Raw genomic sequence first — 57,671 nt, 5'->3', positions numbered from 1 at the left:
TGATCACATCCAAAATGGTGAAATTTCACGTCCTGAAAACTTAATCAAAGCCATGCGCTATGGTGTACTGAACGGTGGAAAACGCCTACGACCTTTTCTTGTGATTCAAAGTGCTGCACTTTTTGATATCCCTGTAGAGCGCTCACTTGATGTTGCCTGTGCTTTAGAATGTGTTCACTGTTATTCGCTCATTCACGATGATCTTCCAGCCATGGATAATGATACGCTCCGACGTGGAAAACCTACCGTCCACATAGAATTTGATGAAGCAACAGCAATCCTCGCAGGCAATGCCCTGTTGACCTTTGCCTTTGAAATCATTGCTCATAAAGCGAGTGCACTATCGACAGATATCAAAATAAAATTGATTACAGCTCTTGCACAATCAGCTGGTCTTGGCGGTATGCTAGGGGGACAAATGCTGGATCTTGAAGCTGAAAAAAAACCGCAAGAGAGTACTGACATCATCACACTACAACGCATGAAAACAGCAGCTTTGATGAGCTTTGCTTGCCAAGCAGGCGCCATCATTGGCAGAGCATCCAAAGAATTAACGACAAAGTTGACGACTTTTGGAACCTATCTTGGTTTAGCTTTTCAATTAACCGATGATCTTCTTGATGTCACCGCTAACACGCAAACCCTAGGCAAAACCGCTGGAAAAGATGAAGCAGCACAAAAAGCAACTTTTGTTCGTCTTTATGGCATTGAAGAAACCCAAAAAAAGCGAAATGCACTCATCACAAAAGCAGAAGCCCTCTTACACCCTTTTGGCGCCCAAGCACTCCCCCTCCAACAAGCCGCTCGCTTTAGTGCAATACGCAAAAATTAGCCTCATCCGCCCTATTGTCTTCCACCCTGTTATACCTATCGTACCTCATCATCTTTCTCGTTGCTGACACAAGAGATTTTTCAAAAAACTTACCCTTGATCCACATTATACCATCAATCTCATCATTCAACGAATGTTTCAATTAATCATATAACTATTTGATTTATAATGATAATATAACGTTATCCATACTGCACAAGAGTCATGAATACCATAATATTGGTTCATTCCAAATCTGTTGATGTTGAATAAATCAAAAACTATTTTCTTACACAATACAAACTGGAGTATGGAAAGATATTCAAGAGAGAGCTAAATACTTCTTATGAACCATCTGAAGTACCAAAGGCTGTAACCCTCGCAAGCGTGAATGATGAGGCCGATTTGCTCTTTCGAAAAACAGAAGCTCTTTTACAAAGTCATAGAATAACTTCAGCTTAAACAATAATCACCACTGTCCTTCAGTTTGTCAGAATCTTTATCAAATTTATTTAATTCATTGCATAAAAAATTACACAAAAGAATGATTCTTGCGACAAAGAGGTACGTTCTTCTTATTATTCCATAGAATAACACCATTTGACCTCCTCCTCACATTTCAAAGAACAAAGATACCAGTGCCGATTTATAAACCATTTGAATTCTCTAAAGCGTATGCTCACGGTTGCTGTATGGTTCCCCACATAAGGCGCAACAAACAAGCCTTTAAGAATATTCACCACGCACGTAAGACCGAATAGGTAAATTTTATATCTCTTCACATCTCCACATCTCAAGCGACGGTATTTTACGGCATAATAGGATCATTATAAGCCCTTTTTTCAAACCAAAAATAAATTTCATTCTTTAAGTAAAATTTTCTCATAAAGATGAAACGTATCATAATAACCGAACCTATAACCGTTTCCAAAGCTGGAAAATATGACCATAATGAAAAAATAGGTACCATATCAAAGAAAATACTGAAATGTTCAATCGCACCATAACCATTGAATATCTTTCATTTTCTCACTCAATGTTATTTATAAATTCTTCTTGGTTGCATCATGTCATGTATTATGTGGAGCTCTTTGCAAAAACGCGCTATTTGTTGAACACTTTCACCATGGCCAGCACTCATACTCGACACGAGATCAATCATTTGTGTTTTGGGACTAATACCATTCCCACTTGAAGAATTCAGAAATCTTTTCGCATAATCAATCATAGGATCTTTAGAATTCATAGACATATTATAGGCCCAGATAAAATCGCTTTCTCTCCAGTTATAGTCATAACGCAAACTGCTTATGACATTGGGTAACATTGCCCATGACATCTCTTCATTATAATCACCGCGCAATAAATTGACAAAGCGTCCACATAAAACAATTAGTATATGACGATGCCATATACTATCCAATCTAGACGATATATTCTGATAGCCGCGCCTATATATGAAGTTTCTTGCTTCTTCTTGCTTTTGAAAATGTTCAAAAGCTTCATATTTTTCACTGATATATTCTTCGTAAAGTTTATTGTACTGCTCTTAAACTATCGACGCGCGTACATCCCCATAAGATTAATACAGAAAAAAATGTTATAAATGTTACAAAATGCATTATGGATAACGACTTCATCGCTTAATCTTTTAATAACTATAAATTTGTTTAATTTCACTGATTCCTATCAAGTATATCAATCTGTATTATTTTTATCACTTATGTGTAGCAAATTATACTCAACAATATTGCTACACTTAGCTTTATTTCCTCTTAAAAGAGGGAATATCATTCAAAGTATCCATCAATAGTTTATTATTCAACTTTCTCATTGAACATGCAAAACGATGATACGCCTCCATCAAAGACTTTATCCACTATAACAGCTCATAAAACACACGTATCATAGTACGTTCTTATTCTCACAGAGCTTTTTTGAGAGTTCCTTCTAAAAAAAACACTGCTAACAGATAGATCAATAAATAAAGAGAAAAAATATAAACGAGGGAGAAAAAACCAAACATATTGACCATAGATGCACTCATGTAAAACAATACCAACAGGCTAAATCTTCCCACAGTGGACAAAAAAGACTCGTATGTCGCCCTGAAATGATCGCTAATGCTATCATGGAGGAAAACTTCTACACGAAGATAAGTATACTTAATGAGATAAAAAATCATACAGACTAAAAGAATAGCCATTTCTTTTCTTAGTTCAAAGAAAACCCCTGTAAAAATCATTGAAACCGAAAGAAACAACAATAAAACAAAATTTATCTTCTCACTGAGTTTTGTAAAGAGAAAACTCGCCAAGAGCTGAGAGAGCAATATCAGAGAAAACGTTATACCAAGCTCAAAATAAGTGATATGAATATCATAATCTTTAAAGATCCACTGCCAATATTGCGAAAAAATATTGAAAAAAATCAATGAAAAATAAAAGCATAAAGAGATATAAGGCACTTTAACAAAAATAGAGATCATCTCTTTAGCTTCACCAATGAAAGAATTCGCCTGAAGAGAATGGACATGACGCGTTTTTTTCTCTCCTTTGAGATCATCAAGAAAAAACAAACCAAATCCTGTTGTCATCAACATTAAAAACGCCGCGATATACCATATATATTGGCTCGAATAATCAGCAAAATAAGCACCGATCAAACTAAAGACAAACATGCCGATGTAATTATATTGCGCGCTGGATCCAAGTACTTTTTTAGTCGATGTCACTTTGGCTTTTGCATATTGAACAAGCAAAGCATTATAAGCCCCCGCAATCAATGTCAGCGACACTGCATTAAAAGATTCTGCCACAAGAAAACCATAAAAGCCCGTGGAAATTCCCATAAGAAAGAGCCATATGGCTGCAAAAGCCGCTGCCAAAACGATTGATATTTTATAACTTTTTCGATCAGCAAAATACCCCAAAGGGATATCTGTCACCATCATAATAAAAGCCTGAAATGACTTAATGATCCCGATATCAATAAGCGTTAAACCTTTTTCAAGCATATAAAAGACAATAAAAGCACCTGTTAAAATTCTTATACCGTTAAATAAAAATCCAAAGGCTAATATACTTGCCATTCATCCCCCACTAACGCCCAAAAAGAGCGCCGTATACATCATTTTATATCAATATAAAATCACATTTTATTACAAATAGGACAATAACCGTAACAGAGATCTTCAGCCCTATCAATTTGATATCTAGAAAAACGCCCCAAAATGCCGGAACAATTAATCAATAATGTTTTTTCTATAATTTGATATATGTCAAAATTCGTTAAATATTTTACGGTTGTAAGAGCAGCCAACGACCCGACAAACCCATAACAATAAATTGATTTATAAGGATAATTTAGCGTTACTCAACTTGAGTGAAAAATCAAAATAACAAAAGATTCTCTCATTTAAAATCTACTTATCTTGGATCAAACAAAATCACTTGCTTGCACATCATAAGCGGAGCAGGCATGTGGGTAAAAATTGTTCAAGAAAGAACGAAAAATAGCTTTTTATGAATTGTCTTAAGTACCAAGGATTGGTCTGCAACACTCAAAGGCTAGCAAAATGTGCAATGGTACCGGCTTTTCCTTTACAAGCATAAAGATAGAAGGATTCAATGGTTTTTATCGTTATCCCCTTCATAGTCAGGATCGTGAAACAGGCTTGGGTGCGCTTTGGAAGATGTCTCTTTACCCCTTTGTTAAACCTTGTGCGATTGTTTTTCTCCATCTTGTCCAAAGCGTGTATGAATATAATCACTCAAAAGTGCTTCAAATTCTTCGGCAATATGGTCGCCCCGTAAAATTTTGACCTTTTGTCCTTCAATAAAAACGGGCGCCGCTGGACTTTCTCCTACTCCAGGCAATGAAATTCCAATATCCGCATGTTTTGATTCCCCCGGTCCATTGACGATACATCCCATCACAGCAACCTTCAAACTTTCAACTCCAGGGTATTTTTCACGCCAAACGGGCATATTTTTGTGTAAATCCGCTTCAATTTTTTGTGCCAATTGCTGAAACACTGTCGAGGTTGTACGCCCACATCCAGGACAAGCCGTAACAACAGGCAAAAATTGCCGAAACCCCATCACTTGCAAAAGTTCTTGCCCTACTTTTACTTCTCGTGTCCGATCACCACCTGGTTCTGGCGTTAAAGAAATGCGTATCGTATCGCCAATCCCTTGCTGTAATAAAATGCCTAAAGCGACCGAAGAAGCAACAATTCCCTTTGTTCCCATTCCTGCTTCCGTTAATCCCAAATGAAGGGCATAATCACAACGCTCTGCTAAAGAGATATAAACAGCAATAAGATCTTGAACGTCACTCACTTTAGCAGAAAGAATAATCTTATCACGCCCCAACCCAAGCTCTTCCGCAAAAGAAGCTGAAAGCAAAGCCGACTGAACAATTGTTTCTCGCATCACTTCATCAACCGATAAAGGATTTGTTTTTTTCGCATTTTCATCCATAAGCTTTGTTAATAACGCATTATCAAGAGAGCCCCAATTCACGCCAATGCGAATAGATTTATGATACCGACAAGCAATCTCAATAATTTCTGCGAATTGACGATCTTTTTTAGCACCAAAACCAACATTTCCAGGATTGATTCGATATTTTGCAAGTGCCTCAGCACACGCAGGATGCTCTGATAAAAGCTTATGACCAATATAATGAAAATCCCCAACCAATGGAACAAAAAATCCCAACCGCTCCAATCGCTCCCGTATTTTTGGGACAGCCGCCGCTGCTTCAGTGCGATCAACCGTAATCCGCACCAATTGTGAACCGGCCTGCCATAGAGCAGCTACTTGCGCAACGGTTGCATCAATATCAGCGGTATCAGTATTGGTCATTGACTGTACAACAATCGGGTTTTGTCCCCCAACCATCACATCACCAACAGCCACAGCAACAGAGCGACGACGCTCAAGGGGTTTCGATAAAGAATAGGTCGTGCTCATCAAGTCCTCAAATTTTTAAAATCTGTGCTTTTAATCACCATTGATATCGACTTCCTCCACACATCAAAGGACGAAAATGATACCCCCACCAATCTTAAGAGATCCCTTTAAGTTCCACCTGTCAACCCCTTATGCAATTCAGTCCATAAGCGAGATCCATTTCACCAATGCCCCAGATAAACCCTACCACTCCTATCCCAGTTCATACTTTTACCCTTTATTGCTTAAAAAAGAAACTAAACTCAAACAAAGACAATACGCTATATTTAAGTTGCATATCTATGCCTTACATCAACATCATCGCAGAACAATATTTTACAACACAACCAAGAACGCTTATCAAAGCATAATTTAAAAAAATATACGAAAGATACCGTCCAATTAAGTCAACATATTGATTTATAATAATCTATTTTTTACAAATTTGAACGGAAAACCTAGACATCGTAAGATTCTCTCATTTCAAACCTGTTCATCATCAATCAAAGACATGCCCCTTACATACCTAAAAGCCACCATGCAAAAAAACTAAAAAGGTAAAAACACTTGATAAGCCGTCTCTAAAGACTATCACAATACGAAAAAAACAAAAATAAAGGCATAAGTTCTACACCTTTTATGAAATCAAAGAGAGGATGTAAAACGAGCGTTATACCCTTCACGAAGGATTATTCTTTACAGGATATTTTACCTTAAACCCTTCATAAATCGCCATCATGAAATGAATGCACGCCCATCAACAGACACCTCTCATTAAACCCAAACGCTTAAATTTTCATCTTACCCCCAAAGCCGCATCCCCCCAATCAGATGATCCATGCAACCTTTCAATTTTTAAGCCGTTATAGCAAAACCCCAAACACAAATTCCAACGATCATGCAACAATTTAACACATGAAGGAGTCAACAGATGTGTCTATTTTCAACCAACGCCAAAAATGCTAAAATAAAAAAACGTATCGCACAATTAAAAAAAGAGCTGGTAAAAAAAGAACTGGTCCCCGTCAATCATTGGAGTTCTCAAAATGATGACTTTGAAAACATTTCTGAACTGTTTAACACGTGGAAACAAAAAGGGCGCCACGCGCTTTATCACCTCAACGAACATGCAACAGAATTAAAGAAAAAAGCGAGAGAAAATCCTAAAAAAACCCTTGCACTAGCGGCGGGACTAGTTTTAGCCAGCGTCTTACTGATACGCAAAAATTACTAACACCAACAACCTTCCCCTGTTAATGCCCGCTTTGGAAGCGGGCATTTTTTTTATCATTGATCAAGCACAATACTTGATACTCTGCCCCTCACTTTACGCTCCAAAAAGAATAAATTTTTCATCCCACCAGTCTATCATCCAGCTTTGCAGCAACATATCCTCTGTCACACATATGCGCTTTACAGCACCACGCCTCAAAGAACGATATTGTAAAAAGCAACAAAAAAACTCTGTCCTCGATATTGCTTTAATATTCCTCTGAGCCCTCAGTCTTTAAACACCCAATTTCTTATCGAGTCGTTTCACCTACTGTCCTCACATCACCACAGCTTAAAGGACAGCGTTGTAAAAGACGACAAGAAAACTTTCAGTTTTCCATTCATCCCGCGCCCCCTTTCTGCTGAAGTTATTTCAAAAAAATGGCAGTGATTAGAAAGATATGAGTCTAAAAATTAAAAAAACATTCCTTTACATCATGCCCAATGAGAGTTTTAAAAGCTTTAAGAGATAGACCATAACAAACCAAACGAAATCTTCTAAAGTGAACACCCACTTACTATAAGAAAATGGTATAAACATTAAACTAAAAAAACCCAAAATTTTACCCTCCAGAATCAACCCGCTGCGAAGTATCCACATAGGTCACCACAGACATCCCAGGAATGAGCTTTTCGACCCCTTCTTGACCGGGATCTAAAGCAATCCGTACTGAAATACGTTGCGCAATTTTGATAAAATTACCAATTGTCGTATCCGTTTTTAGCAATGAAAACTCTGAACCTGTCGCTGGAGCAAAACGAACCACGCGCCCTGTTAACTTTTTATTGTTCAATGCATCAACAGAAAAAACAACCGGTTGTCCCACACGCATCTGAGAAAGTTGCGTCTCTTTATAATTAGCAATAATCCAAATATCATCAGAAATGACAGAAAGCAGTTGTGTACCCGGCATAACATATTGCCCTACCCTAGCACCAACCAATCCAATATAGCCTGTTCGAGGCGATAAAATCTTTGTATGATCGAGATTAAGTTTTGCCAACTCAACCCCCACCTTTGCGCCCGCAACTTCTGACTGTAAACTTTGCCGTTCAAGATTTAATTGTTTTTGCAATTGTCTTTTTGTTTCCAGCGCCGCCAAAAGTTGTGAAACAGGACGAGAAACAGAACTTGTCGCCTCATCAAAGCCTAACTTTTTACTGTCAGGAACAACATTGGAGAACGCTCGAGAACGCGCCAATTCGACTTCTGCTGTATTAATTTCACCTTGCAAAAGCTGCGCTTGCAACTCAATACTGGCCAATTTTGCATTTTTTGAATCAAGAACAGCCTGTGCTCGTGCAAGCTGCTGACGAAAAAGAGAATCATCAAGCTCAAAGAGCAGCATTCCCTTTTCGACGCGTTGATAATCTTGCACATAAATCCGTGCGATCACTCCAGAGATCTGTGAACTAACTAAAGTCACATCACCTTTAATGGAAGCATTATCTGTTATTTGAATGTTACTCACAAAAGGAGGAAGTCTCCAAGCCCACAAAATCAGCAAAACACCCGTAATACCTGACAGGAATGCAACAACCGTAGCTTTTGATCGTAATGCTTTTATCATTTTTTGCACCCCTCTTCCATAACATTACTCTACTTTATCTAATGCCCTCAAAGAACATGACTTAACAACCATTGTGACAAGAAAAATAACGAATACAACCATTGAAATATAAAAATAAAGCCGAAAAACGTCATCATAAGCAAAAATATTTGCTGTTAACTTAAATTTCTCTATCAAAAGAGAAGTTCCTTGCTCACTCCCCAAACCATAAGGAACAGAAGCACCATAAGAAGGTGAAAATAAAGTATTCATCTCACCAGAAATAAGCGGATCAGTCACAACAATATTTTGTGTTAAAGACTCAAAATTCTTATGAGCAAAATAAACCTGCAGGCTGCCAAAAAAAGCCGACCCCATCAGCCCTCCTGTCACTTGCGTAAGCAAAAAAACAGCAATAAAACTCAAAACGTAACGCGGTCCTTTTTCTCCAGCTATCACAAATCCCTTGCAAAGAGCAGGAGGCAAAAAAAGTGCATAACTAAAACTCACCAACCCTTGGCTCAGCATCATGTCTTGCGGACGGGTTAAATGATTGACACGACTGTCTAAATAAGCGCCAAGTGCCAAGCACCCCAAAGATAATAAATAAAAATAATCCTCACGCCCTGCGCGTAAAAAAAACACACAAACAGCCCCCCCTAACAGAGTCCCAAACGTTACCGCAAGATACATAGGAGCCATCTCACGATTGAGCAAACCGAAAAGATTAAAAAAACCGACGGGCAAATTGGATCTTTCCAATAAGAAAACATGAAAAATCAATAAAATAAAAACAGATTGAATCATTTCCTTACTGAAAATCCAACGCAAATCAATCAATGGTTTTTCTCTATTAAGCTCAATCATAATAGCAACAGCCAACGAGAAAATAGCCAGTGCGAACCCCCAACCAATCCATGGTGCTTCATACCACCAATACAATATGCCAACAGACATAATCACGGCATTAAGACCAAGACCAAGAGCAATCAAACCGTAGCTTATCCAATCTAACTTTTGAATAACCTTGCTACGAACAACAGGGGTAAGAGGCAAAGTATAGATACAGACCAAACTGATGAGAACCAGCCCCATTTCCAAAGCAGAAAGGCTAGAAAAACCACCATTTTCAAATAAATTAGGTGAAATCAAACGAGATAAAGGAGCCGCTAAAGCTGCATTCATATAATTCAAACTAAGACCAACCGTGAACTTTTTTGCTGGCGCAAAAGCCTCCATCATATAAAGCAATGCAAGCGAAGCCAAAGGCGCAGCAGCAATCCCAGCAAAAAAGCGAATAATCAACGCAGAACGCAAATCGGTCACAAAAAGCTGCAATACACAAACTAAAACAAAGCCAAGGATTGACAGTTCAGCAAAAGCACGCAACCCAAATTGATAGCGGATTTTGATCAACATAATCGCCACACTGACATTTGGTGCCATATAGGCGGCAACCAACCATGTCGTCTCGGCCAAAGTTGCGTGAAAGTCACCGGTCAGATGGACAATATTAGACTGAACAATATTAGCCCCTAAGCCATAAGCCCATTGCAAAATAAGAGAGGCAAAAATATAAACAAAACATTTCGGCAAAGGCCCCGCAAAAATACGACCAGGATGAGGAAAAGGTTTTCCGCCTCTCTTAGCAGACACAACCGTACTCTTTTTTCCGCTCATGTCACCTTTTCCTAATATACTTTCGCTACGCTTCTATCAATACAGAACCATCAGCTGACAATTGCTGGAAAAAAGTCTCGATTTTAGAATTATCCGCATCGCTCACTCCCCCCTCTAATGTCGCTTGAACTTGCAAAATCTGCTGTTCTAAGACATCAAAAGAAAGATGCTCAACAGCCACAACACGCTCTACCAATAAAGAACAACCCGAAAAGGTAATATTGGCAACACCCCCGCAAACAGCAAAGAGCTTTTCACCTGCAGAAGTGTGAACACGAACACTCCCCAACACAATGCTTGCCACCAATGGAGCATGATGTGCCATAACGGTCAAAGAACCTGAGGCTGAAGGAAGAACAACAGACACAACCTGCTCTGAAAACACAATCTTTTCAGGCGATACAAGCTCAAATAAAAAATGCTCTTCTCTATTGTTTTCCACAACAGTCTCCACAGTACGCGATAGAAGGACTCTCCGCCCTTTTTAACACCTTATCTTTTTTAACAATTCGCCCTTATTTAAGGATAAATATTCACGACAAATTTTTCCTCAAGTAAGAACTCAAGTAAGAAGCTTCTCATTTAAGAAGCCTCTGCCATGAGACGTTTTCCTTTTTCAAGAGCTTCATCAATTGAACCAACCATATAAAAAGCTGCCTCTGGCAAATCATCATAATCACCTGCACAAAGACCTTTAAAGCCTTTTATTGTGTCTTCCAAAGGAACAAGTTTTCCTGGCGAACCTGTAAAGGCTTCCGCCACATGGAAAGGTTGCGAAAGGAAACGTTCAATTTTACGCGCCCGTCCTACCAACAATTTATCGTCTTCAGAAAGTTCATCCATTCCAAGAATAGCAATAATATCCTGAAGCGCTCTATAACGTTGCAAAATAGTTTGCACTTGACAGGCAACCGTATAATGCTCTTCCCCCACAATCAATGGATCCAACATACGTGAGAAAGAATCAAGCGGATCCACGGCTGGATAAATTCCCTTTTCGGCAATAGAACGCGAAAGAACAGTCGTTGCATCCAAATGAGCAAAAGATGTTGCCGGCGCCGGATCTGTCAAGTCATCGGCCGGAACATAAATGGCCTGAACAGAAGTAATAGAGCCTGTTTTTGTACTGGTAATACGTTCTTGCAAAGCCCCCATATCCGTTGCCAAAGTAGGCTGATAGCCCACAGCAGAAGGAATACGTCCTAAAAGAGCAGACACCTCAGCCCCTGCTTGTGTGAAACGGAAAATATTATCCACAAAGAAGAGAACATCTTGTCCTTCATCACGGAAACTTTCTGCAATGGTCAAGCCTGAAAGAGCAACACGTGCACGCGCTCCTGGTGGTTCATTCATTTGCCCGTAAACAAGTGCACATTTTGACCCTTCTGTTGAACCATTATTCTCTTTTGGATTCACATTCACGCGGCTTTCGATCATTTCGTAATAAAGATCATTCCCTTCACGCGTCCGTTCTCCCACACCAGCAAAGACAGAATAACCACCATGTGCCTTTGCAATATTGTTTATAAGCTCCATAATGAGAACGGTTTTTCCAACACCAGCACCACCAAACAAGCCAATTTTACCCCCTTTCGAATAAGGAGCTAACAAATCCACGACCTTAATACCCGTAACCAGAATCTCTGAAACGGTCGACTGTTCAACATATTCAGGTGCCTCTTGGTGAATAGAACGTGTTTTGGTCGCAGGGATTGGCCCTACATTATCCACCGGCTCTCCAATCACATTCATAATACGTCCCAACGTTGCTTCTCCTACAGGAACACGAATTTGTGCGCCTGTATCCACAACCTTTTGGCCCCGCATCAGACCATCAGTGGTGTCCATTGCAATCGTACGTACGGTATTTTCACCCAAATGCTGTGCAACTTCTAACACCAAGCGATGACCTAAATTCTCTGTTTCCAAAGCATTGAGAATATTTGGCAATGCCCCTTCAAATTGCACATCAACGACAGCACCAATAACCTGCTTGATCTCACCAACAGCGCCTTTTGTACTCTCTTCTTTTTTCACCGGTTCCTTTTTCGCCAACGTCTCTTTAGCGGCACGATGCGCAGGCGCAGAGGAAGTCGTTACATCCACTTGAGATTTCGAAGCGTCTTTTTTCACGCTAGAACGAGCAGCTGGTTTCTTTTTTTCACCTTTTTCTGCTCCTTTGCTTGAGGTTACTGCTTTTGCCATTAATCCTTACCTTTTCCATTTACAGCGCTTCAGCGCCCGCAATAATTTCGATTAATTCTGTCGTAATCTGTGCCTGACGTTGACGATTATAAGCCACCGTCAATTTATTAATCATTTCACCCGCATTGCGCGATGCATTGTCCATAGCCGTCATCTTTGCCCCCATTTCACCCGCAACATTTTCGAGTAACGCCCGAAAGATTTGCACTGAAAGATTGCGAGGCACAAGCGCTTCTAAAAGAGAAGCAGCATCAGGCTCATACTCATACACAATCGTCTCAAAACCTGTTGATTGAGCACCTCTGCTCGTCTCTGTTTGCTCTCCACTATCGATTGCCTCAACAGCTGCTTTTGGAGCCACCATTGGGATCAAGCCAAAAGCTGTTGGACGCTGATTAATCACGGAAACAAATTCAGAATAAAACAGCGTACAAACATCAAAAGCGCCTTCATTGAACAAATCAACAATACGCTGACTAATCATCACCGCCTCTGCAAAACCAACGCGCTTTACAGCATGTAAATCAATGTGATCAATCATCAAACTTTTGTAATCGCGCGACAAAATATCCGCACCCTTCTTACCTACAGTGATAATTTTCACAATTTTACCAGCGGCCAACAACGCTTTAATCTGCTCACGAGCACGACGAGCGATCTGCACATTAAAAGCACCACACAAACCACGCTCAGCAGTACACACCACCAAGAGGTGAACATCATCGCGCCCCGTACCACGCATAAGAGCAGGGGCATCAACACCATCCACATCCGCAGCAACACTGGTTAAAATATCAGCCATCCTCTTCGCATAAGGGCGCGCTGATTGCGCCGCTTCCTGCGCACGAGACAACCTTGCTGCTGCAACCATTTGCATAGCTTTGGTAATTTTCTGTGTTGCTTTAACCGAAGCGATACGGTCTCTAAGATCCTTTAGTGAGGCCATTCAAGCATTCCATCAATTCATCACGAAAAATTTTTCGCATAAGTATTAAGAACAGTGATCAACTTATCTTTCAGCTCATCTGTTATCTGCTTTTGCTCAGCAATCGCTTGCAAAAGATCTTGATAATCACTTCGCAAAAGCACCAAAAGCCCTTGCTCAAACCGCGCAACATCAGAAACGGCAAGAGAATCAAGATAGCCATTCACACCGGCAAAAATAACCACCACCTGTTCTTCTGTTTTGAGTGGAGAAAATTGCGGCTGTTTCAAAAGCTCTGTCAAACGTGCTCCACGATTCAACAGACGCTGCGTTGATGCATCCAAATCAGAGCCGAATTGCGCAAAAGCTGCCATTTCACGATATTGTGCCAATTCACCTTTAATCGAGCCGGCCACCTGCTTCATCGCCTTAATTTGTGCTGACGAGCCAACACGCGACACAGAAAGACCAACATTCACCGCAGGACGAATTCCTTGATAAAACAAATTGGTTTCTAAGAAAATTTGCCCATCTGTAATCGAAATCACATTTGTAGGAATATAAGCCGAAACATCATTAGCTTGCGTTTCAATGACCGGCAAAGCCGTCAACGATCCCGATCCATTTTCCGCATTTAACTTCGCAGCCCGTTCTAAAAGACGCGAATGCAGATAGAAAACATCTCCTGGATAAGCTTCACGCCCTGGTGGACGACGCAGCAAAAGAGACATTTGACGATAAGCCACCGCTTGTTTTGACAAGTCATCATAACCGATCAAAGCATGTTGCCCATTATCGCGGAAATATTCACCCATAGCACATCCCGCAAGAGGTGCAATAAATTGCAATGGCGCAGGATCAGAAGCGGTCGCCGCAACGATAATGGAATATTCCAATGCTCCACGCTCTTCTAAAACTTTAACAAATTGTGCTACAGTTGAACGTTTTTGACCGATCGCCACATAAATACAATAAACTTTGTCCTGCTCTCGTCCAGCCCCTTTTTCATGAAAAGGTTTTTGGTTTAAAAATGTATCGAGCAAAATTGCTGTTTTTCCTGTTTGGCGGTCACCAATCACCAATTCACGCTGTCCCCGTCCAATAGGAATGAGGGCATCAATGGCTTTTAATCCGGTCGACATGGGTTCATGCACAGACTGACGCGGAATAATCCCTGGCGCCTTAACGTCAACACGACGACGCTCTGTTGCCTTAAGAGGTCCTTTCCCATCTATAGGATTTCCAAGGGCATCAACCACACGGCCGAGCAAAGCTGGTCCTACAGGGACATCGACAATAGAGCCCAATCGCTTTACACAATCCCCTTCACGAATCTCGCGATCTGAGCCAAAAATAACCACACCGACATTATCAACTTCCAAATTGAGTGCCATCCCGCGCACACCATTTGGAAAAGCAACCATTTCCCCAGCTTGAACATTATCCAAACCATAAACGCGAGCAATACCATCCCCTACAGAGAGAACCCAACCAATTTCTGAAACCTCAGCCTTTTGGTCAAAGTTTTTGATTTGCTCTTTTAGAATTTTTGAAATTTCAGATGGTCTAATATCCATCAGCTGACCTCTTTTTTCAATGCAAGCTTAAGCGAAGACAATTTTGTTAGAAGAGACGTATCAATTTGAAACGCCCCAACACGAACGACTAATCCACCAAGAATTGTTGGATCTACAATGATGTGTAGCAAAACTTTTCCCCCAACGACATCTTCCAAAGTTTTACACAACTCTTGTTTTTGTTGAGAATTCAGTGGGCGCGCAGAAATAATTTGTGCCGTAACTTGCTTACGAGCACGTGCAACACAACGCTGAAAAGCATGTAAAATACCAAATACGGCACTCAGTCTACGGTTTGCTGCAATAACACGTAAAAAGTTACCAACAATCTGCCCTGCTTCTTTATCAGCAAATTTGATGTTTTCACAAACAGATTGCATCACCTTAATTTGCTCTTTTACTGAAAAGAATGGACTGAGCACAAAGTATTTTAAATCTTCATTTTGCTCTAAGACAAGCAAAAAATCTTCCACTGCCTTTTCAACTTTTTCAACGTTTCCTGCTTCTTGAACGCAATTAAAAAGCGCTTGCGCATAGCGTTGATCTACCAACGGCAGCGGTATGAGAGAAAATGAATCTGACACGAAATACCGCCTCTTTCCCTTGAGCGACTCTCTGATAGTTATCAGATGATAATGAAACAGACATTCTCAATCTTAAGAATCTTCTTCTTAAAACCTAGAACAAAAACCATTCGGTTTCTAGCATAGACATAGCCGACTCGCAACACCACAAATCACTGCTTTTTAAAAATTTTAAATAAAATATTCAAAATATTTTTGAAAAGGATTTTTTTTAGATCCCCACGCCGGCACCAAGGTTTTTTTTGTACCTCTTTTTGACATTCTGTGAAAAAAATTCACACTCTTTAATTTTGCTTCAAACGCTTTTGTCGCTCCTAAAAACGGTTTGTCTTTAAAGATCACCCTTCTTCCACAAGAGCTTCAGCGAAAAGCGACTGTGGAAGCAACCCAACACCTTCACACACTGTCTCAATATTGAAAAGCTCTTGATACTTGAGAGGGTTCATAGGAGACATGCCTTTCTTGGATAGTTTCACGCCACACGAGCTCCCCGTCTGTAACGTGCAAAAAGTAAAAACTCTTAATAAATCAATATATTGTTCTAATAAGGGAGGGGCCTCTGCGGATCCCATAACCGAGATATTTTTTCCATTGCACAAGCTTGACGCAATGCACACGCATAATACTCTGCGGCTTGGGCGTTACTAACTTAGAAGCCACAATCAAAGAGGCAAGATGCCCGTGAAGCAAATGATAATGCTGACGTGCTCCATACAATCCCACGCGTATAAAAGTCTTCTGGTTAACATGAAAGCAAAGCTTTTACGATCGGATACCCCTGTTGATAGATTTGGGGTTGATAGGTTTGCCATAATCCTAAACTTTCCAATCCCACATTCATTACTCTTTCCGTCACTTGAGAGAGAAGCTTGATTTTTAAAAAAAGCTTTGCGGATCGATATCAATTTGAACTCGGACAGAACTGGGCATTTTTGAGGTATTGCTCAGCATGGCACGAATAAACCCTTGTATATCAAAAGAGCGCGGCCCTTGGAGTAAAAGCCGAAAACGATAACGCCCTCGAACCAAAGCGAGAGGAGCCTCTGCGGGGCCCATAACCGAGATATTTTTTTCCCGTGGTGCTGCTTGACGTAGTGCCCGTGCATAATGTTCTGCAGCTTGACGCTGTTGGGCTGACACAATCAAAGAGGCAAGACGCCCATAGGGGGGCAAATGATAATGCTGACGTGCTGCAATCTCACGCCTATAAAAATCTTCTGGTTGGCATGAAAGCAAAGCTTTTATAACCGGATGATCGGGTTGATAGGTTTGCAAGAATCCTAAACTTTCCAATCCTTCTCGTCCTGCTCTTCCGGTCACTTGAGAAAGCAACTGGAAAGTCCGTTCACTTGCCCGTAAATCGCCATTAGCAAGACCAAGATCAGCATCAATAACCCCCACCAGAGAGAGTTTTGGAAAATGATGTCCTTTAGCGACCAACTGCGTTCCAATAATAATATCGACATCACCATTGGCAATAGCTTGCAATTCGCTTCGCAACTGCCCAACGCCACCTTTAAGATCTGTGGAAAGAATCAATGATCGCGCTTTTGGAAAAAGCATTTGTGTTTCTTCTGCAATTCTTTCCACCCCCGGTCCACAAGCCACGAGATGGTCTAATGTTCCGCATTCAGGACAGGCTTCTGGAATGGGTTGATGATAGCCACAATGATGACATTTTAGTTGCCCTTGCGCACGATGTTCGACCAACCAACTTGAACAATCGCTACAATGAAAACGATGTCCACAAACACGGCACAAGGTTAAAGGGGCATAGCCACGGCGATTAAGAAAAAGCAGCGCCTGCTCACCTTTCTCAAGCGTTTGTTTTAAAGCCTTTTCAAGGGTAAAAGAAATAAAGCGCCCCTTTTGCACCCCTCCTTGACGCATATCAATGACCCGCAACTGTGGAAGAGCGACTTCTTTAAAACGGGAAGGTAAATGCACCTTTTGGTAACGCCCTTTTAAAACATTGGCTTGGCTTTCAATCGACGGTGTTGCTGAAGATAAAATAACAGGAAAATGCTCAAAAAAGCCACGAGCAACAGCCATATCACGCGCATGATAAAAAATGCGCTCTTCTTGTTTATAAGCGCTATCATGTTCTTCATCAACCACAATCAGACCCAGTTCATGAAAGGGAAGAAAAAGCGCTGAACGCGCCCCCGCAACGACACGCACCCGCCCTTCTGCAACTTGTCGCCAGACACGTTCTCTACGACGTGGTGTCAAATCGGAATGCCATTCTGCTGCTGCCGCTCCAAAACGTGCATAAAAACGATCTAAAAATTGCTGTGTTAAAGCAATTTCTGGCAATAAAATTAAAACTTGGCGCCCCCCTTTGAAGGCTTGCGCAACCGCTTCAAAATAAACTTCTGTCTTTCCAGAACCCGTCACACCATCAAGCAGAAAAACTTGAAATTGAGAAGATAAAACACCTTTCCGCAACAATGTTGCTGCTTCATTTTGTACACCCTGCAACTGAGGAGGACAAAAATCAGGATCAGGCATGCCCACAAGATCAGGAGCAGGAATCTTAACATCTTCAAAAATTCCTAGCGCTTTTAAACCTTCAACCACAGAAACAGAAGTTCCAGCCGCATGCGCAAGACCAGAACGTGTCCATATCTTCTCACCACGCACCAATTCCAAAACCCGTGACCGCGCTGGTGTGAGACGTTCCACCTCTCCCCCACAATAGCGCAATCCCAACATCTGCGCTTCCGGCTCTAAAGCAGCCGGTACAGACAAAACCAATCGTGCAACAAGACCAAAAGGCGTCATTGTATAACGACTAACAAACCGCAAAAATGCAATCATTTCTGCCTTTAAGGGGGGACAATCAAAAACATGTAAAAGAGAGCGTAATTTTTCGCGCGCCACCAAAGCGGCCCGTTGTCCATCCGTTGCCCCCTCTCCAACATCCACAACAAAACCGCAAAGCTCACGCCCCATCACCGGAACCCGAACAAAAGAACCAATTTCTACCTCCATAGAAGACGGAACTTTATAGCTATAAGCATGCGCAACAGGAAGAGGAACCAATACTGAGACCACCTTTTCCTCTATCATGTTTGAATTCACCCCTTTAACCAATCCACCCCCCTTATTCTTTCGATTTCAGCGACAAATCTTATCTAAGATCATCTTGTCTACGATCCTCTTGGACACCAACAAGTCTACACCTTAATCTTTAAACACTCTTATAAAATTCATTGCGCAATTTAAATCACTCACCCTTTCACAACAAACTTCCCATAAGAATTCTCGTTTAATACGCATTCCATCACCAAAACACCAACAATTAATACACCATTACCTTTATAACAAAAAAACAGCGCCATTCTTCTGTGCCAATTAAAATCCAGCGCCATTAAGCATTCCACACAACATTATTACTATTATCACTGCGCTCCTTAGCGATCCCATAATGTGACTTCATACCCAACATATACATTTTTATTTTTTCCAGCTCAACGCTCAACTTATTCTCAATAGATTGATTTATAAAGATAAATTATTTTACATATCGTCATAAAAACGGCTCAATACGAGAATTTTTTCGTTATAAATAAATTCTTTGAACATAAAAACTTCATGCGTAAAACACATAACTGTATTGCATGACACAAAAATCCATTCACTGACACGCGATCTTCCCTTACAGAAAGCGGATGCATGATAAACACGAGAGCATTCTTATTCTTTATATTAAATTCTTGCTCTTGCTTTTATATTCAACAATAGCGCATAACAGCAGTGAAATAAAACGTGAAAAGCTTTGAATAAAAAAGCCAAAGAGAAAAGGTGAGAGATGAAATTTTTTGTGGACAGCGCCAATATTGAAGAAATACGAGAATTACAGAATTTAGGCCTTGTTGATGGTGTGACCACCAATCCCTCTCTTATCCTCAAATCAGGACGTAATATTCTTGAAGTGACAAAAGAAATTTGTTCTCTCGTGAGCGGACCTGTTTCTGCTGAAGTTGCCGCAACAGAATTTGCAAACATCATGAAAGAAGCAGCTGTTTTAGCAAAGATTGCTGACAACATTTGTATCAAGCTTCCTTTAACACTTGATGGATTAAAAGCTTGTAAAGCCCTTACAGCAGAAGGATTCAAGACAAATCTCACCCTTTGTTTTTCTGCCAATCAAGCCTTACTGGCTGCCAAAGCAGGTGCAACATTTGTTTCACCTTTTATCGGGAGACTCGATGATTGCGGGATCAATGGCAGTGAGCTCCTCCATGAAATTCGCACAATTTATGATAACTATAACTTTAAAACACAAATCTTAGCCGCTTCAATCCGCACCGTTAATCATGTCAAAGAAGCAGCCTTAAGCGGTGCTGACGTTGCAACAGTTCCACCCACAATCTTAAAAGCATTGGTCAAACATCCTCTTACCGATAAAGGATTGCAAATATTCCTCGATGATTGGAAAAAGACAGGACAAAATATTGCTTAATGGCTAAGCGTTTTATGAGAAAGATCTTTTGCAAGTAATAAAAAAATCTGTTCTGCTAACTCTTCTGCCACACGCTTTTTTGCATCTTCTTCTGCTTGCATCGTTGCATATTCTTGACGAAGCCGTTCAAAAGATGCATTCATGATTGCTGTTCCTTGTGCAACAGACCTATTTTTCATATCCTGCAAGGTATAGGAAGCTTTGCTCATAACAGTTCCAACAGAAGGTCGTCCCTTTCTCTTCTTCTCAAAATCAACCTCTATTTGCATTGATTCTCTTGTAAAGACAGAGATCTGCAATGCCAATCGATAAGCCGGAGTTAAAGGTTTGCCACCCTTTCCATACAAAAGAAACAGGAGATGGTTGCGCACCATTTGTCCAAAACGATCCGAAGGCTCCTCCACAATAATAGAGGCAAGCTTTTCTGAAAGCCCCAAAGAAACTTGCTCAGAAGGATGACCAGAAAGAGAATCTTGATAAGCAGCAGAATTCATGGTCCTTAAACTCTGCGACTCTTGACGGTAGAGTGGTTCAACTTTGCATCCATATAAAAGAGTCAATAAACCAGCACCACTCACCAGCAGAAAACTTTTAAAAAACGACATTCACAATCCTTTGTGGAACAATAATGATTTTTTTCATAGGCTTTTCACCCAGCTGTGTCTGTACGAAATCTAAAGCCAAAACCGCTTCTTTAATCATCATTTCACTCGCTGTTGCTGCAACCCTCACCTCACCACGTTTTTTACCATTAATTTGTACCGGCAAAGTATAGTTTTCTTCAACAATTAATGCGGGATCATACATGGGCCAAGCAAGCGCAGACATTAAAGTTTTTTCTCCTAAAGCAGCATGGCATTCTTCAGCTAAATGCGGCATGATCGGTGCAATCATGGCCAGGAAAAAATCCATAGCTTGACGGAGAGAAGCTTTCATTTCATCCTCAACATCTGCCACCTTATTTAACAAAGGTGCCATAATATTCAAGAATTCATAAAGACGTGCAATAGCGCGATTAAAAGCAAATTTTTCTAAATCATCTTCGACAGCATGGAGCGTACGATGTGCAACCTTTGACAGTTCCAACGCCGCCCCCTGATGTCCTGCACAAGGGACCACATCCTTTAAAACAGAAGCACTCAAAGCCACATGGCGCCAAACACGCTGTACAAAACGATGCGCCCCTTCAACACCCGATTCTGTCCAGATAACATCTCGCTCAGGCGGTGAATCTGACAACACAAACCAACGCACCGTATCAGCGCCATAGGAGGCAATAATATCATCCGGATCAACGACATTCTTTTTTGATTTGGACATTTTTTCAATCAAACCAATCGTCACTTCACTTTGATCAGTTAATTTATACGCCTTGCGCTTTCCATCTTTTTCAACAATTGAAATTTCTGCTGGAGAAACCCACCCTTGATCATCGCGATAGGTTTCATGCACCACCATCCCTTGGGTAAACAGCCCTTTAAAAGGCTCATCCACACTCACATGACCAACCAATTTCATAGCACGCATAAAAAAGCGCGCATAAAGAAGATGCAAAATGGCATGTTCAATGCCACCAATATATTGTTGCACAGGCAACCATTCAGCCGTTGCTTGTTTCTCAACAGGTTCTGAAGCAAAAGGAGCGGTAAAGCGTGCATAATACCAAGAAGAGTCAACAAATGTATCCATGGTATCGGTTTCACGTTTGGCAGGTTTTCCACAGGAAGGACAAGCAACATTCTGCCACCTTTCATGCCGCGCAAGAGGATTACCCGGTTGATCAAAAGTCACATCATCCGGCAACACAACCGGTAAATCAGCCCGTGGTACAGGCACAACGCCACACGTTGTACAATGGATCACCGGAATGGGACATCCCCAATAACGTTGACGCGAAATTCCCCAATCACGCAATCGAAATTGCACCGTTTTTTCTCCCTGTGGTTGCCCATTAAGCATTTGCTCTCCAAGCCTTTTGGCTGCTTCTTCAAAGGCTTGTTGGGGTGTCAAACCATCCAAAAAGTGGGAGTTAATCATCACCCCATCACCAACATAAGGCGTTTCAGTAATGACAAAATCTTCTTTTTCAACCCCGAAAGGCAAAACCACTGGTTTTATCGGAAGATCATATTTACGCGCAAAATCGAAATCTCTCTGATCATGGGCTGGACAACCAAAAACAACCCCCGTTCCATAATCCATCAGCACAAAATTAGCGATATAAACGGGAATATGTACCGCCACATCAAAAGGATGAACCGCCACAAGAGGAGTAAGAAATCCTTGCTTTTCAGCCGTTTCAAGTGCCGCTGTTGTTGTTGCTCCGCTCCGACAACTCTCAATAAAAACCTCTAATGCCTTGTCTTTTTTTGCCAAAGCTTGAGCAATAGAATGATCAACAGACAGTGCTAAAAAAGAAGCACCAAACAGGGTATCAGGACGTGTTGAATAACACACAACCTCGTCAAATGCCTTACAAATATCATCAGCATCCTTGGCATCATCAGAATTCCTAGCGTCATCAGTTGACTTTAAAGCCCAACGAATCAGCAAACCTTGGGATTTCCCGATCCAATTTTTTTGCATCGTGCGAACTTTTTCTGGCCATTGATCCAGTTCTTCAAGCCCTGCTAGTAAATCTTCACTAAAATCACTAATTTTGAAAAACCACTGGGTTAATTCCCGTTGTTCAACCAACGCCCCAGAACGCCACCCCCGTCCATCAACAACCTGTTCATTGGCCAAAACAGTATGATCAACGGGATCCCAATTGACCTTAGCCACTTTACGTGCCACCAACCCCTTTTGATAGAAATCAAGAAACAACATTTGTTGGCGGTGGTAATAGTCCACATCACAGGTTGCAAATTCACGTGTCCAATCCAGAGAAAGCCCTAATTGCTTTAATTGCCCACGCATCACCGCAATATTTTCATAGGTCCAAGTTTTAGGGTGCACTTTACTTTGCAAAGCTGCATTTTCAGCCGGCATACCAAAAGCATCCCAGCCCATAGGATGAAGCACATTAAACCCCTTTGCGCGTTTATAGCGCGCAACCACATCCCCCATGGCATAATTGCGTACATGCCCCATATGAATACGCCCCGAAGGGTAAGGAAACATTTCTAAAACATAATATTTTTCACGACCATCTTCCCCCACAGTCTGAAAAATTTTGTTCTCATCCCAAATTTCTTGCCATTTTTTTTCTCTCGCCCGTGGATTATAGCGCTCACCTAACTTATAATGTTCGACTGTCATTCCCATTATACTCTTTTAATAAAACTGAACCAAAAAACTTGTTTTATTATGCTTGACCATGGATTAACCTCATCGTCAACATTTTCATGAAATATTTCCCTAAGTATTTTATAAAAACAACCAACCCTTGAATAAAAATTAAACAAAAACGGCAAAGCATAAAAATATGAATACACACATAATCCCCCAAGCCCCTAGCATTGAAGCATGGCAAAACCTTAAAAAAGACATTGCAGCAACATGCCAAGAAATACAACGTCCCGTAGAAGAAATTGAACTGATTGCTGTTTCGAAAACTGTTTCTGCTGCTGATATACATCCCCTTTTGCAAGCCGGTCACACTCAATTTGCAGAAAACCGTGTGCAAGAAGCAGCTACAAAATGGCTTGGGTTACGTCAACAGTTTGAAAATATTAAACTTCATCTCATCGGACCTCTACAATCCAATAAAGCCGCTGAAGCTGTTAAAATTTTTGATGTCATTCAAACGGTTGATCGTGAAAAAATAGCCAAAATTTTGGCAGAAGAAATGCAAAAACAACAAAAACATCTGCCCTGCTATGTTCAGGTCAACATTGGCTTAGAGCCGCAAAAAAGTGGTGTTGCCCCACAAGAAGTCATTCCTTTTGTTTCTCAATGCAAAAACACCTATGGGCTTGCTATTATCGGTCTTATGGCTATCCCCCCTGTCGACGAAAACCCCGGTCCTTATTTTGCACTGTTAGCAAAGTTGGCAAAACAAGCCGGTCTTCCAAAGCTTTCCATGGGTATGTCCAGTGACTTCAAAACCGCTCTACAATTTGGCTCGAATGTGCTTCGCATCGGCTCTGCTTTATTTGGAAGCCGCCCTGTATAAAACCATTTCTCTTCATATAAATTCCTCCCCCCTCCGTACAAATTCCCATTGAAAACTCTACAAACAAGCCAAAAGCAACAGAAATGAGAAAAAATATTCAAAGCAACAACCGGTAAAGTATCTTCATCTCCCTTTTTTTAAAGCTATTAAAAAACGCTCATTTTTTATACGCTTAAAAAAACGCTATAAGACAATAGGTTTAGCCGCATTTGCACATCCTAAATGAGCATAAAAGCTTTCTTCAATAGGATCACATTAGATTTTAAAAATTGACTATTCCAATCTTTGTCCTTTAATCTAACCTCACAATGAAAAGCTTTTGAGAAAACGCTGCCAAAAATATAACAATAAAAAAAACACAAAGGCAGATTTTCCCAACAATATAAAGAGGGAAACATGACTGAAAAGATTTATCCAATATCCGATAGTATTAAAAAAAATACTTTGCTCGATGAAGAAACTTATCAAAAATGGTATCAAGAAAGCATCAATGATCCAGAAAGTTTCTGGGCAAAACATGGTCAACGCATTGAATGGTTTAAACCTTTTACAAAAGTAAAAAATACTTCTTTTAATGGAGATGTATCGATTCAATGGTACGAGGATGGGATAACAAATGTTTCCTATAATTGTATTGATCGCCACCTAAAAACCCATGGCGACCACATTGCACTCATTTGGGAAGGGGATAACCCCTATCATGATAAAAAAATAACCTATAACGAACTTTATGAACATGTCTGTCGTTTTGCCAATCTTTTGAAAAGCCATGGCATTAAGAAAGGCGATAAAGTAACCATTTATCTTCCCATGATTCCCGAAGCAGCCTATGCTATGCTCGCTTGTGCTCGCATTGGTGCTGTTCATTCGGTAATTTTTGCTGGCTTTTCTGCTGAAGCCATAGCAGGACGCCTTGTTGACTGTGAATCAACCTTCATTATTACTGCTGATCAAGGCTTGCGTGGTGGCAAACAAATCAACTTAAAGGACACTGTTGATCATGCTATTGAGATAGCAGCGCGCGAAAACCTGCATGTAAACCAAGTCATGGTTATACGGCGAACTTGTGGTCCCATTCAATGGGTAGAAGGACGTGACTTTTGGTATCATGAAGAGATAACGCATGCCAAAACAGACTGTCCAGTAGAACCCATGAATGCTGAAGATCCGCTTTTTATTCTTTATACTTCAGGCTCAACCGGCAAACCGAAGGGTGTTTTGCATACCACCGCAGGTTATCTTGTCTATGCATCAATGACCCATCAATATGTTTTTGATTATCATCCAGATGAAGTTTACTGGTGTACAGCTGATATTGGCTGGATTACAGGTCATTCTTACTTAGTTTATGGACCTTTATGCAACGGTGCGACCACTTTAATATTTGAAGGCACCCCAACCTTTCCTGATAAGGGAAGATTTTGGGACATTGTCGATAAACACCAAGTCAATACGCTTTATACCGCCCCAACAGCTATCCGGTCTTTAATGGGAGCAGGAAATTCATTTGTTGAACGCTCAAAAAGAACATCCTTGCGTCTTTTGGGGACTGTGGGAGAACCGATTAACCCAGAGGCATGGGAATGGTTTTATCATACGGTTGGAAATGACCGTTGTCCAATTCTCGATACATGGTGGCAAACAGAAACAGGGGGACATATGATTACCCCTTTACCCGGTGCAATACCGCTCAAAGCAGGATCAGCCACACGTCCTTTTTTTGGTGTTCAACCCCAAATTGTTGACACACAAGGCAATGTTTTAGAAGGGGAAGCAGAAGGCTATCTTTGCATCAGTGATTCTTGGCCCGGACAAATGCGCACGCTTTATAAGAATCATGAACGCTTTATTCAAACTTATTTTTCACCCTATAAAGGAAAATATTTTTCAGGTGATGGCTGTAGACGTGATAGTGATGGCTATTACTGGATTACAGGACGGGTTGATGACATTCTCAATGTCTCTGGACATAGGTTAGGAACCGCTGAAATTGAATCAGCTCTTGTTTCTCATCCTGCCGTATCAGAAGCCGCTATTGTGGGTTACCCTCATCCCATTAAAGGACAAGGCATTTATAGTTTTATTACGCTCATGGAAGGAATAACCCCAAGTGAAGAATTGGAAAACAACCTTATAAAACATGTCAGAAAGGAAATAGGCTCCATTGCCATATTGGATAAAGTTCAGTTTGCTCCACAGCTTCCTAAAACGCGATCAGGAAAAATCATGAGACGTATTTTACGAAAAATTGCTGAAAACGATTTTGATAATCTTGGAGATATTTCAACCCTTGCAGAACCACAAGTTGTTGAAGAGCTGATTGCTAACCGACAAGATTAAAAAACCAAACTTTACTACAAATCATGGTGGTTTTTGTTTTTTTGCTAAAATATCTCCGCATTGTTATGAAAACCACCAATGAGAATTAAGAAAATAATTTACAAGAGTCTCAATAATTCTAACAATAAACGCATTTATTCATAACAAAGAAAAACCTTTCAAATTAGAATAGGCCAGAATTGGAAAGTAAATACGAACAAGAAAGTGAGATAAAAAGAGCAACAGAACCTTTTTGAATCGTTTAATGCCCACGTAATACAAAACAAAGACTCTAAGCAAGAAGGAAAGATAATTCTGATGTTTATGCTAGAATCACTTTGAAATTCCTGCTAAAATTATAAACAAAGGGAAAAATAGCAAGTATAAGTGATGATATTCTTGAGCAAGAATATTGATCGATAACAAAAGCACAGAAGAAACCATAAAATCTAAAATGAATAAGCTTACAACAAAAGTTTAACGTGATGAAAGAAAGCAGGAACTTTTAGAATAAATTAAAATAAATGATGCAGTATGCAATATAAGATCAGGAGTAATAATAAAAAGTGATTCATTTTGAAAATGTCGGTCTGCGCTATGGAATGGGCCCTGAAGTCCTTCGTGATATTAGCTTTCATATTCCTGCTGGATCATTTCAATTTCTCACTGGTGCCTCTGGAGCAGGGAAAACATCTTTAATGCGTCTGATGTTTTTGGCGCTCAAACCCACCCGCGGTCATATTGATTTATTTGGAACAGATACAGCATTGCTTAAACGACAAGAACTTCCTGCGCTACGACAACGTATCGGTGTGGTTTTTCAAGATTTTCGTTTGCTCGACCACATGACCACTTATGAAAATGTTTCCTTACCTTTACGCATTAAAGGACAAGAAGAAGCAACCTATCGCAGTGAAGTAGAAGATCTCCTCTGTTGGGTCGGTCTTGGAGATCATATTCATGTTTTACCACCGGTTCTTTCCGGTGGAGAAAAACAAAGGGTCGCCATTGCCCGTGCGCTTATCGATCAACCCGAAATTCTACTTGCAGATGAACCAACAGGAAATGTTGATCCGCCCTTGGCAAAGCGCCTTCTGCGTTTGTTTATTGAATTAAATCGTTTTGGAACCGCTGTTATTATTGCCACCCATGATATCGCTTTAATGGAACAAGTTGCAGCACGGCGTATGCTTCTCCATAATGGACGGATGACGATTCATGAATAAAGCTTTTCCCATTTTTACCAACAATAAAAAAAACACAACAGCGATTATTCCCAGTAACAATATTTCTGGAAAAGCATTGGTTGCTGTAATTGCTATTATGACATTTCTCTCAAGCCTCACCTTAATTGGTGTTGATTTAGTTCAGCGTTCTGCCAAAAATTGGAGCAATCAGATTAGCTATGAAGCAACAATACAAATACGCCCCATTGATAATGTTGATATCAATAAAGCGCTTCATGATGCTGTACAATTGGTTAAAACCTTTTCCGGTGTAGAAGATGCAAAAATAGTTGACCAAATAGCCACGGAAAAGTTACTGGAGCCATGGCTTGGAACCGGTTTTAATTTGAATGAATTGCCCCTTCCCCGCCTTATCATTGTTACCCTAAAAGAGAATGAAAAAATCAATTTTGCTGCTATCAATCACGCCATTAAAACTCAAATTCCAGGCGGTCAATTTGACGATCACCGTGTTTGGGTCCATCGTTTTGCAACCATGGCATACACCACAGTTTTCATTGGTTTTTCAATTTTAGCATTGGTTTTAGGCTCTCTTATCCTCACCATCATTTTTGCCACCCGCAATGCATTGGCAGAAAATGCCCATATTATCAATGTGTTATATTTCCTTGGTACTGAAACCCTTTTCATTGCACGCCAATTTGATTGGCATTTTTTTAAAACTGCGCTGCGTGGAGCCTTATATGGTGGTCTTACAAGCATATTTTTGTTTTCAGCCTTTTGCTTCTGGACAAATTATAACTTGGGGAGAGCAGAAGCCAGCCAAATAACGGCTTTGTTTGGACATATTTCCATAAATTCCATTCCTTATGGAAAAATCATTCTCCTTATTATTTCCGTTTCTTTTCTCACCACTCTTACAAACCGCATGACTATTTTAACGCAACTGAAAAAAATCGATCAATGTGAAAATGGTTTATTTTAATTTATGACTCGCAGCTCTAACTCATCAACGCAAAACGATTTAGACCATCCTGTTGCAAAACGGCCTCATTATAATTGGTCTCTCGGCTGCTTATTTCGCTATTTTCCACCCACAACCCTTACTCTTGCTGTCATTGTCTTCATTTTTTGGGGTGGTTTTATTATTTTTTCTGAAAAAACAGAACGGCTTTCCCCACCAACCCCTCTGCCCAAAGCCGATGCCATCATTGTGCTTACAGGCGGAGAAAATCGGATAGAGATAGGACTTCATCTCTTACAAAAGGGGCTCGGTTCACGGCTCCTCATCAGTGGTGTTAACACCTCAACCAATCTAAGGGGTTTTATGCATAACATGCATATTAGCCCACGGCTTGTCTCTTGTTGTATTGACATTGGGCATCAAGCAATTAACACCAGAGGCAATGCTGAAGAAAGCGCCGCTTGGATAAAAAAACACCATTATAAAACCCTTTATATTGTTACCCATGACTACCACATATGGCGCTCGATGCGTGAGCTTAAATATCTCATGCCTGATATCCATTTCATTGCTTATCCTGTGAAAAAGAGCAAAGCTGAAAGTACAATACAACAGATCAATCAAATGCGCATTCTTCTCTTGCAATATATTAAAACGCTCCAAGTCTACATTAGAACAGCCTTCTGATCGTGTCGCCTTGGCCTTTTCCTCTGTACTTTCAATCCCCCTAATCTTTCCCCCTTAATCTTTCCCCCTGAGCTTTCACCCCCCCTAGCCTTTCTCTTTATGACTTTAAATCTTTTTATCCACACTCTACTGCCCGCCCCCCTCAAGAACCTTACTTTAGGCTTAATCCAGTCAACTATTCCCTCAATTTTTATATTTCTTACGTGATCACTTTTCCACAAATATACACTATCCACACTAGCCACATGATGACTGTAACGATATTCTAAACATTAAAACGCTCGCTCTATTTGTTGACTTTCCAATGCTATGACTTCACATTGCTCATCATCCTAAATAACCACAAGAAAAAACACTAAAATCATTAAAAACTGTATTAGACTATACGGCTCTCAACCAACAGATATACAATCAAGTCATAAAACAATAACGTGGACATCTCCCCCGAATCTTATATAAGATATTAATTTATAATAATAATCTAGTGTTTCTAATATTGAATTAGAAATCCGAATAACGTAAGATTTTCTTATTTCAGACTTGTTTATCTTGCATCAATCAAAATCTCTTGCTTACACGTGATAAGCGGGGCTGGTATGTGGATAAAAACTGTTAAAGAAAGGACTAAAAATGCCTCTTATGAATCAAGGGCTTATCGCAACATTCTAGGGCTGGCACGAGTGTGTGATGATGTCGGCTTGTTACTTCACAAACGTAAAAATGGGGGGGTGCTCAATGGATTTTATATTATTCCAGGGGGGCTTTACCATTATACCATTCATGGTCGACGCCGTGAAATAGGTGTGTGACATGCTTTAAGAAATGTCTCTTAAAACAAACCCGTAAATTAGCAACTGGGTGGCGCTCTGTTTTACGTGAGAGGCGTACCCCATTAAGAAAAACATGCCCCCCTTATAGACCATCGCAAACTCCAAGGGCTTATCGCTACACCCACGAGTTGGCAAAAATATATGAGAGTTCCATCTTGTTAGAACTCGACACTATTTTACCGCACAATGGATAACGTAACCTTTTCAGTTTCTCGCACTTCTAACTTTGGAAGACTGCGCACAATTTTCATGGTTTCTAAGCTTACGGTAATAACCCGTTGAAACAATTCTAAAGGATAGGCTGGATTATCCACCGTCTCAACAGCATAACGGTTGGCATCATTCACAATGCCGCTCGCTTTATCCGTTTTGACAATCTGTCGCTCCATTACCCATTCAAGAGCAGACCTGCCATTGACCACATAATCATAAGCTTCAAGAGGAATATTTTGCATGGTGATATTCGCATTGTAAATCACGCTACTTTTATCAACAGCACCGCGCTTACCTGCAAATTTCATCGCTTGAACACGATAGAAACTCTTTTCATCAGAAATTACCCAAGTGCTTGGGGCCCCTTGTTTATAGGTCACGGGATAGGGCTCAACCTCTTCATAATTCATGTGCAAATCACCAAGCTTTCGACCCGCCGTTACAAAAGCCCAAAAGTCCTCTACCTTTTTAACCGTTGGAATCCGTGGCAATTCTTTAGACAGATTATGCGTATAACGCGCACGATAATCCTCAGAGTGCAAAATGCCATAGACATAATAAAACAAATCATCCTTTGTAATCACTTCACTAGGATAGGCTGCCTTAAAATGCGCTAGCCCTTCATCTGTCAGTGCATCACGCCGCTCTACACCAGCTTTTTTGCTTTCCTCTGCAAGGTTTGCAAACAAATGAACCTGATTCCCTTCTTTATCTTCTAAAGCACCATCTTCATAAACATACCGTGGAAAACATTGACTAGCAGTCATCACATTAAGATTAGGTAAGTCTTTAATCATAAGAACAGAAAAATCACTTACACCTACGCCCGTAACTTGTATCACTCTATTTTCAACCGCTTGCCCCACAGGAAAAATACGCGGCATTTGATATACTCTCTCATTAAAAGTGCGATTATAATAAAGCCACTGCCTTGTAAAAGGACGATAAAGACTCTGAACTACGCAATCACTTTCAAATTCGGAAATTTTTCCTCTTATTAATTCTTCTTTAAGACCACTACTCCAGCTAATCTTTCTCGCATCCGTGTTAACAAAATCATTTACAGCATTTGTACGCACCTTACGGTTAGAATGTCCATAAGCGCTATTAAAACGCTCCACTTCACTATTATAAAAAGCAATCATATTGCTCATATTCTTTGTTAAAGCTTCACGACTTGCATTATATGCCCAAGCATCACGACTAGTTGAAATACCAAGTGAAAAATTTCCAAAAAGCTTTTTATCACTACCCTTCTTGTCACCTAAAGCTAGAAATTTTTCAAAACTTTCATCACGTTGATCCAACCAATCACCATGCTCATCTGGTGTAATTGTCTGCCATCCATATTCATGCTTGACGCCATCAACGCTGCCCAATCGCTGAAGCTCACGGAGTTTATCTTTTGTCGTGAGATAATCGCCAATGTCATGAAAATATATTTTCCCATGTTGCTGTGCATCTGGATTTTTTACCAGAATAGAAATAGCAATGGGTGCTCGACTTCCGGCACCAAAAATTTTACCCCCTTCTTTTCGAGAAAGTTCTCCAGAGGTCCGCTGATTTCCCCGCAAATGGAAGATATAAAGACTGCTAAATTCCTCGACCAAACATTTTCGTAAACCATCCGTAGAGTGACTACTGATAAAACTCGCATTTGTCACAAAACCAATAACACCACTACTCTTTATGCGATCACTTGCCCAGCGAATAGCACGAATATAACTGTCGTAAACTCTATTAAGATTACTCGCTTTGGATTGAGTAGCATAGGTTTCACGAATGCGACGGTCCAGTTTAGGATAACCAATATTTTGTGCATTGTCATTTTCACTTTTTTGCCCAAAAGAATAAGGGGGATTACCAACAATAACACGAATATCCAATTCCTTCTGACGTGCCCGTCGGGTGCTATTGGCCACCAGCAAATCACTTATCAGGTCTTTATCTTGCTCATAGAGCTGAAATGTATCGGTCAGACAAATTCCCTCGAACGGAACATAATCACCCCCCATCAGACCATGATAGGTTGTCTCAATATTAATGGCGGCAATATAATAAGCCAAGAGAACCATCTCATTGGCATGAATTTCATGACAATATTTGTATTTCATCTCCTCTGGTGTAATCAAGCCTGATTGCAAAAGCCGTGTTATAAAGGTGCCCGTTCCGGTAAAGGGGTCCATGATATGCACCCCCGATGAGCCAAGCGTTTGGCCAAATTCTTTCTCTAAAACATCATTGACGGAGTGCAGAATAAAATCCACCACCTCAACGGGGGTATAAACAATGCCGAGTTTTTCTACCGTACGAGGAAAAGCATAACGAAAAAATTTATCGTAAAGCTCTACAATTAATCTCTGTTTTGCCTTTGGATCGGTAATGCCACTGGCGCGTAATTTCACACTTGCATAAAATTTCTCAAGATCTTTGGATTCCTTATCAAGATTTTCCTCATCAAGCACATCAAGCATCCGTTGCATAGCACGCGAGACAGGGTTCTCACGCGTAAACTGATAGCCTTCAAACAACACCTGAAAGACAGGACGCGTGATAATATGTTGTGCCAACATCTCAACCGCATCAGCCTCTGTGATGGTATCGTTTAAATCGTCCCGCAGTTCTGCTAAAAACTGATCAAAGGCTTGACGTGCCTTCGTCTCTGGTGCTGCAAGCAGTCCTGTTAAGCGCGTGATATGGTTCTTGGCAATTTCCGCAATATTACTTGCCCAATCTTCCCAATAATCACGCGTGCCGCATTTTTTGACAATCTTTGCCATGATCGCACGCGAAAGCTCATCCATTGCAAAAGAAAGTTGTCCCGCGCCTGGATCCGTCAAAAGGAGATCTAGCTCAGGACTTCCAATTCCCGATCTTGCAGGTTGTGAGCGAACCGGAAGATTGTCTACAACAGCTGTCACAGCCTGTAACTCACTACTTTGCGTCACCCCAATAATTTCAATCACATTGCTGATATCTTGCCCCAGCGATGCCTTATTAATCGTCGCATCAAAACGATCATCATGCGCGCGCAAAGCATTTAAAATTTGCCAAACAACCCGATATTTATCATTGTTATTCAAAGCTTGTTCCACTGGAACACCAGCAGGAACCCCAATGGGCAAAATGACATAGCCCATCCTTTTGCCCTCACAGCGACGCATCACCCGCCCAACCGCTTGCACAACATCAATCTGACTCTTGCGTGGATTTAAAAACATAATGGCATCAAGCGCTGGCACATCCACCCCTTCAGACAAACACCGAGCATTGGTCAAAATACGACAAACATCATCACCGCTCTCAGCTTTCAGCCAATCAAGCAGCGCACTCCGATCCTTAGCATTAAAAGTGCCATCAACATGTTTCACGTCACATTGCAAAAATGGCGCGTTTTCTGCATTCCCTTGCGTATACTCAAGATATTCTTCAACCACAGCTGAAAATTCATCACGGACCAGTTTAGAACTGCGAATATCTTTACAAAATGCCAAGGCACGCTGCATAGGATGTCGGTCACCCCCAATATCAGCCTTCATATCTTGTTTGGTCAGCGCTTTATAACAGCCAATAATTTTTGTAGCATCATCAAGAATAAGCGCAGATTCGCTATCACTAAGGCGCTTTTGAACAGCAGAACTCACCAGTTTTTCATCCATGGCTAAGACAATAACCTTATAGTCCGTTAAAAGGTTATGTTGTACAGCCCATGAAAACCCCCGATAAAAAAGTGTTTTACCAAAAAGCTTTTCATCATCCATCGACGCGAGAACAGCATTGGCTTCATTGGCACGACTTTTTGCGTTATCCCCAAAAATGCGCGGTGTCGCTGTCATATAAAGGCGCTTCTTAGCGCGAATAGCATCATTGGAATGCACCTTCACAAAATTAGATTCATCCTCTCCCTCCAGCGTTGCCCCCGTTGTACGATGCGCCTCATCACAAATAATCAGATCAAAAGTTGGAAATTCATAATTTTTCTGCGCATCCTCAATCACCTGAATAGATTGATAGGTTGCAAACACCACGCTCATCTCATCTGCAACACTTTTGCCCGCTTGTTCTGCCAGTTTTGCTGCATCGGTTGTCGCTGGAAAAGCAAGATCACACACATCAATTTCCGCAACATCATCATTACTTTTACGACGCTTTCCTACTTGTGTATCAGAACATACCGCAAAGGAACGCAAGCCAATTTCTGCATCCGTCGTCCATTCACGCACTGTTTGTGACATCAATGCCAAAGAAGGCACAAGAAATAAGACCAACTTTCCCTTACCCGCTAAATCCTCAGCAATCTTAAGACTGGTAAATGTCTTACCGGTCCCACAAGCCATAATAAGTTTACCCCGATCTGCTTGCATAAGCCCCGCACGCACAAAATGCAATGCCTCCCCCTGATGGGGACGGAGCTTCTTTTTATCCTCCAGCTCAATTGTGCCTTTGGCTGCAAAAATCTCCCAACGGATCGGACTTTTCTGCAAATCAGAAAGACCAATCCGGTTAACAGGAATTTTTTGCCCCTGTATCATTGTTTCCGCATTGTCACTCCAAGCATTCATGGTGCTATCTATGACAATACGCTGCTTGAATGGTTCCTTACCTGATGCTGAAATAAAACTATCAATATCTGCTTTTTTGATCCGATAGGATTCATCATAAAATTTACATTGGATTGCTGCAAAACCATCTTCATGACGGAGCTTTGCCACCAGATCAATACCAGTATCACGACCATCCCAATCATTTTCATGGGCCCAATCTTTAAAGGTCTGAACCTTTTCATAAAATCCTGACTGGATTGGATCATGGGTCAGATAAGCAAGAGCCAAACGCTCAAAATACGTGCCCTTGTCCCGTTCAGTACGCGCTTCATCACGATAGGTCTGTAAAAGCGATTGTAGCGTCATGCTCCCCCCAATTAAAAATACCTTCAATTATCGCGTCTAGACCAATTCGTCAATGGCTCTTGTGTCTCCTATCTCCCCCAAAAGATGTAAAATATCATAACTTTTAGACGTTTTCTCTATCCTCGGCTGCATAATATTTAAGAAAACCTCTTTAGCCTATCCCCAAACCATATTGACGCGTTTACTGATGTTTACTTCCTTATATAAATAAAAGAAAAGCGTGATGATTTTAAAAATATTTTTTTGCATTTTGTAAAAAGACAAAATGAAAGTGCGCAATAATTTTAGGGTTTAGCTTAAAAACTAAGAGGGGGGAAATGAGCACAACACCTGTAAACACACAAAACACTAGGGAAGAAACACCGCACACAAAACAGCACATTTTACAAAAAGTAGTGCGTATAATATTTGCGATAATATGGACTATATTTTCTATAATACGAAAAATATTCATCGTGATATTAAAGGTTTTGATTTTTTTTCATCTTTCTTTTCCTCTTGTTTTTTCGTGGTCCGGTTCTCGCCTTATTAAATTTTCTAGCATTCGGATCCGCTTTATCGTTCTTTTTTTTCAGTATAGGAGTCTACCTAGGAGGCACAATGCCACACCACCTACACATAGCACTGCTCATTGCTTACGCCATTATTTTTTTTGGCAGCTTATCTGCAGTTTGGTTTTACGATGCTCTCTTATTCCGTCTTACTCCTGCTGAGTATGAACTTATGCTTTTTCAATAAATGAAAACCCTTTTCACTCACACATCATTCAAAATGAGAGGCTTTCTCCCTCTCAAAATTTTTTGCCTCACGACCACAATCATGAGATCAACCCTATATTTCACAAAGTTAGTTCTAAAATCACGCTCCCCCTATGAAACATCTAAGCCACCCTTTGTCTCCGAAACCGCAATGATTTGTTTATTTTTCAGACCAAAAAATGAGATAGAGTAAAAAAGCAATATCTGACAACAAATAGTCTCAAGAAAGCCAAGTTACATGCATGAAAGAACGGAAAATGGCTATGTCTTAAGTCACCTTTTAAACTTGAGCACAATCATAATATTGTTTGCATCAAGCTTAAACACCTGCAATGAACCCCAATCCTTTGCAAAACCAAAAGAATTGTAAATCATCATAACATCTTTTTCTAAAATCTTTTAAAAAGGCTATACTATACAAGAAACCCTAAACCGCTCAACGAACTGGATAAAAAATAAGTGTTTTTCATCTCAAAATAAGCGGCTTAAATATCATAAGATGCTCTCATTTCAAACCCTCTTATATTGAAATAATCAAAACTATTTGCTTGTATCTTACAAATAAGGCTGGTGTGTAAAGTAAAAAAACAATAAGGAAAGAGCTAAAAAATGCCCCTTATAAAAAATCTCAAGTTTATACCCTTCTCATGCCAAAAGCCATAGCAATATTAGGAAGCGGTGTACGATGATTCTCGTTTTTTCCTGATCAAGCATAAAGATAGCGGTGCTCAATAGTTTTTATACACTTCATCAAAACGCTATATCCTTTACGCACCACCATCGCAAAATGGACCAAAAGATAGAGCCTTTTCTTTAAAAAAACGCATAAATATGCAATATAAGTGTATTTTAGTTTGAATCGTACCACGTATTGATTGACTTTCATAAAGCGTGACAAAAAAGCCTAAAAATATTCACCATATATTCTCAAAAAACTTAATGCCTTAAAAAGGCTTATAGGCGTACCACCATAGTTCACATGAACAGTCTTTTAAAAACCAGTATAAAGCAACCACAAAATACGATAAAAATGTATTCATGATGTATGATGCCCAACGACATCTTTGAGTAAAAAGTCAAGATATGTTCCACTTAACAAATAAAGCGTTTTCTAGGAAAAAGCAGCAGATTATAAAAGTTTTTTCCATTCATACTTTACTTCATCAACACTTCATCCAGATATAACAACAAATATATCTTAAATTGATGAGTGCTTAATCACGCGAGAGCGCAACAACAGGATCAAGCTGTGAAGCTTTCCGTGCAGGCGAAAAGCCAAAACATATCCCAATGAGCGTTGAAAAAGTAAGAGATATAATGATTGAATCAATCGTATAAACGAGGTGTATCGGTGCCTTAAAGAGCAAAAACAAACCACCGACAGAAAGGCCAAAGAGGATTCCCAAACCACCACCAATGACACAAACCAAAATGGCTTCAATGAGAAATTGCTGCAAAATATCACTCTGACGCGCCCCCACTGCCATACGGACCCCAATTTCATTGATCCGCTCTGACACAGTCACCAGCATAATATTCATCACCCCAATACCACCCACAATTAATGAAATAGCAGCAATTGAAGACACCAAAAGCGTTAAAACATGGGTACTTTCCATAATACGATCACGAAAGAACTGAGAATTTCTAATGAAAAAATCCTCCCCATCGTGACGCATAATCAAAAAACGTTTCACCATCTTCTCGGCTAAATTTGAATCAATATGATCAGCGATCTTCACAGTAATGGCCCGAACTTGTGTTGTTCCAAGAAAACGCGTTTGCACAGTTGTATAAGGTAAATAAACCTGCAACGTATTTGAGGTCCCTCCCATCTGTTGCGGATCTACCACGCCGATGATGCGTGCAGGAACATTGCCCAAATGAACAATTTTTCCTATTGGACTCCCATGACTATGCGGAAAAAGCACTGTAAGTGCTTCTTTTTCAATGACGAGATCAACCGCCCGTTCATGCACACTTTTTTGATCAAACAACTGCCCTTGAACAGCTTTAAGTCCTTGTGTTTGAAAATATTGTTCTCCCACCCCAGCAATGACAGCATTGGCTTTAATAGCACCAAAACGAACCATAGAGCTTGCAGAAATCTGCGGTGTTACACCAGAAATATAGGGTAATTTAGAAAGAGCTTCTGCATCCGCTTCCACCAAACTGGTTATTTTATCTGCTTGTGGATCAGAAAGGCTTTTTCCCGGCAAAATTGTTAAGGTATTAGACCCCAAGCTTTTAAAATTTTCCATAATTTTTTCCCGCGTACCATTTCCCAAAGCCACCATAGCAATAATCGCCCCAATACCGATAATCACCCCGAGCATTGTTAAAAAAGTTCGCATTCGGTGGGCATTCATTGCCAACAATGCCATGACAAATGCCTCACGAAACCGTTCAGCAAAAGAACGAAAAAAACCAAGTGTTTTTTGATCTTTTAGATTTTGCTTTTCTTGAACACAATATTCAGCCTTTGTTTTTTTACGCTTTGATACATTATCTGCAATAATTTCCCCATCACTGATCTCGATAATACGCTCTGCTCTTTTAGCCACCTGCATATCATGCGTGACAATAATAATAGTGCGCCCTTCTTTATGAAGCTCCTCCAAAATACGCAACACTTCTTCACCACTGTGTTTATCTAAAGCACCGGTTGGCTCATCGGCAAGAATAACTTCTGCATTATTCATCAAAGCTCGCGCAATAGACACCCGTTGTTGCTGCCCTCCTGAAAGCTGATTAGGACGATGATTGACTCTCTCTCCCATACCTAAACGTGTTAAAAGTTCTTCTGCACGTTTTTTTCTCACATCCGGTGCACAACCTGCATAAATAGCTGGAATTTCAACATTGCCAAGTGCCGTTAATTCATTCAATAAGTGATAACGCTGAAAAATAAATCCAAAATGATTACGCCGCAAAGCGGATAATTCATCAGCAGAAAGAGAAGCAATTTCTTTTCCTGAAATCCAATAACGACCAGAACTTGGTCGATCAAGACACCCCAAAATATTCATCAATGTGGACTTTCCAGAACCGGAAGCCCCTACAATTGCCACCATTTCACCACGTTTAATGGTCAGATTGATCTCTTTTAAAACAGTGACAAATGTTTCACCCGCAGGAAATTTGCGCACAATATTTTCCAAAACGAAAACAGCATCTGCTTTTTCTGCTTTCATGACCTAATTCTCATCTTCCCTATGTTCATCAGGAATTTCTGGCATCACACCATCATGGGAACCGGTAATAACCACATCCCCCTCCTCCAGCCCAGAAACAATCTCTGCCATCACTTTGTTATTAAGCCCCACAGTCACTTTTCTTGCCACCACTTTATTGTCCCCCACTAAAAGTGAAACCCATGCTTTTCCCTCTTTTGTTTCATCACGTAAAGCATCACTTGGAACCAATAACACATTCTGAGCACGCCCTAAAATAATATGAACTTGAGCCGTCATATAAGTTCGCAAAAAGTTATCTTTATTATCAACATGCACAACCCCGTTATAATAAATCGCCGAAAGAGGGCTAGACCCTCCTGCCCAAGGATTAATACTCACATCAGCACGAATGGATTCAGGAGCCGGATCGACCCTTTCTAGAACGCCCTCATAACGACGGTCTGAATTGCCCAATACCGTGAGATAAAGAGGTTGTCCGGCATGGACTTTAAGAATATCCGCTTCCGAAATTTGCGCTTTGACTGTCATTTTTGACAAATCGCCTAAAATAACAATTGTAGGTACCGACTGAACAGCATTGACATTTTGTCCCTCTTCAACAACCGTTGCCAAAACAGTTCCCTCCGAAGGAGCCGTTATCCGCGTATAACTGAGATTAACCTCAGCACTCTCCACATCAATTTGGGCTTGTACAATCTGCTGACGGAGTTGAGCAATTTGTGCCTCACGTATTTTCACTTGTGTCGCCGCATCATCAAAATTTGCTTTTGAAATTGCACGCGATTCTATCATTTTTTTCTGCCGTTCTAAATTTTTCTGTGCAAGAGCAAGGTAAGCTTCTTGTTCCACCAAATTTGCATAATAATGAGCTAATGCTGCTTTTTTTCTTTTCAGATCATTTTCTTGATCTGTAGGATCAATTTCTGCCAAAAGATCGCCTTCTTTCACAACACTTCCCGGAGAGACACGCACAGAAACCACCCGCCCTGTAGCACGTGCTCCAACCGCCACCAACCGGTAAGGACGTACAAGCCCAGAAGCCAAAACACTTTCTTCGATATCACCACGCTTCACCACAGCTGTCATATACATTGGCGTGGATGTTCCAAAAAAAACAGAACGCAGCCACAATAAAATAATAATGAAGAGTGAAATAAGAAAGAATGAAAGCTTTTTGCGTTTTTTTATGAAATTTTTGATGAAACTCTTTTTCATTTCCCTACCTTTGCAAGCGAACGGGGTGCACCATCAGCAACTGCCGGACTTGAGACATCAACAACGCCATCCCATCCACCTCCCAATGCTTTCATCAGAGCAATATATTGGGTAGCAAGAGCAATACGGCTATCTTTAAGAGCCATTTGTGCAGAATAATAGGAACGATCAGCATTTAATAATTCAAGAAAGCTAGTATTGCCATTTTCAAAAAGACTTCGTGAAAGTTGTAAAGAATGCAGAAAAGCTTTGTTTGCAACAACAAGCTTTTCAAGACGCTGATGTTCTTTTGTTAATCTCACAAGCGCATTTTCGACATCTTCTAAAGCCCTCAATACAGCAGAGCGATAAGTAATAAAAGCCTGATCACGCTGTGCCCGTGCCATCGCAACAGAGGCAACAATCTGTCCTCCATTAAAAAAAGGAAAACGAAGACCGGGCCCAAAAGACCAGCCAATAGTTGAGTTTTTCCATAATTGATCTATTGCGGTTGCTGCTGTTGAAATATTCCCCGTTAATGTAAGCGAGGGATAAAGCTCTGCCTGACGCTGACCTATGCGCGCTGTTGCTTGTGCATATTGGCGCTCTGCCCGCCGTAAATCGGGACGTGTCAACAAAATATCTGCCGGAATTCCTGCTGGTATTGGCCATTGTGGTTGTGGAATTTTTATGTGTTTAGCATTTTTTTGCAAAAGATCCTTCAAAGCTGTAGGTACATGACCGGTTAAGACAGAAAGGCGATGCATACTCATGGCCACGTTTGCTTCCATCTGAGAGATATCGGCTTCTGTATTGGCCATTTGTGCTTTCGCGTTTGAAATATCAAGCTCAGAAATATCACCCGCTGTTAATTTGGCTTGCATCAATTCATATGTTTTGCGCTGCGTTGCAGCAATTTGCCGCACAATCAACAGTTTTTGTTGCCAACCACGCAGTTGAATGTAATTTGTTGCTACATCTCCTAACAATACGACCATCGTCGCACGCATATCTTCCACCACCGCTTCAAGACCATAACGCGCCGCTTCAACGCCTCGCTTATGCCCTCCAAAAAGATCAAGTTCCCAACTTGCATCAAATCCACTACGATATTGGTTCAACGCATCAGATTGTCCAGATCCGCTACGGGTTCCTGCAATTGTATTTGACATATTTGGCAACAAAGATCCCACCACTTGCCCCAAATTCGCACGTGCCTCACGAACCCGCGCTTTGGCAACAGCAACATCATTATTGCCAGAAATTGCCTCATCCATTAATGTATTTAAAACCGGATCATTTAACCGCCGCCACCATCCAGCCAGAGCAATTGAATGCCCTGATATCTGTGCAGACTGCTGTCCCCATCGCGCTGGGACAGAAAAAGATGTCTTATGATAATTGGGACCAACCATACATCCTGACAAAAGAAAACATAGTAAAATACTAGAAAGTAATTCGCGAGAAGCGCCCATTTTGCGATTTTTGATATGCATCAAGTCTCCCGCATTCTTTCAGAATCATTATGTGGTATTAATACTTTATTTACCTCTTATTTCAAAATTAACATGAAAAATTAAATACAGTTTGCACAGGAATATGATCTGAAGGACGTTCCCATCCGCGGGCATCACGAAAAGTCGAAAGATCGACCACAAAAGGAGCTAAATCTGGAGAGGACCAAACATGATCAAGCCGCCGCCCATAATCGGTGAGAGCCCAATCGCGTGCTCGATAACTCCACCATGTGTAAAGTTTTGTGGGTACAGGGATATGCAACCGCATGAGATCAACCCATCCACCTTGATAACACAAGTCCTGTAAACGCTCAGTTTCAATGGGTGTATGGCTTACAACCTTCAACAATTGCTGATGAGACCAAACATCCTCTGCCAAAGGAGCAATATTCAAATCACCCAGCAAAAGAGAAGATACCTCCTTTTCCTGATCGGCACGAATAGAAGACATTTCTTCCAAAAAATCAAGCTTATGACGAAATTTTTCATTCACATTAGCGTCCGGGATATCTCCTCCAGCGGGAACATAAAAATTATGAATCCGCAAGCTTCTTCCATGGGCTTCCACAATCACTGAGATATAGCGACAATCTTGGTTTTGACAAAAGAAACGCTTTTCGACCTTTTTAAAAGGCAATCGAGAAACAATCGCCACCCCGTTATAAGATTTTTGTCCACTCAGTGCGATATGCTTATATCCTGCGGCTTCAAAAGCCTCCACTGGGAATAAAGCATCAGGACATTTTGTTTCCTGTAGACACAAAACATCGGCCGGAAAGAGTTCCAAATACTGAAAAACCTGTGCAAGACGCAAACGAATAGAATTAATATTCCAAGTTGCAATACGAAAAAGCATCTGCTTCAACCCCAATGATATAACACTATTTCTTCATTTCTTTGAAGGAAGTGTAAACATTCCTTCAGCGAACCGAACGCCTGTTCGCACATTCATAACCTGCACAGTCGTTTCCAAGTTTTGTTGGTCAACAATTGTCCACTGCCGCAAAGTAGAGCCTTTAGAATCAAAAACCATTTTTATTTGCCCTGCCCCAATTGTTTTATCACGCAGAACAATCGTTACGGCCCCTGGATCTTCGCGAAAAGCCAACAAGCGCCCAGATGATACGTCAATTTTATCATCTAACAGAAACTTCATAGGTGTTTGTGAAAGTGGTGAAAAGTTCCAAGTATTTAAAGCCCGATTATTCACGCCCACAAATTGACCATCCGCAATGATTTGTAAAGGCATTTTCTTGTAAATAAAGCGAATTTTTCCTGGACGCTCAAGATAAAATGTTCCTTGAGACATTTTCCCCTTTGGACTAAATTGGATAAAATCACCTGTCATTGTTTTGATTGCCGCAAAGTGGTTTACTACATTCTGCGCCTTTACTACCTTATGAGAAGCTTGCGAAACGACAGGAAAAGTTAAACACCAAAAGAGAATAACTCCCACCAGCCCAAGAACTCTTCTTGGTGGTAAAAAAGACGTTTTCATAAAAAATGCTCCCAAATAATACCTAATTGACTTTATCATTTATAATTCAGCCATCAATGATGAATAAATACCCTGCTTTATAAGATAAAGATATTATTTGAAAAAACTATCAAAAGATTTTTTAAAATATGCTTATTCGATAGACTCTAAAACTTTCCGTTTGCCTATATCATTTGCCAAACGAACGATACCTTCTTCTTTCATCCTCTCAATTAATATCGCAGCACGGTTATAACCAATCCCCAAACGACGTTGAATATAAGAGGTTGAAGCCTTACGATCACGCAGCATAACAGCAACAGCTTGACAATAATCATTCATTGCAGAAGAAACCAACGAAACATTCTTCCTTTTTTCTTGCAATCTCTTGTGATGTCTTTTCCAAATAATCAATCTGCTTTTTAGTTTCAAAAAGTATCCTAATTTCCTACTTTTCCAATTATTTGCCAAACGCATAATACATTCTTTCCCCCTCATCTGTGGAGAAACATAGATTATGATCAATACACAAATCAAATATATTGCTTGCGCAAACTGAAAATTCTTTTCAATAGAAAAATTTTTTTGCCTTCTTCTTCATCCAAAAGAATAAAAATTCTTACCCATTTCGGTCTGTAAACAATCCGCTGTATACAATTTGAAGCTTGCATCATAAAAACCTAAAAGCCTTACCTATAAGCACGCTTTGCGAAGTTAAAACTCAACTTTTGGATTTTAGAAAATTCTACTTAGCTTCTCCGCCCGTATAATTCTCTTAAACAAAGGCTCGACAAATAAACCTTGCCTTAAAAAAGAAGACTGGAAAGCCACAAGGTACAGCGGATTTCACCCTAAAATCAAACGACGAGAACAGCAAAATACTTCAATATTAAATCCTCCATGCCATCCCCCACACCTCAAACGAGCGCATACTAAGGCAATACATTCATTGATAATAAAGTAATTTCTAACTTAAATCATACCACCAAGTACAGTAAAAACCTCACTTCACATACTCTCTCTGACTTGAATCAATTCAAATCATTTTCTTTACCCGTTACAAGAAAAGTTAATGTGTGAGTAAAATTGTATAAAATAAAGAATACTTCTTCTGAAGAGTCTCAAATGCCAAGAGATTATCCCAACATTGAAAACTCATGTATAATAATGCCGGCTTTCTACAGCATAATAAGATAACCGACTGTTTTACGAGACATTTTAAAAAAATGATTATAAAGATTTTTCAAAAGCGTTCTTCTTCGGCAGGCACTAAAATTTCTCGTTTCCCTGCATGATTTGCTGGACTAATGATCCCTTCTTCTTCCATCCTCTCAATCAATGTCGCAGCACGATTATAACCAATCCCTAAACGGCGTTGAATATAAGAGGTTGAAGCCTTACGATCACGAAGCACAACAGCAACAGCTTGGCTGTAAGGATCATCTGCTGAAGGAGAAGCCGAAGAAACATCAGCACTATCTTCTTCCACTTCTTGGGTAATGGTTTCCAAATAATCAGGTCGTGCCTGCGCTTTGAGATGCGCAACAACCTGCTCCACTTCATCATCCGCAACAAAAGGTCCATGTACACGCTGAATACGGCCTCCTCCCATCATAAAGAGCATGTCACCTTGTCCCAATAATTGCTCGGCTCCCTGTTCGCCTAGAATTGTTCGGCTATCGATTTTTGAACTCACAGAAAAAGAAATACGTGTAGGAAAATTGGCTTTAATCGTTCCCGTAATGACATCAACAGAAGGACGCTGTGTCGCCATAATCACATGGATACCGGCAGCACGTGCCATTTGTGCTAAACGTTGAACAGCACCTTCAATATCTTTACCAGCAACCATCATCAAATCTGCCATTTCATCAATAATGACAACGATATAGGGCATAGGACTAAAATCAAGTGTTTCTGTCTCGTAAAGAGGCTCGCCGGTCTCATGATCAAAGCCCACTTGAATGGTACGCACCATTGTCTCTCCTTGACCTTCTGTCTCCTTGAGACGTGCATTAAACCCATCGATATTGCGAACGCCAAGTTTTGACATTTTACTGTAGCGCTCTTCCATTTCACGAACAGCCCATTTAAGAGCAGTCACTGCTTTTTTAGGATCTGTCACCACGGGCGTTAACAAATGGGGAATGCCATCATAAACTGAAAGTTCAAGCATTTTGGGATCCACCATAATAAGACGACATTTTTCAGGTGTCATACGATAAAGCAACGATAAAATCATAGTATTGATAGCAACAGACTTTCCCGATCCTGTTGTACCAGCAACCAAAAGATGCGGCATTTTTGCTAAATCCGCAATAACAGCTTCCCCCCAATTGTTTTGCCCAAAGCAAGGCCTAATTTTGCTTTACTTTCAACAAATTCCTGTGCTTGCACAATCTCCCTTAAATAAACCATCTCACGCTTTGCATTGGGTAACTCTATTCCAATCACATTGCGCCCTGGAACCACAGCAACACGAGCAGAAATTGCACGCATCGAGCGCGCAATATCATCTGCCAGACTAATGATACGAGAAGACTTAATGCCTGCAGCCGGTTCAAATTCATATAAAGTGACCACGGGCCCAGGACACGCATCTATAATTTTGCCTTTGACCCCAAAATCTAACAAAACACCTTCAAGTTCCTGAGAATTTGCTTTTAAAGCAGCAGGAGAAAGTTTTGCATCCCGAACCGAGGGGGGTGGAACCGAAAGATAATCTAAAAGTGGAAGAACAAAACCACCCTTTGAAGAAGCTGTTAAAGATTTCAAACCACGACTCTTAACAGCAGAAACATGGGATTTATTTTGATTTTCCTCACACTTTTCTTTTTCGCCAAAAAAAGTTGGTTCAATCCGATCAAATGACTTGCCTTGCCCCTTATTTTGAGAACGCTTTTTGAAAGAGAAAAGGCGAAAAAAACGCGCTTGTAAAAAATAAAAAAGATGTAAAAGAGCCCCAAAAGTTGTCGCAAAGAAACCATGCTTCTCACGATCATCGTCGGCGGTATATTCCACCTCTTCTTCCACCTCAAAAACCGGATCAACGATTTCATCTTTTGGGATGCTTTTTTCTTTTCTTTTCTTTGTTCGACGCCGCCATATCACATTGCCTGCAAAAGCAGCCATGAAAAAACCTAAAAGGATAAAAACAACACTGAAGAGCACCGTGTAAAGTGGAGAAAGCAAAAGAGGAAAAATTGAAGAAGCAACACTTAAAGCTTTATCTCCTAAAACCCCTCCCAATCCCATAGGTAATGGCCAATGAGTAAAAGAAGCAACAGGTGTCATAAGGGCAAAAGCCATTAAAAAACAAATCGTTGAGATCACCCACAAAAACAAGCGAAAAGTCAAATTATAGATATTTTTTTGTGCCAATAAGAGAAAAGACCAAAATAATGGCGGCAAAAAAACAGCAAGACTTGCCAAGCCAAAAAACTGCATCATAAAATCTGAAAAAATGGCCCCCAGCCACCCCATAAGGTTTGTAACCTCATTTGTACTTGCATGGGTTAAAGAGGGATCTGCAACATTCCATGTTGCCAAAGCAAACACACAAAAAACAATAAAGCCCAAAAGCCCAAGCCCAATAAACACCCCTATCTGACGTAAAAACATCTCAATAAGCCGCGAACCTTGAGAATTTTGCGCTTCCAATGAAGCATAAGGAGAAGAACTTCGGTGCATCCATCAATTCCAAAAACAAAACTTTAATATTTCAAAGAGTTATAACTTCCTGGCTCTCCTAAAAAAGAACGCAGCTTACATCCAGAGCCAATCTTTAAACACATATCTGTAAACAATCCAACTTCTTAAATCCCGTGCATTCGCCCTTCTTCCCCCTTCATGTCACTCAATACGATCACCACCCTTAAGGAAGAAACCTTCATAAAGCACGAAAACAATCCTACTCTAAAATATTTATCACACGAACAACAAAAAACACCTCATGTGTAAAGTTTTACATGGGTTATAAAGTTTACGACAGGCCCCTATCGCTCTCCTAAACAGAAGGTTACGCTATATCATGGTAATAGTAAAATCTTAATACCGTTTTAACCATCACGAATGAACATAATTTTTCTTAACCTATCATCCTCAATATCACTCTTCAAAAAAACTCTTAAAGAAAATTCATAGAAACTAAAAAATACACTCTCATCTTTGTTTAATTTTAGTTTTCTTTTCTATCAACCAAGTGTAAAAAGAGTTGAAGAAGACATTCAAAAAAGGCTAATCGATCAATCCATAAAGTGAAACATAAAAGCAAAGCAAAAGAGCTCTGAAGCACTCATCTGTCATCAAATTGACACTCAAGAAACATCTCATCCAAAGAGAAGTTTCATCTTCGTAGAACAAAGAGAAAAATAAAAATTAAAACATTGTAGGTAGTTTAAAAAAGATCTTTTTAAAAAGCAAGAAGACTTTAAAACAATGGAAGAAGCCTCGTAAATAATGGAAGAAACATTGTGGACTCTAAGCACCATAAAGAAGTAAAACCCAATAAAAAAATAACATCTCATAAAACCAAACAATGTGATCTTCTCGTTGTGGGAGGAGCCGCTGTCGGTTTAACACTCGCAATAGCACTCAAGCAAACCGCCCCTCATCTGAAAATAAAAATCGTTGATGCTGCTCCACAAGAAGATATTCCTGCTTCTAACATACGAACCATTGCCCTTGCTGCTGCTTCCGTTCGTATGTTAAAACAATTGCAGTGTTGGGAACCTATAAAACCCTATGCGCAACCCATTCACTCAATGATCATCACAGATACAAACACAAATGATCCTGTTAAACCCACTCTTTTAGCCTTTGAAGGTGACATTACCCCCGGTGAACCCTTTGCAACGATGGTAGAGCATAGAAAACTCATCAATAATTTAAAAAAACGTGTCAAAGATCTCAATATCCCCGTTATCGCAAACACACGTGTTACTGACTTTCATCAAGACAACCAACACACCACCGTTACTTTAAATAATGAAGAGATTCTGCAAACAAAATTACTTATTGCTGCCGACGGAGCCCATTCGACATTACGCCAAAAAGCAGGTCTTAAAAACTTTTCTCACCCCTATAAACAAACAGCAATCATCTGTACAGTTGAACATGAAAAACCCCATAATGGTCAAGCCATTCAACATTTTTTACCTGCCGGTCCTTTTGCCCTCCTTCCTCTTAAAGGTAACCGATCCGCCATTGTATGGAATGAAGACCATAAAACTGCGCAATATTACCTCAAAGCTGATGCACTGATTTTTGAAACAGAACTCGAAAGGCGCATTGGACATCGATTAGGAAAGCTCTCTTGGAATGGCGAACGTCAAGCTTTTCCTCTAAAACTTTCTTTAACACGTCAATGTATTAAGCCCCGTTTTGCCCTCATTGGCGATGCTGCTCATACCATCCACCCCCTTGCAGGACAAGGACTCAATTTAGGATTACGCGATAGCGCTGCCCTTGCTGAAGTGATTATTGAAACAGCACGTTTAGGTCTTGATATCGGCTCCCTCACCGCTTTAGAGCGCTATCAAAGCTGGAGACGTTTTGAAATTGTCCGTATGGCTTTAAGCAATGATTGGCTTAATAAACTCTTTTCTAACGATAACCTTTTCTTAAGAATGCTCCGCGATGCCGGTCTTGGAATCGTCAATCAAACACCAAAAATACAAAAATATTTCATTCAAGAAGCTGCTGGCCTTACCCCAAATGCGCCCCGTCTTCTACAAGGTTTCCCGCTTTAAGCAAAAATTCATACCCTTTCACTTTTTATAACCTTTGGCTTCTTTCCCTTCTCAAAGCACAAAAAAACCATTCAATCCGCTCTGTAAATAATCCGGATTCTTGTCGCGTAGCTTCCCCCAATATTATAACAGTCCTTGCTATTTGAGACAGCTCATAAGAGGCATTTTTAGCCTTTTCTTCAACAGTTTTTATCCACATGATCTACCTGCTTGTAACGTGGAAGAAAATAATTTTTATTGCTTCAACGTAGAAGAAATTTGAAATGAGAGGTCAAACCCTATTAGGGGTTCCCACTCAACATGCAAAACAATGCATTATCATCATACATCAATATGATGCGGCTTGAAGTATTCTCTTGGAGTATTCTCTTGTGCAACACATCCTTCAATTTACATGAAGATAGTACAATTAAAAAATTCTGATATATAACAAAGTACCCCATACTCTATGTCATCACACACAATTGTAAACGCGTATATTTCCCCTACCCAACCACAAGAAAACAAACGAAAGTAAAAAATACCCCTATCGTTTTATTTTCAATGCACCTTATTATTCATAAAGGCCCATAAATGCATTTTAATCACAGATACTTAAAAACATATCACAAAATCCTATTATCCCTCTTACACGCCATAAAAAGTGTTTATTTTCCCCATATTTACGCATCTTAACGAGATAAATGATAAATAAAGCAAATGTCTCATGTAAATAATCTTATAGAAACCAGATCCAACAAAATCCATCATATCAAGCCTTTATTCTATAGAACAGTATTCCAGAAATATAAGCATGTTAATCTAAAAAATATTGATTGATAGAATTATCATTTGACATACTAATCTATACTCAAGTTGAGCAATAAATTGATTTATAGTGGTAATTTAGCATTATTTATATCAACTCAAAACTCAAAATACCGTAAAATTTTCTTATTTAAAATATCTCTCATATTAAAGCAATAAAAACCGTGGTTTGCGCATCATAAGTAGAATTGGTTTGTGGGTAAAAATTGTTAAAAAAGGACTAAAAATACCCCTTATGTCCCTTCTCAAATGTAAAGATCTGTCGCAACATTGGAGGCTGACAAATATAACGATGATGCCGCCTTACTCCTAACGAAACAACTTCTTCCCATTTCAATAATTTTTGTAAAGAATCAATAAAACCATTTACTTGCCTAGAACAAAAAGAGCTGCATTTAAGTACAACTAATAAAAAGAGGTAAATAGTCCCCCTCCCTCAAATACCAAGAACAACGATACAATTTGAAGCTGGCAAGCTTAATAATGATACCAGCCGAAACAACAATACCTCTTGCCTTTAAATACATTCGTTCATGCTTTACCATTTTATTTGATAAATCAATAGGTTAACATATCTATTTAGTATGTTTATACAATAAAATCACCAAAAGCGCCTACTGCTTGCATTCATATCTCTTTATATTCCCTTGCCTTATAAATATCGCACATGTGTTATACTGCTTCTGTTGTTATGTTACTTCGAGTTCATCAAGCGTATACCCATTCTCCAACCATTCTTTAATCCACTTAGGTCTACGTCCACGTCCATTCCATAATTCCCATTGGTTATTAGGATTTCTATAATGACGCTCTTTGCTCACAAGATCAGCGATATCAATTCCATGGGTATTGGCAATTTCAAGAATTTTTCGTCGTGCATTTTGCTTTTCCTTTGCTTGCCGTTTTTTTAATTCCACATCAATTTGTGTACGCATTTCTTGTAATTCATCAAAATTCATATTTTTGAGATCATTCACCTTAATTACTCCCCTTGCAAAAAAGAATTATTCTTTGCCATATTTTAAACACAATTATAGACAATTTTTGCCTATTTGTTATCGAAATTAAAATTACGATAAATATATCACTTTAATGGAGATGTGCTTTGGACCACAGAGAATTGCCTATTTGTGTCTCAGCTTCCACTACCGCATCCTTTTTCAGTTTAATGGCTGAAATTGGAAATTGTAGTGCACAAACACTATCTCCCCTCTCTGACTCCCATGAATCAGTAGTCAAAAGTAAATATAAATCACCACCCTATAAACTATGGCAATATGCAGCAAAGAACAAGCCCTCTACGTATAATGATGATGTTGTTTATTATAACAACAAAAGACATCCTCACATACAACGACTTTTCGTTTCATATAAATGCTCTTTGAATTTTTTTTCACAGCTAAAAAATGATATAAAACAAGCAATTTCAATAGAGTGCGATAAGTTATTATTGCTTAAAAACCAAGCTTTTTGCCGTGATTCCAATAATATTTGTTGGCATAATGGATTTTCTTGTGTTCCACGCATTGATCTCATTGCTTGGATATTCGTATATATTAAAAATATTTTAAAAAAAGAACAAAGCAATAATTATAAAGGCTGTTCTGAGCAAACCAATCTTGTTCTGCAAATTTATAAAATCAAAAAACAACGGCAAAAAGCATCGCTCAGAATTGGCATTTATATCAATAAAATTCTTCATAATAGGGCGTATTGCTGATGATTGTTCCAAATTTAATAATGTTTGCTTCTGCATACATTAATACACCCCTTGCAACATTTTCAGTTATCATCACGCCAGAATTGCGAGATAATGTTTGTATCGCAGATGATAATGATAAATTATTCCATCAATCATCGCCATTGAGAAAAGCAAACGCAACAAGTGAGCAGTTTAAACCAAGTAGACATAATATTGACGCAAACTTGGAGCAAATTGATGTCAAAGATGTGAAATGCTTTTCTTTTTGCAATCCGTTTTATTTTTATAGAAACCTTAAAACTGTGCAAGACACTTTAACCTACCGCTATGAACGAAGATCATCCGTATATGATTCTGAAAAGGATACATTGTTATCCGCCTTAAATGTTTACAACATGGGGAATTTTAATGCCCCTTCTATGCAAGAGATTTCTTCATTGTTTGAAGTAAAGGTTGCTGCACATGTAGATAAAGACTTGCAAGAACCAGTAATGTTAAAAAAAGAAGAACCAGAACGAGTAACCAAAACAGATTCTCTTCCTCTCTTTTTAGGTGAAGAGGAAGATGCCTTTAAACATAAGGCAAGTAGCACTGATGATGCTTTTACAATGGAGGATTCTTCTTCATTTAAAAAGCAAGAGGAATAATACTTACTAACTTTTGGAATTAAAATTTTGATAGGATACGATAATGAAAGCTAGATAAGAAAATATTAAGGCTCTAATTAGTAAGATTGAAAAAAATCTTCTAATTGAGGGCAAAGATAATGAAAATGATCGAACAAAACAGCGTTGATATAGCATTTAATCAGAAAGCAGCACGTGAAATTACAGTCGTGATGCTCTCAGAAAGGAAGTGGTACTTTACGTTTGTTGCCGATGATCCAATAACTGGAAAACCAAATAAGTATACGCTTCTTACACAAAGAGGAAAACTAAGAACTTGGGCTGATCCGAAATATCTCTTTAAATTTCTTCATGAAAGAGGAGTTATTTGTGGAAGCTTTAGTCTTTATGAGGATGAAAATCATGAAACGATCAAATATTCTTCAAACAGTAATTCGTAATAAAACTACTCAAATCTCTACAGCTTTAACTCTATTTTTGATATCTCACCCTGTATGGGCCCAAGCACAAACTTTGAACAAAGCCAAAACAGCTTTAGAAAGCCTCCAGGCACAATTGAAAATAATTATTCCTATCGCTGCTACTGTTATACTTTTATGCTTAGCCATTGGTTATGCAGGACGCTATATTGAAAAAGATACGTTTGTGCGTTGGGCCGTTGGAGTCATCATAGCCGGTTCAGCAGCCGAACTTGTTGCCATGTTATTTACAAAATAAAACAAAGAGTTGTAAACAGGTTTAATACAAAATGAGCTTTATTCTTCAACTCTGAAGGAATCAGTGATAGTGCCATTTGGTATTGAAAAGTAAAAGTGAGAGCAGAAAATGAAACAATTCAATAATTTTTACTTAAAAAATAAGACTAAAATCATTGTGGTTTCTGCAGCTATAGAAGCATTTTTTATATCACACCCTGCATATGCTAAGCTAGATAAAGCTGCAAAAGCATTAGGTGATCTGAAAACAGATCTTATCGGTAATATTATCCCTGTCGCTGCTGCTGTTATACTTTTATGTTTAGCAATTGGTTATGCGGGACGATACATTGGCAAAGAAACTTTTGTGCGATGGGCCGTTGGAGTCATCATAGCCGGTTCAGCAACTGAACTTGCTACTTTATTTTTTACTGGAAAACCATAAGCCCACTGAAATATAAAATATTAAACCTGAAGTGCTCTTTATCTTTGCAAAAAAGAAATTTGGTAGCAGTTATTTTACACCAATTTCAATCTAATTAGGCAGAATAAAATGAATCTACAATTAAAAAATAATAGCAAAACTATCGCAATTTCTTCGGTTATAGCTGTATTTGTTATGGGTACCCCTGTGTATGCCCAACAAACTTTAGGGAAAGCAAAAACAGCGCTAGAGGCTTTACGCGATGACCTCATTGGCAATATTATCCCTATAGCTGCTGCAGTTATACTTTTGTGCTTAGCAATTGGCTATGCAGGACGATATATCGAAAAAGATACATTTGTACGCTGGGCAATCGGTGTTGTCATCGCTGGTTCAGCAGCTGAGCTTGTTGCAATGTTATTTAAACCGTAATGAATTTATTTATAAATACGATTTTAACAAAATAGATTTTATTTATGGGCTACAGATAAATTGGTAATGGTATAACTGAATATTAAAAGTAGAAACAGCATTAACAAAAATTTTAATGAGAGCAAGAAATGAATCAATTCAATAAATTCCAGTTAAAAAATAATAATAAGATCACTACGGTTTCTGTAGCGATAGCTGCATTTTTTATAACACATCCTGCATATGCAAAACTAACAAAGGCTAAAGATGCGTTAGATGCTCTAAAAACAGATCTTATTGATAACATTATTCCTGTTGCTGCTGCGGTTATACTTTTGTGCTTAGCAATTGGCTATGCAGGACGTTATATCGAAAAGGATACATTTGTACGCTGGGCAATCGGTGTTGTCATCGCTGGTTCAGCAGCTGAGCTTGTAAAAATGTTTTTTGGCTGATCATGCTGTCTCCAGTAAGGCATACTGGCTTCAATAAAATTTGTGTTCAATAACAGTCTATACTTATACTACGAATAAATAAATATTATTAGAATTTTAATGAGAATGGAATATGAAACAATTCAATAAGTTACAATCGAAACATAATAATAAGATCGCTGCAATTTCTGCAGCTATAATTGTATTTTTTATAACACATCCTGCATATGCACAACTAACAAAGGCTAAAGATGCTTTAAAAGCTCTACAAGACGATCTTATTAAAAATATTATTCCTGTTGCTGCTGCTGTCATACTGTTGTGTTTAGCAATTGGCTATGCAGGACGATATATCGAAAAAGATACATTTGTACGCTGGGCAATCGGTGTCGTTATAGCAGGTTCAGCAGCTGAGCTTGTAACAATGTTGTTTGGCTGATCATGCAGTCTCCAGTAAGAAATGCTGGCTTCAATAAAATTTGTATTCAATAACAGTTTTTACTTAGTACTGCGAATAAATAAACATTATTAGAGTTTTAATGAGAATGGAATATGAAACAACTAAATGACCTACAATTAAAAAATAATAACAAAATCATTGCAATTTCTGCTGCTGTAACTCTGTTTTTTATAACACATCCAGCATATGCAGCGCTAGGTAAAGCGAAAACTGCTTTGGAAGCTTTGCGAGACGATCTTATTAAAAATATTATTCCTGTTGCTGCTGCTGTTATACTTTTGTGCTTAGCAATTGGTTATGCAGGGCGCTACATTGAAAAAGATACTTTCGTACGGTGGGCACTCGGTGTTGTTATAGCAGGTTCAGCAACACAGCTTGTTACCATGTTATTTAAAACCAATTGAAAATAAAAAAATCGCCAGTATAATACATAACGTTTTAAATGTTCGTCAATTATAGATGTACAGTAGTAATCAATGTCATACATATTGCAAAAAAAGAAATGTTCTTCATAAGAACTTTAGCTAAAATGGAAATAAAAGATATGAGACAATCAAATATTCTTCCAGCAAAAACGTGCAACAAAATTAGTACTATTGTTATCTCTTCAATTATGTTCTTAATAACACAATCTGCCTATGCTCAAACGGAAAAAAAGAGCTTAGATGTTTTCATAGGGATGCAGTATGGATTAAGTATGGTTATTCCTATCGCCGCGGCTATTATTCTTTTGTTTCTTTTGCTTATTTATATATTTCGCATCATCGCAAGGGCTACTTTTATACGATGGGCATTCAGTGTCATTATTGCAGGTGCAGCCTTTTATATTAGTCATATATTATTTCACATCCAGTAACGAAAGCTCCCCATGAAACCGCAAGAACAAAAAGTATTCCCCTTATTCAAAGGAGCAACGCGTGTTCCAACAATGTGGGGTGTCCCTATGATGCCGCTTATCGTTATGGTTATGGGAGTCGCGATTTGTGCTATGACAATAAATATCTTTTTGTGGATTATGGCGCCACCACTATGGTTCATTATGGCGCAAATAACCAAAAATGATGATAAAGCGTTTCGTATCTGGTGGTTATGGATCGATACCAAATTTCGCAATCGCAATAAAGGCTTTTGGGGCGCATCAAGTTATAGTCCCTCTAATTATAGTAAAAGGAGATAAACATGACAGCTGTTGAAAGCAGCAAACGTCTCGTATCAGAGACACCTGTGAGCCTGTTCCTCCCCTATTCACATCATATTACTGATACGATTATCTCAACTAAGAATGCGGAATATTTGTCGATTTGGAAGATTGACGGGCGTTCACATCAGAGTGCTTCAGAAGAAGATATTTTTCAATGGACAAAAGAGCTTAACAATACTCTACGGGGTATTGCATCAGCTAATTTATCCTTCTGGACGCATATCGTGCGCCGCCGTGTTTACGAATATCCTGATTCAACATTTGATCAAATGTTTTGCTATCGGCTTGATGAAAAATATCGGCAAAGCTTTACTGGTTATAATTTAATGGTCAATGATCTGTATCTGACTGTTGTTTTCCAACCGGTCGCGGATAAAATTATGTCGTTCTTTTCTCAACATGAACGCGAAACGCTTGATCAAAAAAAGATGCGACAGGATTCATGTATCAAAGAGCTCAACGATATCAATCGTACTTTAGGCCAATCCTTAAAGCGTTATGGTGCAGAAATTCTTGGGGTTTATGAAAAAAATGGGCATGCTTATTCTTCTGCCCTTGAATTTCTTGGAATGCTTGTCAATGGTGAATATCGCCCTATGCCGATTTGTCGTGATCGTTTCGCTGATTATATGTCTATCAATCGGCCTTTTTTCTCAAAATGGGGTGCTCTTGGTGAGCTACGAACAACCAGTGGAGTACGTCGATTTGGAATGTTGGAAATTAAAGAATATGATTCAACAACCAAACCAGGACAACTAAATGTTTTATTGGAAAGTGATTTCGAGTTTGTATTAACACAGAGTTTTTCGATACTCTCACGCCATGCGGCGAAAGATTATTTGCAGCGGCATCAACGTAATCTTATTGATGCACGAGATGTGGCAACGAGCCAAATTGAGCAAATTGATGAAGCACTCAATCAGCTTATCAGTGGCCATTTTGTCATGGGAGAACATCACTGCACATTGACCATATATGGTGATACAATACAACAAGTTCGTGACCATATGGCCAAAGCAAGTGCAGCATTGCTAGATGTTGCCATATTGCCCAAACCTGTAGATTTAGCCATAGAAGCTGGCTATTGGGCACAACTTCCTGGAAATTGGAAATGGAGACCCCGCCCTGCTCCGATTACGTCACTGAACTTTTTATCATTTTCATCTTTTCATAATTTTATGTCAGGAAAACCCACTGGAAATCCATGGGGACCAGCGGTTACTATTCTTAAAACAACCAGTAAAACACCGCTTTATTTCAATTTTCATGCCTCTAAACTCGAAGAGGATTCAACTGATAAGCGATTACTCGGTAATACTGCGCTTATTGGACAATCCGGATCTGGTAAAACTGTATTGCTCGGCTTTTTGTTAGCACAAGCACAAAAGTTTAAACCGACAACCGTTGTTTTTGATAAAGACCGTGGTATGGAAATTGCCATTCGCGCAATGGGTGGAAAATATTTGACATTCAAACCAGGGAAACCAAGTGGCTTTAATCCGTTTCAACTTCCTCCCACACAAGAGAATCTAATTTTCCTGAAGCAATTTATTAAAAAGTTAGCAGAAGCTGGTGGCGAAGTTACACATCATGACGAGGAAGAAATTAACCAAGCAGTTATGTCTGTTATGAGTGATAATATTGACCCATCATTGCGTCGTTTATCTTTTCTGGTACAATTCTTACCAAACCCACATTTAAATGATTATAATGCACACCCTTCTGTTCACGCTCGCTTACTGAAATGGTGCGAAGGAGGTG

General features: G+C 39.6%; 42 protein-coding genes and 2 pseudogenes (2 of these 44 only partly in view). 22 read left to right on the top strand and 22 right to left on the bottom strand.

What is annotated here, in order from left to right; genetic code table 11:
- Positions 1 to 832 carry the 3' portion of a polyprenyl synthetase family protein gene (locus AC6ER8_RS01120; RefSeq protein WP_497078643.1) on the top strand. Its footprint begins 71 nt before the window's first position, so 832 of the gene's 903 nt are visible here — the last part of the coding sequence; its start codon lies off the left edge, out of view; its stop codon occupies positions 830 to 832.
- Between the two features lie 1,018 nt (positions 833 to 1,850).
- On the opposite strand, the gene AC6ER8_RS01115 is transcribed toward AC6ER8_RS01120, so the two are convergent.
- The 3 genes from AC6ER8_RS01115 to ispG all read right to left on the bottom strand — a co-directional run bounded on the left by AC6ER8_RS01115 (position 1,851) and on the right by ispG (position 5,790).
- Positions 1,851 to 2,234 carry a hypothetical protein gene (locus tag AC6ER8_RS01115; RefSeq protein ID WP_497078642.1) on the bottom strand — a complete coding sequence of 128 codons (384 nt, stop codon included), beginning with the start codon at positions 2,232 to 2,234 and terminating at the stop codon, positions 1,851 to 1,853.
- Positions 2,235 to 2,735: 501 nt separating this feature from the next.
- Positions 2,736 to 3,902 carry an MFS transporter gene (locus tag AC6ER8_RS01110; protein ID WP_497078640.1) on the bottom strand — a complete coding sequence of 389 codons (1,167 nt, stop codon included), beginning with the start codon at positions 3,900 to 3,902 and terminating at the stop codon, positions 2,736 to 2,738.
- Between the two features lie 622 nt (positions 3,903 to 4,524).
- A complete protein-coding gene (ispG, locus tag AC6ER8_RS01105) occupies positions 4,525 to 5,790 on the bottom strand; it encodes a flavodoxin-dependent (E)-4-hydroxy-3-methylbut-2-enyl-diphosphate synthase (protein WP_497078638.1) in 1,266 nt (421 codons plus the stop codon).
- Between the two features lie 910 nt (positions 5,791 to 6,700).
- On the opposite strand from ispG, the gene AC6ER8_RS01100 reads away from it, so the two are divergent.
- Positions 6,701 to 7,003, top strand: a complete 303-nt coding sequence (locus tag AC6ER8_RS01100; RefSeq protein ID WP_497078636.1) for a hypothetical protein — start codon at positions 6,701 to 6,703, stop codon at positions 7,001 to 7,003.
- Between the two features lie 601 nt (positions 7,004 to 7,604).
- On the opposite strand, the gene AC6ER8_RS01095 is transcribed toward AC6ER8_RS01100, so the two are convergent.
- The 8 genes from AC6ER8_RS01095 to AC6ER8_RS01060 form a co-directional block, all read right to left on the bottom strand.
- On the bottom strand, positions 7,605 to 8,612 hold the full coding sequence (locus AC6ER8_RS01095; protein WP_497078634.1) for an HlyD family secretion protein: 1,008 nt from the start codon (positions 8,610 to 8,612) through the stop codon (positions 7,605 to 7,607).
- A 24-nt stretch (positions 8,613 to 8,636) separates the two neighbouring features.
- Positions 8,637 to 10,271, bottom strand: coding sequence for an MFS transporter (locus AC6ER8_RS01090; RefSeq protein WP_497078632.1), 1,635 nt, complete (start codon positions 10,269 to 10,271; stop codon positions 8,637 to 8,639).
- Between the two features lie 25 nt (positions 10,272 to 10,296).
- A complete protein-coding gene (gene atpC, locus AC6ER8_RS01085) occupies positions 10,297 to 10,713 on the bottom strand; it encodes an ATP synthase F1 subunit epsilon (RefSeq protein WP_497078630.1) in 417 nt (138 codons plus the stop codon).
- Positions 10,714 to 10,853: 140 nt separating this feature from the next.
- Positions 10,854 to 12,476, bottom strand: coding sequence for a F0F1 ATP synthase subunit beta (gene atpD / locus AC6ER8_RS01080; RefSeq protein WP_497078628.1), 1,623 nt, complete (start codon positions 12,474 to 12,476; stop codon positions 10,854 to 10,856).
- 19 nt (positions 12,477 to 12,495) lie between these two features.
- Entirely contained in the window at positions 12,496 to 13,422 is a 927-nt protein-coding gene (locus AC6ER8_RS01075) for a F0F1 ATP synthase subunit gamma (protein ID WP_497078626.1), read from the bottom strand.
- A 20-nt stretch (positions 13,423 to 13,442) separates the two neighbouring features.
- Positions 13,443 to 14,978, bottom strand: a complete 1,536-nt coding sequence (atpA, locus tag AC6ER8_RS01070; protein WP_497078624.1) for a F0F1 ATP synthase subunit alpha — start codon at positions 14,976 to 14,978, stop codon at positions 13,443 to 13,445.
- A complete protein-coding gene (atpH, locus tag AC6ER8_RS01065) occupies positions 14,978 to 15,562 on the bottom strand; it encodes an ATP synthase F1 subunit delta (RefSeq protein ID WP_497078622.1) in 585 nt (194 codons plus the stop codon). The genes atpA and atpH overlap by 1 nt, the downstream gene beginning before the upstream one ends.
- Before the next feature lie 876 nt (positions 15,563 to 16,438).
- Positions 16,439 to 18,634, bottom strand: coding sequence for a primosomal protein N' (locus AC6ER8_RS01060; protein WP_497078620.1), 2,196 nt, complete (start codon positions 18,632 to 18,634; stop codon positions 16,439 to 16,441).
- A 742-nt stretch (positions 18,635 to 19,376) separates the two neighbouring features.
- Between AC6ER8_RS01060 and fsa the strand changes: the two genes are divergently transcribed.
- Complete coding sequence (fsa, locus tag AC6ER8_RS01055; protein WP_497078619.1) at positions 19,377 to 20,030, top strand: fructose-6-phosphate aldolase; 654 nt, start codon at positions 19,377 to 19,379, stop codon at positions 20,028 to 20,030.
- Here fsa and AC6ER8_RS01050 read toward each other — a convergent pair.
- The gene (locus tag AC6ER8_RS01050; RefSeq protein WP_497078617.1) at positions 20,027 to 20,635 is read right to left on the bottom strand and encodes a hypothetical protein; all 609 of its coding nucleotides are present in this window, start codon (positions 20,633 to 20,635) and stop codon (positions 20,027 to 20,029) included. The two genes, fsa and AC6ER8_RS01050, sit on opposite strands and share 4 nt — an antisense overlap.
- A complete protein-coding gene (gene leuS / locus AC6ER8_RS01045; RefSeq protein WP_497079701.1) occupies positions 20,622 to 23,291 on the bottom strand; it encodes a leucine--tRNA ligase in 2,670 nt (889 codons plus the stop codon). The genes AC6ER8_RS01050 and leuS overlap by 14 nt, the downstream gene beginning before the upstream one ends.
- A gap of 166 nt (positions 23,292 to 23,457) precedes the next feature.
- Here leuS and AC6ER8_RS01040 point away from each other — a divergent pair, with 166 nt between their 5' ends.
- The 6 genes from AC6ER8_RS01040 to AC6ER8_RS01015 all read left to right on the top strand — a co-directional run bounded on the left by AC6ER8_RS01040 (position 23,458) and on the right by AC6ER8_RS01015 (position 30,113).
- Positions 23,458 to 24,147, top strand: a complete 690-nt coding sequence (locus AC6ER8_RS01040; protein WP_497078615.1) for a YggS family pyridoxal phosphate-dependent enzyme — start codon at positions 23,458 to 23,460, stop codon at positions 24,145 to 24,147.
- A 396-nt stretch (positions 24,148 to 24,543) separates the two neighbouring features.
- On the top strand, positions 24,544 to 26,487 hold the full coding sequence (gene acs, locus AC6ER8_RS01035) for an acetate--CoA ligase (RefSeq protein WP_497078613.1): 1,944 nt from the start codon (positions 24,544 to 24,546) through the stop codon (positions 26,485 to 26,487).
- Positions 26,488 to 27,032: 545 nt separating this feature from the next.
- Positions 27,033 to 27,692 (top strand): cell division ATP-binding protein FtsE, encoded by a 660-nt coding sequence (gene ftsE, locus AC6ER8_RS01030; protein WP_012232498.1) that lies wholly within the window; start codon positions 27,033 to 27,035, stop codon positions 27,690 to 27,692.
- A complete protein-coding gene (locus AC6ER8_RS01025) occupies positions 27,685 to 28,638 on the top strand; it encodes a cell division protein FtsX (protein WP_497078611.1) in 954 nt (317 codons plus the stop codon). Before ftsE ends, AC6ER8_RS01025 begins: the two co-directional genes overlap by 8 nt.
- 3 nt (positions 28,639 to 28,641) lie before the next feature.
- The gene (locus tag AC6ER8_RS01020) at positions 28,642 to 29,304 is read left to right on the top strand and encodes a YdcF family protein (protein WP_497078609.1); all 663 of its coding nucleotides are present in this window, start codon (positions 28,642 to 28,644) and stop codon (positions 29,302 to 29,304) included.
- 596 nt (positions 29,305 to 29,900) lie between these two features.
- The gene (locus AC6ER8_RS01015) at positions 29,901 to 30,113 is read left to right on the top strand and encodes a hypothetical protein (RefSeq protein ID WP_497078607.1); all 213 of its coding nucleotides are present in this window, start codon (positions 29,901 to 29,903) and stop codon (positions 30,111 to 30,113) included.
- Positions 30,114 to 30,310: 197 nt separating this feature from the next.
- Here the strand turns inward: AC6ER8_RS01015 and AC6ER8_RS01010 are convergent, their stop codons facing one another.
- From AC6ER8_RS01010 to AC6ER8_RS00975, 8 genes and pseudogenes are all read right to left on the bottom strand, one after another.
- Positions 30,311 to 35,257 carry a DEAD/DEAH box helicase gene (locus AC6ER8_RS01010; protein ID WP_497078605.1) on the bottom strand — a complete coding sequence of 1,649 codons (4,947 nt, stop codon included), beginning with the start codon at positions 35,255 to 35,257 and terminating at the stop codon, positions 30,311 to 30,313.
- A 1,972-nt stretch (positions 35,258 to 37,229) separates the two neighbouring features.
- Complete coding sequence (locus AC6ER8_RS01005) at positions 37,230 to 39,209, bottom strand: MacB family efflux pump subunit (protein ID WP_497078604.1); 1,980 nt, start codon at positions 39,207 to 39,209, stop codon at positions 37,230 to 37,232.
- Positions 39,210 to 39,212: 3 nt separating this feature from the next.
- Positions 39,213 to 40,427: an efflux RND transporter periplasmic adaptor subunit gene (locus AC6ER8_RS01000; RefSeq protein WP_497078602.1), complete on the bottom strand. Its 1,215-nt coding sequence runs from the start codon at positions 40,425 to 40,427 to the stop codon at positions 39,213 to 39,215.
- The gene (locus AC6ER8_RS00995; RefSeq protein ID WP_497078600.1) at positions 40,424 to 41,902 is read right to left on the bottom strand and encodes an efflux transporter outer membrane subunit; all 1,479 of its coding nucleotides are present in this window, start codon (positions 41,900 to 41,902) and stop codon (positions 40,424 to 40,426) included. Before AC6ER8_RS00995 ends, AC6ER8_RS01000 begins: the two co-directional genes overlap by 4 nt.
- Before the next feature lie 67 nt (positions 41,903 to 41,969).
- On the bottom strand, positions 41,970 to 42,779 hold the full coding sequence (locus AC6ER8_RS00990) for an exodeoxyribonuclease III (protein ID WP_497078598.1): 810 nt from the start codon (positions 42,777 to 42,779) through the stop codon (positions 41,970 to 41,972).
- A 33-nt stretch (positions 42,780 to 42,812) separates the two neighbouring features.
- Positions 42,813 to 43,421: a LolA family protein gene (locus tag AC6ER8_RS00985; RefSeq protein ID WP_497078596.1), complete on the bottom strand. Its 609-nt coding sequence runs from the start codon at positions 43,419 to 43,421 to the stop codon at positions 42,813 to 42,815.
- 132 nt (positions 43,422 to 43,553) lie between these two features.
- Positions 43,554 to 43,812: pseudogene (locus tag AC6ER8_RS00980) on the bottom strand (DNA translocase FtsK); the annotation flags it as partial.
- Positions 43,813 to 44,643: 831 nt separating this feature from the next.
- Positions 44,644 to 47,090: pseudogene (locus AC6ER8_RS00975) on the bottom strand (FtsK/SpoIIIE family DNA translocase).
- Positions 47,091 to 47,872: 782 nt separating this feature from the next.
- Between AC6ER8_RS00975 and AC6ER8_RS00970 the strand changes: the two are divergent.
- Positions 47,873 to 49,150, top strand: coding sequence for a ubiquinone biosynthesis hydroxylase (locus tag AC6ER8_RS00970; protein WP_497078594.1), 1,278 nt, complete (start codon positions 47,873 to 47,875; stop codon positions 49,148 to 49,150).
- A gap of 1,496 nt (positions 49,151 to 50,646) precedes the next feature.
- Here the strand turns inward: AC6ER8_RS00970 and AC6ER8_RS00965 are convergent.
- The gene (locus AC6ER8_RS00965; RefSeq protein ID WP_142416710.1) at positions 50,647 to 50,934 is read right to left on the bottom strand and encodes an H-NS histone family protein; all 288 of its coding nucleotides are present in this window, start codon (positions 50,932 to 50,934) and stop codon (positions 50,647 to 50,649) included.
- Positions 50,935 to 51,062: 128 nt separating this feature from the next.
- On the opposite strand from AC6ER8_RS00965, the gene AC6ER8_RS00960 reads away from it, so the two are divergent.
- The 12 genes from AC6ER8_RS00960 to AC6ER8_RS00905 form a co-directional block, all read left to right on the top strand.
- Positions 51,063 to 51,677 (top strand): hypothetical protein, encoded by a 615-nt coding sequence (locus AC6ER8_RS00960; RefSeq protein WP_497078592.1) that lies wholly within the window; start codon positions 51,063 to 51,065, stop codon positions 51,675 to 51,677.
- Positions 51,677 to 52,306: a lysozyme family protein gene (locus tag AC6ER8_RS00955; protein ID WP_497078590.1), complete on the top strand. Its 630-nt coding sequence runs from the start codon at positions 51,677 to 51,679 to the stop codon at positions 52,304 to 52,306. Before AC6ER8_RS00960 ends, AC6ER8_RS00955 begins: the two co-directional genes overlap by 1 nt.
- Before the next feature lie 119 nt (positions 52,307 to 52,425).
- Positions 52,426 to 52,725, top strand: a complete 300-nt coding sequence (gene korA / locus AC6ER8_RS00950; RefSeq protein ID WP_497078588.1) for a KorA family transcriptional regulator — start codon at positions 52,426 to 52,428, stop codon at positions 52,723 to 52,725.
- Positions 52,688 to 53,002, top strand: a complete 315-nt coding sequence (trwL, locus tag AC6ER8_RS00945) for a VirB2 family type IV secretion system major pilin TrwL (RefSeq protein ID WP_497078586.1) — start codon at positions 52,688 to 52,690, stop codon at positions 53,000 to 53,002. The genes korA and trwL (AC6ER8_RS00945) overlap by 38 nt, the downstream gene beginning before the upstream one ends.
- 108 nt (positions 53,003 to 53,110) lie before the next feature.
- Positions 53,111 to 53,425 (top strand): VirB2 family type IV secretion system major pilin TrwL, encoded by a 315-nt coding sequence (gene trwL, locus AC6ER8_RS00940; RefSeq protein ID WP_497078585.1) that lies wholly within the window; start codon positions 53,111 to 53,113, stop codon positions 53,423 to 53,425.
- Between the two features lie 108 nt (positions 53,426 to 53,533).
- A complete protein-coding gene (gene trwL / locus AC6ER8_RS00935; protein WP_497078583.1) occupies positions 53,534 to 53,836 on the top strand; it encodes a VirB2 family type IV secretion system major pilin TrwL in 303 nt (100 codons plus the stop codon).
- Between the two features lie 128 nt (positions 53,837 to 53,964).
- Positions 53,965 to 54,270, top strand: coding sequence for a VirB2 family type IV secretion system major pilin TrwL (trwL, locus tag AC6ER8_RS00930; RefSeq protein ID WP_497078582.1), 306 nt, complete (start codon positions 53,965 to 53,967; stop codon positions 54,268 to 54,270).
- A gap of 112 nt (positions 54,271 to 54,382) precedes the next feature.
- Positions 54,383 to 54,688, top strand: coding sequence for a VirB2 family type IV secretion system major pilin TrwL (trwL, locus tag AC6ER8_RS00925; RefSeq protein WP_497078580.1), 306 nt, complete (start codon positions 54,383 to 54,385; stop codon positions 54,686 to 54,688).
- 113 nt (positions 54,689 to 54,801) lie between these two features.
- A complete protein-coding gene (gene trwL, locus AC6ER8_RS00920; protein ID WP_497078579.1) occupies positions 54,802 to 55,113 on the top strand; it encodes a VirB2 family type IV secretion system major pilin TrwL in 312 nt (103 codons plus the stop codon).
- Positions 55,114 to 55,253: 140 nt separating this feature from the next.
- Positions 55,254 to 55,565 carry a conjugal transfer protein gene (locus AC6ER8_RS00915; protein WP_497078577.1) on the top strand — a complete coding sequence of 104 codons (312 nt, stop codon included), beginning with the start codon at positions 55,254 to 55,256 and terminating at the stop codon, positions 55,563 to 55,565.
- 12 nt (positions 55,566 to 55,577) lie between these two features.
- Positions 55,578 to 55,886: a VirB3 family type IV secretion system protein gene (locus tag AC6ER8_RS00910; protein ID WP_497078575.1), complete on the top strand. Its 309-nt coding sequence runs from the start codon at positions 55,578 to 55,580 to the stop codon at positions 55,884 to 55,886.
- A gap of 2 nt (positions 55,887 to 55,888) precedes the next feature.
- Positions 55,889 to 57,671, top strand: the 5' portion of a protein-coding gene (locus AC6ER8_RS00905; RefSeq protein WP_497078573.1) for a VirB4 family type IV secretion/conjugal transfer ATPase. It continues 689 nt past the right edge of the window; the window shows 1,783 of its 2,472 coding nt (coding positions 1-1,783); it begins with the start codon at positions 55,889 to 55,891; its stop codon lies off the right edge, out of view.

The sequence above is a fragment of the Bartonella sp. SL320 genome (assembly GCF_059687635.1).
Note: the sequence above shows the minus strand (reverse complement) of the source record. Positions and strands in the feature narration are given on the sequence as shown.

Excerpts from the sequence above, each read along its gene's own strand:
- AC6ER8_RS01110 (WP_497078640.1), bottom strand. The coding sequence starts at position 3,902 with ATGGCAAGTATATTAGCCTTTGGATTTTTATTTAACGGTATAAGAATT.
- ispG (WP_497078638.1), bottom strand. The coding sequence starts at position 5,790 with ATGAGCACGACCTATTCTTTATCGAAACCCCTTGAGCGTCGTCGCTCT.
- AC6ER8_RS01100 (WP_497078636.1), top strand. The coding sequence starts at position 6,701 with ATGTGTCTATTTTCAACCAACGCCAAAAATGCTAAAATAAAAAAACGT.
- AC6ER8_RS01095 (WP_497078634.1), bottom strand. The coding sequence starts at position 8,612 with ATGATAAAAGCATTACGATCAAAAGCTACGGTTGTTGCATTCCTGTCA.
- AC6ER8_RS01090 (WP_497078632.1), bottom strand. The coding sequence starts at position 10,271 with ATGAGCGGAAAAAAGAGTACGGTTGTGTCTGCTAAGAGAGGCGGAAAA.
- atpD (WP_497078628.1), bottom strand. The coding sequence starts at position 12,476 with ATGGCAAAAGCAGTAACCTCAAGCAAAGGAGCAGAAAAAGGTGAAAAA.
- AC6ER8_RS01075 (WP_497078626.1), bottom strand. The coding sequence starts at position 13,422 with ATGGCCTCACTAAAGGATCTTAGAGACCGTATCGCTTCGGTTAAAGCA.
- atpA (WP_497078624.1), bottom strand. The coding sequence starts at position 14,978 with ATGGATATTAGACCATCTGAAATTTCAAAAATTCTAAAAGAGCAAATC.
- AC6ER8_RS01060 (WP_497078620.1), bottom strand. The coding sequence starts at position 18,634 with ATGATAGAGGAAAAGGTGGTCTCAGTATTGGTTCCTCTTCCTGTTGCG.
- fsa (WP_497078619.1), top strand. The coding sequence starts at position 19,377 with ATGAAATTTTTTGTGGACAGCGCCAATATTGAAGAAATACGAGAATTA.
- AC6ER8_RS01050 (WP_497078617.1), bottom strand. The coding sequence starts at position 20,635 with ATGTCGTTTTTTAAAAGTTTTCTGCTGGTGAGTGGTGCTGGTTTATTG.
- leuS (WP_497079701.1), bottom strand. The coding sequence starts at position 23,291 with ATGACAGTCGAACATTATAAGTTAGGTGAGCGCTATAATCCACGGGCG.
- AC6ER8_RS01040 (WP_497078615.1), top strand. The coding sequence starts at position 23,458 with ATGAATACACACATAATCCCCCAAGCCCCTAGCATTGAAGCATGGCAA.
- acs (WP_497078613.1), top strand. The coding sequence starts at position 24,544 with ATGACTGAAAAGATTTATCCAATATCCGATAGTATTAAAAAAAATACT.
- AC6ER8_RS01025 (WP_497078611.1), top strand. The coding sequence starts at position 27,685 with ATGAATAAAGCTTTTCCCATTTTTACCAACAATAAAAAAAACACAACA.
- AC6ER8_RS01020 (WP_497078609.1), top strand. The coding sequence starts at position 28,642 with ATGACTCGCAGCTCTAACTCATCAACGCAAAACGATTTAGACCATCCT.
- AC6ER8_RS01015 (WP_497078607.1), top strand. The coding sequence starts at position 29,901 with ATGTGGATAAAAACTGTTAAAGAAAGGACTAAAAATGCCTCTTATGAA.
- AC6ER8_RS01010 (WP_497078605.1), bottom strand. The coding sequence starts at position 35,257 with ATGACGCTACAATCGCTTTTACAGACCTATCGTGATGAAGCGCGTACT.
- AC6ER8_RS01005 (WP_497078604.1), bottom strand. The coding sequence starts at position 39,209 with ATGAAAGCAGAAAAAGCAGATGCTGTTTTCGTTTTGGAAAATATTGTG.
- AC6ER8_RS01000 (WP_497078602.1), bottom strand. The coding sequence starts at position 40,427 with ATGAAAAAGAGTTTCATCAAAAATTTCATAAAAAAACGCAAAAAGCTT.
- AC6ER8_RS00995 (WP_497078600.1), bottom strand. The coding sequence starts at position 41,902 with ATGCATATCAAAAATCGCAAAATGGGCGCTTCTCGCGAATTACTTTCT.
- AC6ER8_RS00990 (WP_497078598.1), bottom strand. The coding sequence starts at position 42,779 with ATGCTTTTTCGTATTGCAACTTGGAATATTAATTCTATTCGTTTGCGT.
- AC6ER8_RS00985 (WP_497078596.1), bottom strand. The coding sequence starts at position 43,421 with ATGAAAACGTCTTTTTTACCACCAAGAAGAGTTCTTGGGCTGGTGGGA.
- AC6ER8_RS00955 (WP_497078590.1), top strand. The coding sequence starts at position 51,677 with ATGATTGTTCCAAATTTAATAATGTTTGCTTCTGCATACATTAATACA.
- korA (WP_497078588.1), top strand. The coding sequence starts at position 52,426 with ATGAAAATGATCGAACAAAACAGCGTTGATATAGCATTTAATCAGAAA.
- trwL (WP_497078586.1), top strand. The coding sequence starts at position 52,688 with ATGAAACGATCAAATATTCTTCAAACAGTAATTCGTAATAAAACTACT.
- trwL (WP_497078585.1), top strand. The coding sequence starts at position 53,111 with ATGAAACAATTCAATAATTTTTACTTAAAAAATAAGACTAAAATCATT.
- trwL (WP_497078583.1), top strand. The coding sequence starts at position 53,534 with ATGAATCTACAATTAAAAAATAATAGCAAAACTATCGCAATTTCTTCG.
- trwL (WP_497078582.1), top strand. The coding sequence starts at position 53,965 with ATGAATCAATTCAATAAATTCCAGTTAAAAAATAATAATAAGATCACT.
- trwL (WP_497078580.1), top strand. The coding sequence starts at position 54,383 with ATGAAACAATTCAATAAGTTACAATCGAAACATAATAATAAGATCGCT.
- trwL (WP_497078579.1), top strand. The coding sequence starts at position 54,802 with ATGAAACAACTAAATGACCTACAATTAAAAAATAATAACAAAATCATT.
- AC6ER8_RS00915 (WP_497078577.1), top strand. The coding sequence starts at position 55,254 with ATGAGACAATCAAATATTCTTCCAGCAAAAACGTGCAACAAAATTAGT.
- AC6ER8_RS00910 (WP_497078575.1), top strand. The coding sequence starts at position 55,578 with ATGAAACCGCAAGAACAAAAAGTATTCCCCTTATTCAAAGGAGCAACG.